At 34.6% G+C, this 56,043-nt stretch carries 73 protein-coding genes and 1 tRNA gene (1 of these 74 only partly in view); 71 read left to right on the top strand and 3 right to left on the bottom strand.

What is annotated here, in order from left to right; all coding sequences use genetic code 11:
* From B5X47_RS12535 to rplQ, 55 genes are all read left to right on the top strand, one after another.
* Positions 1–342: the 3' portion of a prolyl-tRNA synthetase associated domain-containing protein gene (locus B5X47_RS12535; protein ID WP_079590549.1), read on the top strand. 147 nt of this gene lie to the left of the window's left edge; only the last 342 of its 489 coding nucleotides appear in the window; its start codon lies beyond the left edge, outside the window; it ends in the stop codon at positions 340–342.
* 34 nt (positions 343–376) lie between these two features.
* The gene (gene prdR, locus B5X47_RS12530; RefSeq protein ID WP_079590548.1) at positions 377–2,131 is read left to right on the top strand and encodes a sigma-54 dependent transcriptional regulator PrdR; all 1,755 of its coding nucleotides are present in this window, start codon (positions 377–379) and stop codon (positions 2,129–2,131) included.
* A 294-nt stretch (positions 2,132–2,425) separates the two neighbouring features.
* Positions 2,426–3,712, top strand: a complete 1,287-nt coding sequence (gene prdC, locus B5X47_RS12525) for a proline reductase-associated electron transfer protein PrdC (protein WP_200805120.1) — start codon at positions 2,426–2,428, stop codon at positions 3,710–3,712.
* A 32-nt stretch (positions 3,713–3,744) separates the two neighbouring features.
* Entirely contained in the window at positions 3,745–5,634 is a 1,890-nt protein-coding gene (gene prdA / locus B5X47_RS12520) for a D-proline reductase (dithiol) proprotein PrdA (RefSeq protein WP_079590546.1), read from the top strand.
* Between the two features lie 30 nt (positions 5,635–5,664).
* A complete protein-coding gene (locus B5X47_RS12515) occupies positions 5,665–5,925 on the top strand; it encodes a CBO2463/CBO2479 domain-containing protein (RefSeq protein ID WP_079590544.1) in 261 nt (86 codons plus the stop codon).
* Positions 5,918–6,646, top strand: a complete 729-nt coding sequence (gene prdB / locus B5X47_RS12510; protein WP_079590542.1) for a D-proline reductase (dithiol) protein PrdB — start codon at positions 5,918–5,920, stop codon at positions 6,644–6,646. Before B5X47_RS12515 ends, prdB begins: the two co-directional genes overlap by 8 nt.
* A gap of 49 nt (positions 6,647–6,695) precedes the next feature.
* On the top strand, positions 6,696–7,475 hold the full coding sequence (gene prdD / locus B5X47_RS12505; protein WP_242951055.1) for a proline reductase cluster protein PrdD: 780 nt from the start codon (positions 6,696–6,698) through the stop codon (positions 7,473–7,475).
* A 15-nt stretch (positions 7,476–7,490) separates the two neighbouring features.
* On the top strand, positions 7,491–7,961 hold the full coding sequence (locus B5X47_RS12500) for a glycine/sarcosine/betaine reductase component B subunit (RefSeq protein WP_079590539.1): 471 nt from the start codon (positions 7,491–7,493) through the stop codon (positions 7,959–7,961).
* Positions 7,958–8,965, top strand: a complete 1,008-nt coding sequence (locus tag B5X47_RS12495) for a proline racemase (RefSeq protein WP_079590538.1) — start codon at positions 7,958–7,960, stop codon at positions 8,963–8,965. The genes B5X47_RS12500 and B5X47_RS12495 overlap by 4 nt, the downstream gene beginning before the upstream one ends.
* Positions 8,966–9,026: 61 nt before the next feature.
* Positions 9,027–9,902 carry a sulfite exporter TauE/SafE family protein gene (locus B5X47_RS12490; protein WP_079590537.1) on the top strand — a complete coding sequence of 292 codons (876 nt, stop codon included), beginning with the start codon at positions 9,027–9,029 and terminating at the stop codon, positions 9,900–9,902.
* A gap of 78 nt (positions 9,903–9,980) precedes the next feature.
* A complete protein-coding gene (locus B5X47_RS12485; protein ID WP_242951054.1) occupies positions 9,981–12,068 on the top strand; it encodes a methyl-accepting chemotaxis protein in 2,088 nt (695 codons plus the stop codon).
* 226 nt (positions 12,069–12,294) lie between these two features.
* Complete coding sequence (locus B5X47_RS12480) at positions 12,295–13,221, top strand: DMT family transporter (RefSeq protein ID WP_079590535.1); 927 nt, start codon at positions 12,295–12,297, stop codon at positions 13,219–13,221.
* A gap of 274 nt (positions 13,222–13,495) precedes the next feature.
* Positions 13,496–14,266, top strand: a complete 771-nt coding sequence (gene thyX / locus B5X47_RS12475) for an FAD-dependent thymidylate synthase (protein WP_079590534.1) — start codon at positions 13,496–13,498, stop codon at positions 14,264–14,266.
* A gap of 105 nt (positions 14,267–14,371) precedes the next feature.
* Positions 14,372–15,100, top strand: a complete 729-nt coding sequence (gene rlmB, locus B5X47_RS12470) for a 23S rRNA (guanosine(2251)-2'-O)-methyltransferase RlmB (RefSeq protein WP_079590533.1) — start codon at positions 14,372–14,374, stop codon at positions 15,098–15,100.
* Positions 15,101–15,110: 10 nt separating this feature from the next.
* The gene (locus B5X47_RS12465; RefSeq protein WP_079590531.1) at positions 15,111–15,650 is read left to right on the top strand and encodes an NYN domain-containing protein; all 540 of its coding nucleotides are present in this window, start codon (positions 15,111–15,113) and stop codon (positions 15,648–15,650) included.
* A 13-nt stretch (positions 15,651–15,663) separates the two neighbouring features.
* Positions 15,664–16,353 carry an RNA polymerase sporulation sigma factor SigH gene (gene sigH, locus B5X47_RS12460; RefSeq protein ID WP_079590529.1) on the top strand — a complete coding sequence of 230 codons (690 nt, stop codon included), beginning with the start codon at positions 15,664–15,666 and terminating at the stop codon, positions 16,351–16,353.
* Between the two features lie 143 nt (positions 16,354–16,496).
* A tRNA-Thr gene (locus B5X47_RS12455) sits at positions 16,497–16,572 on the top strand.
* A 58-nt stretch (positions 16,573–16,630) separates the two neighbouring features.
* Entirely contained in the window at positions 16,631–17,824 is a 1,194-nt protein-coding gene (tuf, locus tag B5X47_RS12450) for an elongation factor Tu (protein ID WP_079590527.1), read from the top strand.
* A gap of 278 nt (positions 17,825–18,102) precedes the next feature.
* Complete coding sequence (locus B5X47_RS12445) at positions 18,103–19,278, top strand: ABC transporter substrate-binding protein (protein ID WP_079590525.1); 1,176 nt, start codon at positions 18,103–18,105, stop codon at positions 19,276–19,278.
* A gap of 178 nt (positions 19,279–19,456) precedes the next feature.
* Entirely contained in the window at positions 19,457–20,335 is an 879-nt protein-coding gene (locus B5X47_RS12440; RefSeq protein ID WP_079590522.1) for a branched-chain amino acid ABC transporter permease, read from the top strand.
* A gap of 12 nt (positions 20,336–20,347) precedes the next feature.
* Entirely contained in the window at positions 20,348–21,214 is an 867-nt protein-coding gene (locus B5X47_RS12435; protein WP_079590520.1) for a branched-chain amino acid ABC transporter permease, read from the top strand.
* Entirely contained in the window at positions 21,214–21,984 is a 771-nt protein-coding gene (locus tag B5X47_RS12430) for an ABC transporter ATP-binding protein (protein ID WP_013362413.1), read from the top strand. The genes B5X47_RS12435 and B5X47_RS12430 overlap by 1 nt, the downstream gene beginning before the upstream one ends.
* On the top strand, positions 21,985–22,692 hold the full coding sequence (locus tag B5X47_RS12425) for an ABC transporter ATP-binding protein (protein ID WP_079590518.1): 708 nt from the start codon (positions 21,985–21,987) through the stop codon (positions 22,690–22,692). It abuts the gene before it with no gap.
* Between the two features lie 475 nt (positions 22,693–23,167).
* The gene (rpsJ, locus tag B5X47_RS12420; protein ID WP_013362411.1) at positions 23,168–23,479 is read left to right on the top strand and encodes a 30S ribosomal protein S10; all 312 of its coding nucleotides are present in this window, start codon (positions 23,168–23,170) and stop codon (positions 23,477–23,479) included.
* A 95-nt stretch (positions 23,480–23,574) separates the two neighbouring features.
* On the top strand, positions 23,575–24,201 hold the full coding sequence (gene rplC, locus B5X47_RS12415) for a 50S ribosomal protein L3 (protein ID WP_013362410.1): 627 nt from the start codon (positions 23,575–23,577) through the stop codon (positions 24,199–24,201).
* A gap of 29 nt (positions 24,202–24,230) precedes the next feature.
* Positions 24,231–24,854, top strand: coding sequence for a 50S ribosomal protein L4 (gene rplD, locus B5X47_RS12410; RefSeq protein WP_079590517.1), 624 nt, complete (start codon positions 24,231–24,233; stop codon positions 24,852–24,854).
* On the top strand, positions 24,854–25,138 hold the full coding sequence (rplW, locus tag B5X47_RS12405; protein WP_013362408.1) for a 50S ribosomal protein L23: 285 nt from the start codon (positions 24,854–24,856) through the stop codon (positions 25,136–25,138). The genes rplD and rplW overlap by 1 nt, the downstream gene beginning before the upstream one ends.
* Positions 25,139–25,158: 20 nt before the next feature.
* Positions 25,159–25,989, top strand: a complete 831-nt coding sequence (gene rplB / locus B5X47_RS12400) for a 50S ribosomal protein L2 (protein ID WP_079590515.1) — start codon at positions 25,159–25,161, stop codon at positions 25,987–25,989.
* Positions 25,990–26,015: 26 nt separating this feature from the next.
* The gene (gene rpsS, locus B5X47_RS12395) at positions 26,016–26,297 is read left to right on the top strand and encodes a 30S ribosomal protein S19 (RefSeq protein WP_013362406.1); all 282 of its coding nucleotides are present in this window, start codon (positions 26,016–26,018) and stop codon (positions 26,295–26,297) included.
* 31 nt (positions 26,298–26,328) lie between these two features.
* Positions 26,329–26,661, top strand: a complete 333-nt coding sequence (gene rplV, locus B5X47_RS12390; protein WP_079590513.1) for a 50S ribosomal protein L22 — start codon at positions 26,329–26,331, stop codon at positions 26,659–26,661.
* A gap of 21 nt (positions 26,662–26,682) precedes the next feature.
* Positions 26,683–27,474 carry a 30S ribosomal protein S3 gene (gene rpsC, locus B5X47_RS12385; protein WP_079590511.1) on the top strand — a complete coding sequence of 264 codons (792 nt, stop codon included), beginning with the start codon at positions 26,683–26,685 and terminating at the stop codon, positions 27,472–27,474.
* A gap of 27 nt (positions 27,475–27,501) precedes the next feature.
* Entirely contained in the window at positions 27,502–27,945 is a 444-nt protein-coding gene (rplP, locus tag B5X47_RS12380; RefSeq protein WP_013362403.1) for a 50S ribosomal protein L16, read from the top strand.
* A complete protein-coding gene (gene rpmC / locus B5X47_RS12375) occupies positions 27,935–28,132 on the top strand; it encodes a 50S ribosomal protein L29 (RefSeq protein ID WP_013362402.1) in 198 nt (65 codons plus the stop codon). The genes rplP and rpmC overlap by 11 nt, the downstream gene beginning before the upstream one ends.
* 23 nt (positions 28,133–28,155) lie before the next feature.
* Positions 28,156–28,416: a 30S ribosomal protein S17 gene (rpsQ, locus tag B5X47_RS12370; RefSeq protein WP_079590509.1), complete on the top strand. Its 261-nt coding sequence runs from the start codon at positions 28,156–28,158 to the stop codon at positions 28,414–28,416.
* 28 nt (positions 28,417–28,444) lie between these two features.
* Positions 28,445–28,813: a 50S ribosomal protein L14 gene (gene rplN / locus B5X47_RS12365; protein ID WP_079590507.1), complete on the top strand. Its 369-nt coding sequence runs from the start codon at positions 28,445–28,447 to the stop codon at positions 28,811–28,813.
* A gap of 19 nt (positions 28,814–28,832) precedes the next feature.
* A complete protein-coding gene (rplX, locus tag B5X47_RS12360; protein WP_013362399.1) occupies positions 28,833–29,141 on the top strand; it encodes a 50S ribosomal protein L24 in 309 nt (102 codons plus the stop codon).
* Positions 29,142–29,167: 26 nt separating this feature from the next.
* Entirely contained in the window at positions 29,168–29,710 is a 543-nt protein-coding gene (rplE, locus tag B5X47_RS12355) for a 50S ribosomal protein L5 (RefSeq protein ID WP_079590505.1), read from the top strand.
* A 15-nt stretch (positions 29,711–29,725) separates the two neighbouring features.
* The gene (locus B5X47_RS12350; RefSeq protein WP_013362397.1) at positions 29,726–29,911 is read left to right on the top strand and encodes a type Z 30S ribosomal protein S14; all 186 of its coding nucleotides are present in this window, start codon (positions 29,726–29,728) and stop codon (positions 29,909–29,911) included.
* A 23-nt stretch (positions 29,912–29,934) separates the two neighbouring features.
* Positions 29,935–30,333, top strand: coding sequence for a 30S ribosomal protein S8 (gene rpsH, locus B5X47_RS12345; protein ID WP_013362396.1), 399 nt, complete (start codon positions 29,935–29,937; stop codon positions 30,331–30,333).
* Between the two features lie 23 nt (positions 30,334–30,356).
* Positions 30,357–30,899: a 50S ribosomal protein L6 gene (rplF, locus tag B5X47_RS12340; RefSeq protein WP_013362395.1), complete on the top strand. Its 543-nt coding sequence runs from the start codon at positions 30,357–30,359 to the stop codon at positions 30,897–30,899.
* Positions 30,900–30,918: 19 nt separating this feature from the next.
* Positions 30,919–31,287: a 50S ribosomal protein L18 gene (rplR, locus tag B5X47_RS12335; protein ID WP_079590503.1), complete on the top strand. Its 369-nt coding sequence runs from the start codon at positions 30,919–30,921 to the stop codon at positions 31,285–31,287.
* A gap of 16 nt (positions 31,288–31,303) precedes the next feature.
* Positions 31,304–31,810: a 30S ribosomal protein S5 gene (gene rpsE / locus B5X47_RS12330; protein ID WP_013362393.1), complete on the top strand. Its 507-nt coding sequence runs from the start codon at positions 31,304–31,306 to the stop codon at positions 31,808–31,810.
* A gap of 12 nt (positions 31,811–31,822) precedes the next feature.
* Positions 31,823–32,002: a 50S ribosomal protein L30 gene (gene rpmD, locus B5X47_RS12325; protein ID WP_013362392.1), complete on the top strand. Its 180-nt coding sequence runs from the start codon at positions 31,823–31,825 to the stop codon at positions 32,000–32,002.
* Between the two features lie 19 nt (positions 32,003–32,021).
* Positions 32,022–32,468: a 50S ribosomal protein L15 gene (gene rplO / locus B5X47_RS12320; protein ID WP_013362391.1), complete on the top strand. Its 447-nt coding sequence runs from the start codon at positions 32,022–32,024 to the stop codon at positions 32,466–32,468.
* On the top strand, positions 32,468–33,742 hold the full coding sequence (gene secY / locus B5X47_RS12315) for a preprotein translocase subunit SecY (RefSeq protein ID WP_079590501.1): 1,275 nt from the start codon (positions 32,468–32,470) through the stop codon (positions 33,740–33,742). Before rplO ends, secY begins: the two co-directional genes overlap by 1 nt.
* 36 nt (positions 33,743–33,778) lie before the next feature.
* Positions 33,779–34,429 carry an adenylate kinase gene (locus B5X47_RS12310; protein ID WP_041487204.1) on the top strand — a complete coding sequence of 217 codons (651 nt, stop codon included), beginning with the start codon at positions 33,779–33,781 and terminating at the stop codon, positions 34,427–34,429.
* A complete protein-coding gene (gene map, locus B5X47_RS12305) occupies positions 34,430–35,179 on the top strand; it encodes a type I methionyl aminopeptidase (protein ID WP_079590499.1) in 750 nt (249 codons plus the stop codon). It abuts the gene before it with no gap.
* A 13-nt stretch (positions 35,180–35,192) separates the two neighbouring features.
* Positions 35,193–35,480 (top strand): KOW domain-containing RNA-binding protein, encoded by a 288-nt coding sequence (locus tag B5X47_RS12300; protein WP_013362387.1) that lies wholly within the window; start codon positions 35,193–35,195, stop codon positions 35,478–35,480.
* 1 nt (position 35,481) lies between these two features.
* The gene (infA, locus tag B5X47_RS12295; protein WP_013362386.1) at positions 35,482–35,700 is read left to right on the top strand and encodes a translation initiation factor IF-1; all 219 of its coding nucleotides are present in this window, start codon (positions 35,482–35,484) and stop codon (positions 35,698–35,700) included.
* 17 nt (positions 35,701–35,717) lie between these two features.
* Complete coding sequence (gene rpmJ / locus B5X47_RS12290) at positions 35,718–35,831, top strand: 50S ribosomal protein L36 (protein WP_008516283.1); 114 nt, start codon at positions 35,718–35,720, stop codon at positions 35,829–35,831.
* Positions 35,832–35,930: 99 nt separating this feature from the next.
* Positions 35,931–36,299 (top strand): 30S ribosomal protein S13, encoded by a 369-nt coding sequence (gene rpsM / locus B5X47_RS12285; RefSeq protein WP_079590497.1) that lies wholly within the window; start codon positions 35,931–35,933, stop codon positions 36,297–36,299.
* A gap of 32 nt (positions 36,300–36,331) precedes the next feature.
* A complete protein-coding gene (gene rpsK / locus B5X47_RS12280; RefSeq protein WP_079590495.1) occupies positions 36,332–36,730 on the top strand; it encodes a 30S ribosomal protein S11 in 399 nt (132 codons plus the stop codon).
* A 20-nt stretch (positions 36,731–36,750) separates the two neighbouring features.
* On the top strand, positions 36,751–37,374 hold the full coding sequence (gene rpsD, locus B5X47_RS12275; RefSeq protein WP_079590493.1) for a 30S ribosomal protein S4: 624 nt from the start codon (positions 36,751–36,753) through the stop codon (positions 37,372–37,374).
* A 62-nt stretch (positions 37,375–37,436) separates the two neighbouring features.
* Positions 37,437–38,378, top strand: coding sequence for a DNA-directed RNA polymerase subunit alpha (locus B5X47_RS12270; protein ID WP_079590491.1), 942 nt, complete (start codon positions 37,437–37,439; stop codon positions 38,376–38,378).
* A gap of 21 nt (positions 38,379–38,399) precedes the next feature.
* The gene (rplQ, locus tag B5X47_RS12265) at positions 38,400–38,741 is read left to right on the top strand and encodes a 50S ribosomal protein L17 (RefSeq protein ID WP_079590489.1); all 342 of its coding nucleotides are present in this window, start codon (positions 38,400–38,402) and stop codon (positions 38,739–38,741) included.
* A gap of 213 nt (positions 38,742–38,954) precedes the next feature.
* On the opposite strand, the gene B5X47_RS12260 is transcribed toward rplQ, so the two are convergent.
* Positions 38,955–39,872, bottom strand: coding sequence for a YARHG domain-containing protein (locus B5X47_RS12260; protein WP_079590487.1), 918 nt, complete (start codon positions 39,870–39,872; stop codon positions 38,955–38,957).
* A gap of 308 nt (positions 39,873–40,180) precedes the next feature.
* Between B5X47_RS12260 and B5X47_RS12255 the strand changes: the two genes are divergently transcribed.
* The 8 genes from B5X47_RS12255 (at position 40,181) to B5X47_RS12220 (ending at position 44,975) form a co-directional block, all read left to right on the top strand.
* Positions 40,181–41,011, top strand: a complete 831-nt coding sequence (locus B5X47_RS12255; protein WP_013362379.1) for an energy-coupling factor transporter ATPase — start codon at positions 40,181–40,183, stop codon at positions 41,009–41,011.
* The gene (locus B5X47_RS12250) at positions 41,002–41,865 is read left to right on the top strand and encodes an energy-coupling factor transporter ATPase (protein ID WP_079590485.1); all 864 of its coding nucleotides are present in this window, start codon (positions 41,002–41,004) and stop codon (positions 41,863–41,865) included. Before B5X47_RS12255 ends, B5X47_RS12250 begins: the two co-directional genes overlap by 10 nt.
* On the top strand, positions 41,858–42,661 hold the full coding sequence (locus B5X47_RS12245; RefSeq protein WP_013362376.1) for an energy-coupling factor transporter transmembrane component T family protein: 804 nt from the start codon (positions 41,858–41,860) through the stop codon (positions 42,659–42,661). Before B5X47_RS12250 ends, B5X47_RS12245 begins: the two co-directional genes overlap by 8 nt.
* Positions 42,661–43,410: a tRNA pseudouridine(38-40) synthase TruA gene (truA, locus tag B5X47_RS12240; protein WP_079590483.1), complete on the top strand. Its 750-nt coding sequence runs from the start codon at positions 42,661–42,663 to the stop codon at positions 43,408–43,410. The genes B5X47_RS12245 and truA overlap by 1 nt, the downstream gene beginning before the upstream one ends.
* Positions 43,411–43,510: 100 nt before the next feature.
* Positions 43,511–43,939, top strand: coding sequence for a 50S ribosomal protein L13 (gene rplM, locus B5X47_RS12235; protein ID WP_079590481.1), 429 nt, complete (start codon positions 43,511–43,513; stop codon positions 43,937–43,939).
* Positions 43,940–43,963: 24 nt separating this feature from the next.
* Complete coding sequence (gene rpsI / locus B5X47_RS12230) at positions 43,964–44,356, top strand: 30S ribosomal protein S9 (RefSeq protein ID WP_013362373.1); 393 nt, start codon at positions 43,964–43,966, stop codon at positions 44,354–44,356.
* Positions 44,357–44,502: 146 nt separating this feature from the next.
* Positions 44,503–44,715, top strand: a complete 213-nt coding sequence (gene relB, locus B5X47_RS12225) for a type II toxin-antitoxin system RelB family antitoxin (RefSeq protein WP_242951053.1) — start codon at positions 44,503–44,505, stop codon at positions 44,713–44,715.
* Positions 44,712–44,975, top strand: coding sequence for a type II toxin-antitoxin system RelE family toxin (locus B5X47_RS12220; RefSeq protein WP_079590477.1), 264 nt, complete (start codon positions 44,712–44,714; stop codon positions 44,973–44,975). The genes relB and B5X47_RS12220 overlap by 4 nt, the downstream gene beginning before the upstream one ends.
* 169 nt (positions 44,976–45,144) lie before the next feature.
* Here B5X47_RS12220 and B5X47_RS12215 read toward each other — a convergent pair whose 3' ends face one another.
* Both B5X47_RS12215 and B5X47_RS12210 read right to left on the bottom strand, forming a co-directional pair.
* Positions 45,145–45,564: a hypothetical protein gene (locus B5X47_RS12215; RefSeq protein ID WP_079590475.1), complete on the bottom strand. Its 420-nt coding sequence runs from the start codon at positions 45,562–45,564 to the stop codon at positions 45,145–45,147.
* A 10-nt stretch (positions 45,565–45,574) separates the two neighbouring features.
* Positions 45,575–46,627 carry an S-layer homology domain-containing protein gene (locus B5X47_RS12210; protein ID WP_079590473.1) on the bottom strand — a complete coding sequence of 351 codons (1,053 nt, stop codon included), beginning with the start codon at positions 46,625–46,627 and terminating at the stop codon, positions 45,575–45,577.
* Positions 46,628–46,962: 335 nt separating this feature from the next.
* Here B5X47_RS12210 and B5X47_RS12205 point away from each other — a divergent pair, with 335 nt between their 5' ends.
* The 8 genes from B5X47_RS12205 to csn2 all read left to right on the top strand — a co-directional run bounded on the left by B5X47_RS12205 (position 46,963) and on the right by csn2 (position 55,994).
* The gene (locus B5X47_RS12205; protein WP_079590471.1) at positions 46,963–47,382 is read left to right on the top strand and encodes a 2-thiouracil desulfurase family protein; all 420 of its coding nucleotides are present in this window, start codon (positions 46,963–46,965) and stop codon (positions 47,380–47,382) included.
* Positions 47,383–47,623: 241 nt separating this feature from the next.
* Positions 47,624–48,631, top strand: coding sequence for an SPFH domain-containing protein (locus tag B5X47_RS12200; RefSeq protein WP_079590469.1), 1,008 nt, complete (start codon positions 47,624–47,626; stop codon positions 48,629–48,631).
* 27 nt (positions 48,632–48,658) lie between these two features.
* A complete protein-coding gene (locus B5X47_RS12195; protein WP_079590467.1) occupies positions 48,659–48,862 on the top strand; it encodes a type II toxin-antitoxin system antitoxin in 204 nt (67 codons plus the stop codon).
* 184 nt (positions 48,863–49,046) lie between these two features.
* Complete coding sequence (locus B5X47_RS12190; protein ID WP_079590465.1) at positions 49,047–49,784, top strand: nitroreductase family protein; 738 nt, start codon at positions 49,047–49,049, stop codon at positions 49,782–49,784.
* Positions 49,785–50,043: 259 nt separating this feature from the next.
* Positions 50,044–54,141, top strand: coding sequence for a type II CRISPR RNA-guided endonuclease Cas9 (gene cas9, locus B5X47_RS12185; RefSeq protein WP_079590463.1), 4,098 nt, complete (start codon positions 50,044–50,046; stop codon positions 54,139–54,141).
* Positions 54,138–55,016, top strand: a complete 879-nt coding sequence (gene cas1, locus B5X47_RS12180; RefSeq protein ID WP_079590460.1) for a type II CRISPR-associated endonuclease Cas1 — start codon at positions 54,138–54,140, stop codon at positions 55,014–55,016. Before cas9 ends, cas1 begins: the two co-directional genes overlap by 4 nt.
* Positions 55,006–55,326 carry a CRISPR-associated endonuclease Cas2 gene (gene cas2, locus B5X47_RS12175; RefSeq protein WP_242951052.1) on the top strand — a complete coding sequence of 107 codons (321 nt, stop codon included), beginning with the start codon at positions 55,006–55,008 and terminating at the stop codon, positions 55,324–55,326. Before cas1 ends, cas2 begins: the two co-directional genes overlap by 11 nt.
* A complete protein-coding gene (gene csn2 / locus B5X47_RS12170; RefSeq protein ID WP_079590456.1) occupies positions 55,323–55,994 on the top strand; it encodes a type II-A CRISPR-associated protein Csn2 in 672 nt (223 codons plus the stop codon). The genes cas2 and csn2 overlap by 4 nt, the downstream gene beginning before the upstream one ends.
* The last annotated feature ends 49 nt before the right edge of the window (positions 55,995–56,043 follow it).

The raw sequence follows: 56,043 nt of genomic DNA, 5'->3' as shown, positions 1-56,043 counted from the left end.
AGAGATGCTAAAGGCAGACAGCATTACCTAGTAGTAGCAGATAAGGACCAAAAAATTGATTTGAAAACCCTTCAAGATAAAATAGGCTCTACAAAGCTCAGCTTTGCTTCAGAAGATAGATTGCAAAAGTATTTAAAGCTAACTAAGGGAGCAGTATCACCGTTTGGAGTTTTAAACGATGAAAATGCAGAAGTTGAAGTAATTTTTGATAAAAATCTTGTAGGAAGAAGCTGTGTAGCAGTTCACCCAAATGACAACAGCGCTACAGTTGTACTTTCGTATGAGGACCTTGAAAAAATAGTCAAGGCAAATGGCAATACTTTTAAGGCAATTGAGCTGTAATTATAAATGATATTAAAAAGGATGGCGTTAATTAATGTTTTTTAACCAAACTAAACGTCTTAAAGTCAAGGATATAATGTCAAAGGATTTTATAGTGTTTGACTCAGACATATCTCTTAGAAGGTGCGTAGAGCATATAGCTCTTAATAATCTCAAAGAGGTAATAGTAAGACACCATGAAAAACTCACAGGCTATATAAAATTTGACGATATAATAAAAATTTCATTAAGTCAGAGCTTTCCAGAAAAAAAACTATTCGATATCAGGGCTAATAAGCCCTTTTATCTTAATGTAGAAGATACAGTGCTCATGGCAAAGGACATAATGAGGGAAAATCAAGTAGATAGAGTATTTATTTTAGATGATGAAAAGCTAGTAGGGGTACTTAGAACTCAAGATATAGTGTATAAGCTATATCCTAAAATTCAAGCCAATGAAGATTTGTATGAGCTATTATGGGATAACGTTCATGAAGGCATATGCATAATAGATAATAAAGGAACGGTTTGTATTTGGGGAAGAGGATCAGAAAAGCTTTACGGAATAAAAAAATCAGAAATTATTGGTAAAAAGCTTGAGGAATTTTTCCCTACGGCTTTGTTATTAGATGTGCTAAAAAGCAAAGAGCCAGTGGAAAACATCATCCACAGCCCTAGAAAAAATACTTATGTAAATATAAGTGCTCTTCCGCTTATTAAAAATGGAAAACTAATTGGCGTAGTATCTACAGAGAGAGATGTGTCAGAGATTACAAACCTATCTAGAGAGCTCGAGTTCACTAAGGAGAAGTTAGACTATCTTCAAGTAGAAGTTAGAAAGATGAACGAAGATAAATTTTCCTTTGGCAATATAGTTGGGAAAAGTAAAATAATGACTCATACTATAGATAGAGCCTATCAGGTTGCATCGACGACCAGTAGTGTTCTTATAAGCGGCGAAAGTGGTACTGGTAAAGAAGTATTTGCAAGGGCTATACATCAGTCTAGTGGTAGAGAAGGAGCTTTTGTAGCTATAAATTGTAGTGCTATACCTGAGAGCCTTTTTGAAAGTGAGATGTTCGGCTATGAAAGTGGTGCATTTACGGGTGCACTTAGCAAAGGGAAAATAGGAAAAATTGAGATAGCAAATGGAGGGACGCTTTTCCTTGATGAAATAGGTGACATGCCTCTTCATATGCAGGCGAAGCTTCTTAGAGTTCTTCAAGAAAGACAGCTTATGAGAGTAGGGGGAGATAAAAGTATATCCCTTGATGTAAGAGTGATTTCCGCTACTCATAGAAATTTAGAAGATATGGTAAAGGCGGGCACTTTTAGAGAGGACCTTTATTATAGATTGAATGTTGTAAATATAAAGCTTCCTAGTTTAAGTGACAGGATAGAAGACGTTCCACTTTTTGTTAAGCTTTTTATTGAAGAGTTTTGTAGAGAAAATCATATGAAGGTTCCCGATATTTCTCCTGAAATATTAAATATGCTCATGAACTACAGCTGGCCAGGAAATATAAGAGAGCTTAAAAATATGGTAGAGCATTTAGTTGTTTTTTCTAAAAATAATGAGATTCAAATAGATACTCTTCCTGAATATATAAATAACAAGGACGATAAAACCATAAACATAAAAAATGAAAAGAGCTTAACAGACCTTATAAGAAAAACTGAAATAAAAGCAATTCATGATGCAATGAAAGAGTGTGGAAATAACAAGCAACAAGCAGCTAAGCTGCTGGATATTCCTAGAAGCACTCTCTACTATAAAATCAAATTTTATGACTTAAATCAGTACCTGTAGCTGTGTGTCAAAAAATTGACACGTGTCAGAAAGTTGACACAAACTACTCTAATGCATTGATTTTAAGTTCGTTACGTTTTAATTTTAACAAAACCTCTAAACTAGTGTCAGAAAACTGACATTAACTCAGAGGTTTTATTTTTGAGATAAGCAATTATTATAATCGCAATAAACAAAATTTATAGCTAAAATTAGGGATTTAAGAGCAATTAAAATAAAAAAATATCAATTTTTTATTTTTTGGCACGGTACTTGCTTTGTTTATTAACAAACAAAGTTGAAGGAGGTGAAATGATGGATATTGTTTTACTTTTAAAACAACATGTAGGCGCACCATGCCAAAGTATAGTTGAGGCGGGTCAAAAAGTTCAAAAAGGAGAATTGATTGCTAAGCCAAATGGTTTAGGAGCAAATCTTCACTCAAGCGTTTACGGTGTTGTAAAAGCTGTAAATGAAACTGCAATCATTATTGAAGCAGATGAGAACCAACCAGATGAATTCGTAAAGATTAAAGATACAAATACCCACATTGAAGCTATCCAGGAAGCTGGAATAGTTGGCTCAGGAGGGGCAGGCTTTCCTACTCACGTAAAGCTTAATGTAAACCTTGAAGGTGGATATGTTATTGCCAACGGAGCAGAGTGTGAACCTGTACTAGGTCACAATATAAAGCTGATGGAAGAAGATCCTCAGGTTATAATAAGAGGTCTTAAATACGTAAAAGAAATCACAAATGCATCTAAGGCATACATAGCGATGAAAGCAAAGCACAAAAAAGCTCTAAGAATTCTTAAAACAGCTTGCGAGCTTGAGCCTGATATAGAAGTTAAGATTCTTCCAGATATGTATCCTGCTGGAGATGAAAGAGCTATAGTAAGAGATATCTTAGGAATTCTTCTAGAGCCAGGACAGCTACCAAAGGCTGCAAATGCTGTAATTCAAAATGTAGAGACATTAAAGCATATTGTAAATGCAATTGAGCTTAGAAAGCCTTATATCACAAAAGATATAACAGTTGCTGGAAGAGTAATGGATGCTACTGATGGAAAAGTATTTATGGACGTGCCTGTAGGTGAGAGTGTAAAAAAATATATAGACCTTTGTGGTGGATATATGAATCCTCACGGTGAAATTGTTATGGGAGGACCTTTTACTGGAAGACATGTAGAAGAAGATGCTCCGATAACAAAAACAACAGGTGGAATTTTAGTAGCTATGCCTTTTGTACATGACGAGAGAAAAGTTGGTCTGCTGGCTTGCGAATGCGGAGCTCAAGAAGACAGACTAAGAGAAATCGCCAAAGAAATGGGTGCAGAGGTTGTAGCTGTAGAGAAATGTAAGAGAATGGTAGAGGTAGATGGAAGATACCGCTGCGATAACCCAGGAATATGTCCTGGTCAAGCTGAAAAAGTAATCAGCATGAAGAAAAAAGGTATACAAATTCTTTTGACAGGTACTTGCGGAGACTGAACGAATACCGTTATGGGAGTAGCTCCTAGGTTAGGAGTTCCAACATATCATAGTACAGACCATGTACTTAGAGCAGCAGGACAAAGACTTGTTAGAAGAACTGATAAATAAAAAAATTATAATTTAGATAAGGAGGAAGGCTTGTGTCAATAACTTTAGAAAGTGCGAAAGAGCATGCTAATGATTTAGCCGTTTTATGTTGTCGTGCAGAAGAGGGTACAGTAATTGGACCTAGTAATTTAGAAGATCCAGCTATATTTGGTGACTTGGAGGATTCAGGTTTATTAACTATTCCTGCTAACTGCCTTAAAATAGGAGAGGTTTTAGGAGCGAAATTAGTTAAAACAGCTGATTCACTTACTCCACTTACTCCAGAACTACTTGAGGGAGTAAATTCTGTAAGTGAAGAAGCACCTAAGCAAGAAACTTCAGCGCCAGTAGCAGCACCAGCAGTAGAGGCAGCACCAGCTGCTATGCCAGTAGCAAATGTAACTGGTTCAATGCTTAAGATTCATATTGGAGAAGGAAAAGATATCAATCTAGAAATTCCTTTAACAATTGCAGGACAAATGGGAGTAGTTGCTCCAGCAGCGGCAGCACCAGCAGGAGTAGCTATGCCAGTAACAGCAGCTACAGAGCAAGTAGTAGCACCAGCAGGAGAGCCAAAGCTTATAAGAACACTTCAAAAGAAGCATTTCAAAATTGAGAAGGTAGAATTTGGACCTGAGACAAAAATTGAAAATAACACTATCTACATTAGAGAGAATATCTGCGAAGATGCTGTAAAAGTAAGCAACCTAGTTACAGATATCAAAGTGGAAATCATTACTCCAGCTGATTACGGCAAGTACAGCGAAACTATTATGGACGTTCAGCCTATAGCTACTAAAGAAGGCGACGGAAAAATAGGACAAGGTGTTACTCGTGTTATCGATGGAGCTATAATCATGGTTACAGGAACTGACGAAGATGGAGTTCAAATCGGTGAATTTGGTTCATCTGAGGGCGAACTTGATGCAAACATCATGTGGGGAAGACCTGGAGCTCCTGATAAAGGAGAAATCCTTATCAAGACTCAAGTTACTATAAAAGCTGGTACTAACATGGAAAGACCAGGACCACTTGCGGCTCATAAAGCAACTGATTTCATCACTCAAGAAATAAGAGAAGCGCTTAAGAAACTTGATGATTCTGAAGTAGTTGAAATTGAGGAGTTAGCTCAGTACAGAAGACCTGGCAAGAAGAAAGTTGTAATCATCAAAGAAATCATGGGACAAGGCGCAATGCATGATAACCTAATCCTTCCTGTAGAGCCAGTAGGAGTAATAGGTGCAAAGCCAAACGTTGACCTTGGAAACGTTCCAGTTGTTCTTTCGCCTCTTGAGGTACTAGATGGAGGAATCCATGCACTTACTTGTATAGGACCTGCATCAAAAGAAAACTCTAGACATTACTGGAGAGAGCCTCTAGTAATTGAAGTTATGAATGACGAAGAATTTGACTTAGCAGGTGTTGTATTTGTTGGATCTCCTCAGGTTAACGCTGAGAAATTCTACGTATCAGAAAGACTAGGTATGTTAGTTGAGACTATGGATGTAGAGGGAGCTTTCATCACAACTGAAGGTTTCGGAAACAACCATATAGACTTTGCTAGTCACCATGAGCAAGTTGGTATGAGAGGAATTCCAGTTGTTGGAATGTCATTCTGTGCTGTTCAGGGAGCTCTAGTTGTTGGAAACAAATACATGAAATACATGGTAGATAATAATAAATCTGAGCAAGGTATAGAAAATGAAATTCTTTCTAACAACACTCTTTGCCCAGAAGATGCTATAAGAGCAGTTGCTATGCTTAAAGCAGCAATAGCTGAAGAAGAAGTAAAAGTTGCTGAGAGAAAATTCAACAAAAACGTTAAAGAAAACAATGTAGATTTAATCGAAGAGCAAACTGGAAAAGAAATTACTTTACTTCCAAATGAGCAAGTTCTACCAATGAGCAAGAAGAGAAAAGAAATTTATGAGGCAGATAAATAAACCGTTCTTTTAAAATGAAAAGGTGATTATATGAAATATGGAGACAAAATCATATATATGGAAGGAATCATTGTAGATTTTGATGATTGTTCTGTATCGATAGATTTTAAAGGAAGGTTAGGCTTTCTGAAAGTCCCTAAAAGAATGCTTATTACTGACTATCCTCTTGAAATTGGTTTAGAGGTAGCTATGAATATGAGTTTTGTAGAAGTATTAAGTGATGAAGTTAACGAAAAATATTTGAGTAATATCCAAAAAAATAAAGATAAAAGGAGGAATATGAATGTCTGATTTGACTGTAGTAAAAGGATTACAATCTGAAATTTACGTACCTATTACACCACCACCAGTGTGGACGCCAGTAACAAAAGAATTAAAAGACATGACTGTTGCACTTGTTACAGCAGCAGGAGTTCATTTAAAATCTGACAAGAGATTTAACCTAGCAGGAGATTTCTCTTACAGAATAATCCCAGGAGATGCATCAGTAAAAGATATGATGGTATCTCACGGAGGATATGACAACGGAGATGTTAACAAAGACATCAACTGTATGTTCCCTATAGATCCAATGAGAACTTTAGCTGAAGAAGGATTTATCAAAGCTTTAGCACCTATCAACGTTGGATTCATGGGTGGTGGAGGAGACCAAAGAAAGTTTACTGAAGAAACTGGTCCTGAAATCGCACAAAAACTTAAAGAAGCTGGAGTAGATGCTGTTCTTCTAACAGCTGGCTGAGGTACCTGCCATCGTTCTGCAGTTATAGTGCAGAGAGCGATTGAGGAATCGGGTATTCCTACAATAATTATAGCAGCTTTACCACCAGTAGTAAGACAAAATGGTACTCCAAGAGCGGTTGCTCCACTAGTTCCTATGGGAGCTAATGCAGGAGAGCCTAATAATCCAGAAATGCAAAAAGCTATTTGTACAGATTCTCTAAAGCAGTTAGTTGAGATTCCTAGTGCAGGAAAAATAGTACCACTACCTTACGAGTACGTAGCAAAGGTTTAATGGATTATATTTCTAAACAAAGGGCGTATGCCCTTTGTTTAGAATAAAAATGAAGGTGAATAATATGCTGACAAACGAAATTGATTTAAGAAAACTTGTCATTAGATCTTATCATGTAGATAAAGTAGAATTTGCAGAAAAAGCAAAAATTAATGACGGTTGCTTAAGTTTTTCTTTATCTAAGATTGACAATATTATAACTAAATATCCATCTATTAAAGAGATTTCCGTAAAAATTATTAAGCCTAATGAACATAATATTTGGACTAACAGTATTATGGATATTTTGCCTATATCCGTAAAGGTGCTTGGAAATTTAGGCGAAGGTATTACCCATACTATTACTGGGGCTTATGTAATGATAACTGGAGTCGATGAGGAAGGCACTCAAGTTGCTGAATTTGGTTCATCTGAAGGGATTTTAGCTGAAAGGTTAAAATTAGGCAGACCAGGTACGCCTTCTGAAAACGATTACATTATTTCATTTGATTTAGTTTTATATGAGGGTAAAGGCGTAGTTAGAGAAGCAATTATAGAATGTCACAAAGCTTGTGACGATTTTTTAGAGGATGTAAGAATGTACTTAAAGGCTATGGACTCGAAGTTATGTACAGAAAAGTACAAATTTTACGACAAAATTAGAAAAAATGGCTATAAGGTGGCAATTGTTAAGCAAGTTGCAGGCCAAGGAGCTATGTATGACAATTTTATTTTGCCAGCTAGTTCAAGCTCTGTAGCTGGAGGCAGAAGTATTATAGATATGGGCAATATGCCAATCATTTTAAGTCCTAATGAATACAGAGATGGTGCTATTAGGGCTATGACTTAAAGAAGGTGAATGATAATGGGTGTAGGACCATCTACAAAAGAGACTACTTTGCACCATTTTAGAGATCCGCTTTTAGATGTAGTATCGAATGATGAAGATATTGATTTAATGGGAATCATAGTGGTTGGAACACCTCAAAGCAACGAAGAAAAAGAATATGTCGGCAAGAGAGTAGCTGTATGGCTAGAATCTATGCGAGCAGATGGAACTATTATCTCAGTTGACGGATGGGGAAACAGCCATGTTGATTATGCCAACACTATCGAGGAAATTGGTATAAGAGGAATTCCTGTTGTAGGGCTTAGCTTTATAGGAACTCAAGCAAAATTCGTAGTGGAAAATCAATATATGGATACTATAGTAGACTTTAATAAGTCTAAGGCAGGTATAGAAACCCAAACTGTGGGAGAAAACACAGTTGAAAAATTAGATGCTAAGAAAGCCTTAGCGTTTTTGAAACTAAAAATGAAGGGAGCAAGAAGATGAAGTTTTCTAAAGGAATTCACGCTATAGATTCACATACTATGGGAGAACCTACTAGAATAGTTGTAGGAGGTATTCCACAGATTAATGGGGAAACAATGGCTGACAAGAAAAAATATCTTGAAGATAACCTAGACTACGTTAGAACAGCTTTAATGCATGAGCCAAGAGGACATAATGATATGTTTGGTTCTATTATAACTAGCTCAAATAATAAAGAAGCTGATTTTGGAATTATATTTATGGATGGCGGCGGATACTTAAATATGTGCGGTCATGGTTCAATTGGAGCGGCTACTGTAGCAGTTGAAACAGGAATGGTAGAAATGGTAGAGCCTGTTACTAATATCAACATGGAAGCGCCTGCTGGACTTATCAAAGCTAAAGTTATGGTAGAAAATGAAAAAGTAAAAGAAGTATCTATAACTAACGTTCCTTCATTTTTATATATGGAAGATGCTACATTAGAAGTACCTTCTTTAAACAAGACTATTACATTTGACATTTCTTTTGGCGGAAGCTTCTTTGCTATTATACATGCAAAAGAGCTAGGAGTTAAAGTAGAAACTAGCCAAGTTGATGTACTTAAAAAGTTAGGTATAGAAATAAGAGATTTAATAAATGAAAAAATCAAAGTTCAACATCCAGAGCTAGAGCATATCAAAACTGTTGATTTAGTAGAAATCTACGATGAGCCATCTCATCCTGAAGCTACATACAAAAACGTTGTTATCTTCGGACAAGGGCAAGTAGACCGTTCTCCTTGTGGAACTGGAACTAGTGCTAAGCTTGCAACACTTTACAAAAAAGGACATCTTAAGATAGATGAAAAATTTGTATACGAAAGCATCACTGGAACAATGTTCAAAGGAAGAGTTTTAGAAGAAACAAAAGTTGGAGAATTTGATGCTATAATCCCAGAAATTACAGGTGGAGCATATATAACTGGATTCAATCATTTTGTAATTGACCCAGAAGATCCACTTAAGTATGGATTTACAGTATAAAATAGTGTATAATCGTTAAAATATGATTTAACAATCAAATTAAAATTATGAGGAGGCTACTATGATTACAGGGATATTAGGAGTTTTAGGCGCACTGACGGCATGGTTCAGCTTTGAGTTTGTTAAGGACCTTGCAAAACACAAAGAGAATCTAGAAAAAGAGACTAATTTCTTAACAGCAGGTATTATCGGATTTATAACAAACTTTTTTGATACACTAGGTATAGGAAGCTTTGCACCTACTACCGCTTTACTTAAAGCTTTTAGACAAATACATGATAGAGTTCTTCCTGGAACATTAAACGTTTCTTGTACATGGCCAGTTGTTGCAGAGGCATTTATCTTCATCACAGTTATCGAAGTTGAGCCAGTAACCCTTATTGGTATGCTAGCTGCAGCTACTATTGGTGCTTGGTTAGGAGCTGGATTCGTTTCTGGACTTCCTGAGAAAAAGATTCAGCTTGCAATGGCAATCGCACTTTTTGTTACAGCATTCTTAATGCTTGCTGGACAAATGGGATGGATGCCTGGAGGCGGAGATGCTATAGGACTTACTGGTGTGAAACTTGTTATAGCTATAGTTGGTAACTTCATCCTTGGAGCTCTTATGACACTTGGAATCGGACTTTATGCTCCTTGTATGGCTCTAGTTTATTTCCTTGGAATGAGCCCAGCAGTTGCTTTCCCTATAATGATGGGATCTTGTGCATTCTTAATGCCAGTTGCATCTGTTAAGTTCGTAAGAGAAGGCGCGTATAACAGAAAAGCTTCTTTAGCAATAGCAGTACTTGGAATTGTTGGAGTATTTATAGCAGCATATATCGTTAAGTCACTACCTCTTGATATTCTTAGATGGTTAGTAATAGGAGTTATCTTCTATACTTCTATGACAATGTTCAAAGCTGCATCTAAGCCAGCTGACATTAAAGCTGCTTAATTAAAATTTTATTTATAATATAAAGGTTATATCTTGAGTAAGATTATTCTTACTTGGGTATAACCTTTTTAATTGGACATGGTTTTAGTAGAATTTGAATTTAGTTTATATTTGAAGGGTGGCGAAATGATGAATGTAGAAAAATCCCAAAAAGGCAAGTCGATTAAAGTTAAGCTTTTATTTGTTCCTCTCATTGTAATACTTGTGGGGGTATTTGTAATCGGCGCAGTTTCTAGCGTACTCACAAAAAACAGTTTGTTAGCTGAGATGAGAGAAAATGGATTTTTTTTAACACATTCATTTGTAGACAGACTTAATGATAACTCGCAAGCTCTTGGCAGTATGAATGAAATGCTATCAGAAAAAATTATCTCAACTGGAAATACTATAGTTTCCAATAGCGGTAGCTTGAGCATGGAGTATTTGCAAACGCTTGCTAAGGACTTAAATGTAGATGAAATAAACTGGTTTAATCCTCAGGGGATGATAGTGTATTCGAATTTTGCTGATTATATAGGGTGGCAAGCTCCTAGTGACCATGCGGCTATGGCATTTGCAAATGGGACTGAAAAAACTCAAATAGAAGCTATAAGACAAGATGCAGAATCAAAAGAATACAAGCAGTATGGTTACGTAAGAGGAAATGATGGCTACTATGCTCAGGTAGGGATAAAGGCGGACGTGGTTCAAAAGTTCAGTGACCAGTTCAGTTATCAGACCCTCATTGACAATATAGTGGATGATGAAAAAATTGTTTACGCACTTTTTATAGATAAGAATTTAATCGCAACTGCTCATAGCAATAAAGATAGAATAGGTATAACCTTAACAGATGAAGGAAGTAAAGCAGCTGCAGTTGATAAAAAAGAGTATGCATCGGAATATTATTATGAAGCTGGAAAAATAGATGTCTACGATATACTCATGCCTGTGGAAGTGGCAGGAGAACATCTAGGAGCTATAAACATAGGCTTCTCTATGGAAAGCGTCAATGTTGCTATAGCAAAAAACAACATGATGATAGCAATTGCAGGCTTATTAATATTTGCAATATTGGCTCTTATATTGTATACAAATCTAAGCGGCTCTATTAAAATCATCAATAAGCTAAGAGGACACCTACTGGAGATGGCGTCAGGAGATTTTTCTCACGACGTAGAGGCTAATCTTCTAAATAAGCAGGATGAATTTGGGCAAATGGCTAATGCGCTAAGTGAGATGAAAACCTCTATTAGAGCTATGCTTTTTACACTAATAGCGCGCTCTGACCAGATACATGAGGCTTCGAATAGATTTGCTGAGGTATCTAAAAAAACAGAGTTTACTTCTAAAGAAATATCTAAGGCAATAGAGGAAATCGCCAACGGGGCAACCTCTCAAGCAAAAGATACAGAGCAGGCAAGTGAGAATGTAAGTGAAATGGAAGAGGCCATTGAAAAAGATTTTGAGCATATTAAGGAGCTTAATCACTCTGTAGCTCAAATCGATAAGCAAAAGAATGAAGGCTTTGTGCTACTAAATGAAGTGGTAAGTCAAACGGATAGCAATATGAAATCCTCTGATATGATTTACAAGATTATTTTGAACAATAATGAAAGTGCGGAAAAAATCGAAGTTGCAAGTCAAATGATTCAAAATATAGCAGACCAGACTAATCTTCTCGCGCTAAATGCTGCAATAGAAGCAGCAAGAGCTGGAGAAGCCGGAAGAGGATTTGCCGTTGTTGCTGATGAAATAAGAAAATTAGCTGAACAATCAAATGACTTTACAAATGATATTAAGACTATAATAGATGAGCTAAGACAGAAATCTACAGGAGCTGTAGAGGCTATGGTACAGGTTAAGGATATAGTCAATAAGCAAAATATTTCTGTAAAAAGCACTGAAGAAAAATTTGAGATGATAGCACAGGCGATTGAAACGGTAAAAGACGTGATTGAAAAATTAAATCAATCTTCTAAGATAATGAATATGAATAAAGATGCAATAGTAAATCTGATGCATAATCTATCTGCGGTATCGGAAGAAAACGCTGCTGGAACAGAAGAGGCATCAGCATCTATGCAACAGCAATTAGAGTCGATAAGCATGATATCCGAATCTGGGGAGGAGCTAGCTCTTATTGCTGATGAACTAAAATCTCTTATTGATAAATTTAAAGTTTAATATTTGTTAAGAAAATTTAATATATAAATAAATTTAAAAAGGAATATAGTCTTTTCAAAGATTATATTCCTTTTTAGTTACTAAAAATAAGTGAAATTTTACGACTATTTTGAAAATACTAAAAAAATAGATTGAATGTAAAGATAAAATGTATTAGATTAAGATTGGCAAATTAATTTTACTTATAAAAATTTAATTTTACAACGAAAAGGAGAAATGAGACTAAATGAAAAATGGTATTTTTTCTATAGGTATTAAAGGAGAACTTTTGGTTTTTCTATCAGCTATGGGATTTGCTACAATGGGAGTATTGGGAAAGATGGCTTACAGCTATGGGTTAAATACTACAACGCTTCTTTTTCTAAGATTCTTTATTGCCGCCATTATTCTTTTTTTAGTCTCACATATTTTAAAACGACCTTTAATGCTAAAGCTTAAGGACGGTCTAATAGCATTTGGGTTTGGATTTATAGGGTATAATTTGGTTTCCTTTTGTTATTTTTATTCACTAAATTTTATACCTGCATCGCTAACTGCAGTTATTTTTTTTACCTATCCTATTTTTGTAACCTTATTTTCGTTTGTTTTTTTCAAAGAAAAGCTTACTCCGAATAAAATTTTATCTTTAATACTAGGAAGTGTAGGTATTTTATCCATAGTATCTCCAGGAAAAGCTCATATAGATTACAGAGGAATTATTTTTTCTCTTCTTGGAGGGATTCTATATGCATTTTATGTACTGGGATTATCTCTTCCAAGAGTAAAGAAAATAGATTCAGTAAAAATGAGCTTTTATACCAATATATTTGCAGCCTTAGGGATGGGCATAGCAGCAATAGTAAGTAATACCTTTATATATCGTATAAATATATTTGCTCTTAGCTACGCGGCTCTTATAGGCATATTTGCAACTTCAGTAGCTATGCTTGCTCTTTTTGCAGGAGTGAAGAGAATAGGAGCTGTAAAAGGATCCATAATTGCAAATATGGAAATAGTAATTGCCTGTATACTAGGGGCAGTATTTCTAAATGAAAAAATGGGAATATATCAGCTTATGGGAGCTGTCCTTATAATAACATCAGCTATTATGGTAAGCTTGCCAAGCAAAGCTTTAAAAAAGGTATCGCTGGAAAATTCATTTGAAGTGAAGTAAACTATGCTAATTTGAATTAAATATAAAGCGAATAAACAAAAATACCACTTGAATAAAAATATATTCGATGAAAGTAAATATATTGAATAAAAGTGGTGATAATAAAATAATATCTCAGAATATAATTTATGCTTATGAAATATTAAGTTCTAGTATAAATGTATTCTGGGATATTGTTTTTTTTGATAAATACTTAGCATTATCTTGAATTGTGTATAAATGCTAAATATGATATATTAAGTCAAAGAACTTTACAAGAAAAGGGGAGCTTATGATGAGAGTAAAACTAATTGCACATACAGATAATCCGGACAAGGTTGTGTCTATGGCCGCTAAACTTTGCTATTCTCCAGTTGGAGCAGAATCTATAGGTGAAGGTTTATCGCCACAAGAGGTTGAGAAGTTTCTTGGTATTCTTGTATCAATGGGACACGAAAGCCCTATAGAGCATGTAAGCTTTACGTTTTCTATAGAAGGAATATCAAGAGCCTGTTCCCACCAAGTAGTAAGACATAGAATTGCTAGCTTTTCTCAGCAGTCACAAAGATATGTTAAGCTAAGCCAATTTGAATACATAGTTCCACCACAAATAGAAGCTAATGAAGATGCTAAAGCTATATTTTTAAAAGCTATGGAAGCAGACCAAAAAGCTTATGATGAAATAGTTGAAAAGCTATATGAAAAGAATTATGCAGAGTTTATAAATCAAGGCATGAGTGAAAAAAAAGCAGCCTCAGCCGCTGAAAAAGTATCTATAGAAGATGCTAGATATGTATTTCCTAATGCCTGTGAGACTAAAATGGTAGTAAGCATGAATGCGCGCTCCCTTATGAATTTCTTCACTCATAGATGTTGTGAAAGAGCCCAGTGGGAGATAAGAGACTTAGCTTTTGAAATGCTAAGAGAAGTAAAGAGCGTAGCACCTATATTGTTCAAAAATGCAGGTCCTAGTTGCTACAAGGGTAGCTGTAAGGAAGGCGCTATGTCATGTAAAAGACCAGATATTCCAAAATCTAAAATTGAAGCAATCGAAGCTAGTTTATAAAACTAAAAGCAATTACAAAGCAGTTAAACAGCTGTATTTAAATTTATAAGGAGATACCTGTTATCTCCTTATAAAAATTATTTAAAATAGAAAGAAGAAACCAGTATGAATATATCAGGAAGAAATCCAGTGCTTGAAGCACTTAAAAGCAATCGTACTATAGATTGCCTATATATTAAAGCAGGAGATAAGGAGGGCTCTATTAAAAAAATCCTCTCTTTTGCAAAAGAACAGAAAATATTAATCAAAGAGGTTGATAAAACTAAACTAGATGAACTTGCTGAAGGCACCCAGCATCAAGGGGTTGTGGCACTAGTAACAGATTATAAATACTATGAACTTGAAGAAGTGTTAGATGAAATTAGAGAAAAAAACGAAAAACCTTTCTTTATTATATTGGACGAAATAGAGGATCCTCATAATCTAGGAGCTATAATTCGTTCAGCAGAGGGTGCTGGAGCTCATGGTGTAATCATACCAAAACGAAGATCGGCCTCTGTGAATGCAACTGTAGAAAAGACAGCTGCTGGAGCGGCGTCTTACATGAAGGTTATAAAGGTAACCAATCTAGTATCTACCGTTGAGAAGCTTAAGAAAGAGGGTATATGGATTTATGCCTTGGATATGGATGGAGAGTCATATGATAGAGTGGATTTAAAAGGCTCAGTTGCTTTAGTAGTAGGAAATGAAGGTAAAGGTATATCGAGACTTCTAAAGGACAATTGTGATTTTACCCTCAAAATACCTATGAAAGGGAAAGTCGGGTCTTTAAATGCGTCTGTGGCTGCGTCTATTCTTTTGTATGAAGTAGTAAGGCAAAGACGAAATAGTTAGGAAGATAAAATTGAAAAAGAAATTTACGGACTATCTCATAGTAGATGGCTATAATGTAATTAATGCATGGAGTGATTTAAATGAAATGGCTAAAGTGGACCTAGAAGGAGCGAGAGAAAAACTCAATTTTATTCTAGGTGAATATGCTGCTTTTAGTGGAATCTACACCATAGTTGTCTATGATGCCTACAGAGTCAAAGCTCATACGAAGCGAGAAGAAGAAATAGGCAATTTAAAAATTGTGTATACAAAAGAAAAGCAAACTGCCGATTCATATATAGAAAAGCTTATAACCGAGTTTGGACCCAAAAAGCACTTGAGTATAAGAGTTGCCAGTGATGACATGGCTGAGCAGCAGATGGTTCTTGGCAAGGGTGGAAGCAGAATAACTACAAGAGAGCTAAATATAGAGGTGCAGCGCTCAAACACTAAAATTAAAACCACAACAAAGACGAAAAAAACAGAAAAAAACACCTTAGAGGATGTGGTTGATACTGATGTGCTTCGAAAATTAGAGGAAATAAGAAAAGGTATATCTAAGGGGAAATGATGGAGGCTGTTAAATGTCAAAAAATGAGGACTTGAAATATGATTTCGCAATTGCTGACTCAGACATCGTTGATGAAAACAAAGAAATAATAAGCGACGATGAAGCTGACGTAGATGACAATATGGTTTTTAGAGCGAAGGCAGGAGACGAAAAATCTTTAAATCATATTCTAAGAAAATATCGCAACTTTGTAAGATCAAAAGCCAAGCCCTTTTTTATCGTTGGAGCTGATAAAGAAGATATATTGCAAGAAGGAATGATTGGGTTATTCAAAGCAATTAGAGATTATGATGAAGAAAAAACGGTTTCGTTTAGAGCCTTTGCAGAGCTATGTGTAACTAGGCAAATTATCACAGCTGTAAAAACGGCAACTAGGCAAAAACATATTCCCCTTAATTCATATATTTCTCTTAACAAACCTATGAGTGAAGAAGATCCAGATAAAACTCTTATGGATATGATGAAAAATTCTCATATAAGTGACCCTGAGCAGCTTATAATAAGTAAAGAGGAAATGAAGCTCATAGAAGAAAAAACAAAGGAAATGCTAAGTGAGTTTGAAACTAGGGTTTTATCACTATATTTAAAAGGTTATTCCTATAATGAAATATCTGAGAAGCTTTGCAAGCATCCTAAAAGTGTTGATAATGCTCTTCAGAGAATAAAAAGAAAGTTTGAAAAATATTTAGAGCAAAGAGATTAAAATAAATGAGTAATTTAAAACTAAAGAAAACAAAAATTACTTTTAAATTTCAATAATTTTATAGCGTTGATAATAAGATTTTAATATGCAAAAAATCTTTCTTGATTTTTGCGTATAAACATAGTACAATATGCCTTGTAAGTGCTCACGTGGCTCAGTCGGTAGAGCGTCGCCTTGGTAAGGCGGAGGTCGGCGGTTCAAGTCCGCTCGTGAGCTCCATTTCTTTTTTATAATAATGAAACACTTGGAAGTGTTTATTGGAGGAGGAGCTAAAAAAATGGCAAAAGCTAAATTTGAAAGAACCAAGCCACACGTTAATATTGGAACAATAGGACACGTTGACCACGGAAAAACAACATTAACAGCAGCAATCACAAAGACATTACATGCAAGATACGGATTCGGAGCAGCAGTAGATTTCGAAAACATAGATAAGGCACCAGAGGAAAGAGAAAGAGGAATCACAATCTCAACAGCACACGTTGAGTATGAGACTCCAAACAGACACTATGCACACGTTGACTGCCCAGGCCATGCTGACTACGTTAAGAACATGATCACAGGAGCAGCACAGATGGACGGAGCTATCCTAGTATGTTCAGCAGCAGATGGACCAATGCCACAAACAAGAGAGCATATCCTACTATCAAGACAGGTAGGGGTACCATACATCGTAGTATTCCTAAACAAATGTGACATGGTAGATGACGAAGAGCTACTTGAGCTAGTAGAAATGGAAGTAAGAGACCTACTAAACGAGTACGAATTCCCAGGAGATGACACTCCAATCATCAGAGGATCAGCACTAAAAGCATTAGAAGATCCAGCATCTGAGTGGGGAGACAAAATCGTTGAGTTATTCGAGCAAATCGATAGCTACATTCCAGAGCCAGAAAGAGATATCGACAAGCCATTCCTAATGCCAGTAGAGGACGTATTCTCAATCACTGGTAGAGGAACAGTTGCAACAGGAAGAGTAGAAAGAGGAATTCTAAAAGTTCAAGACGAGGTAGAAATCGTTGGACTTACAGAAGAAGCAAGAAAAGTAGTAGTAACTGGAGTAGAGATGTTCAGAAAGTTACTAGATCAAGCGCAAGCTGGAGATAACATAGGAGCACTTCTTAGAGGTGTAACTAGAGATGATATCGAAAGAGGACAAGTTCTAGCTAAAACTGGTACAATCAAACCAAGAACGAAGTTCACTGCAGAAATCTACGTACTTAAAAAAGAAGAGGGTGGAAGACATACTCCATTCTTCAAAGGATATAGACCACAGTTTTACTTCAGAACAACTGACGTAACTGGTGACATTCAGCTTCCAGATGGCGTAGAAATGGTTATGCCTGGAGATAACATCACAATCACTGTTGATCTTATTACTCCTATCGCTATGGAAGAGGGACTTCGTTTTGCTATCAGAGAAGGCGGAAGAACTGTAGGCGCTGGTGTTGTTGCTACAATCGTAGAGTAATTAAAGCCCTGACTTATATACGAGCTTTTGCATTATGCAAAAGCTCGTTTTTTATTTTTTGTTTTTTAGATTCCGATAGCAAAGCTAAAAAACAAATTAAAAAAAATAGCTTATAAAAAAATAATTTCATTTAATTTTTTACTTAATGATATATAAAAAAATAAATTTGCGTATAAGAAAATTTATTAAATATTTAGAAAAATCAGATATTGAGTACACACTACTAGTGTGGTATACTAAACGAAATAAAAATATGAATCAAAGGGAGGTTGTAAGTCATGAAGAAGATTACTACATATCTACTTCTAATTTTTGTATTAAGCACTATGTTATTTGCAGGGTGCTCTAGCCAGCCATCTGCAGGAGGAGATGCTGCTGAGAGTGATACAATCAAGATTGGATGGATAGGTTCTCTTACTGGGGATCAAGCTGTATGGGGAACTTGTGAATTCGATACCTTAAAAATGGTAGTTGAAGACGCAAATGCAGCAGGTGGATTATTAGGAAAGCAAATTGAAGTAATAGGTTATGATACTAGGGGAGATGCAACTGAAGCAGTTAATGCTGTTAAAAGACTTACTTCTCAAGACAAAGTTGTTGCAATACTTGGACCTAATGCTAGTGGACAAGCTATATCAATTTCAGGAGTATTAGAGCAAATGAAAGTAGCGAATATAGCTACAGTTGCAACAAATCCAAAAGTTACAGTAAATGATGACGGAAGCGTAAAACCATACAATTTTAGAGTTTGCTTTATCGACCCATATCAAGGAGCAGTAGCAGCAGGATATGCAGCCGATAAATTAAGTTTTACTAAAGCAGCTATACTATACGATGTAACAAGTGACTATTCTCAAGGACTTACTGAATTCTTCGAGAAAACGTTTACAGAAAAAGGTGGAACTATAGTAGCTAAAGAAGGATTTAAAGCTGGAGACGTTGATTTTAGAGCACAGCTTAGTAAAATCAAAGAAGCTCAGCCAGAAGTAATTTTCATGCCTTATTATTATAAAGAAGTTGCTCTTAGCGCAAACCAAGCTAGAGAGCTAGGAATTACATCAGTATTAATGGGTGGAGATGGCTGGCCATCAGATCAGCTTATAGAAATGGCTAGCGATGCTATCGAAGGAAGCTTCGTAGTTAACCATCTTGACTTTAATGACCCAGATGTAAAACCTTTCCAAGAACAATACAAAGCTAAATATAATAAAAATCTTGAGCTTAATGGTTATTTAGTGCATGATGCATTTAAGCTATTTGAGCAGGCTGTAAAAGATGCTAATTCAACTGATTCAGATGCTATAGCAAAAGCTTTATCAACTGCAAAAGTAGAAGGTATCACTGGTAAAATCAATATAAGTCCAGAAACTCATAACCCTGAAGGTAAAGAAGCTGCAATAATTAAAATTACTAGCGGAAACTATGAATTCCAAGAAAAATATGCGGCTGAATAAATCGCTCTAGATTTTTAAATAAGAATCTCGCTTAGTAAGTGATATAAAAATTACTGTTAAGCTACGAGAACCTTGTTTTAACTAAAACAATGGCAAAGTCTTCTTTACATATTAAAGAAGACTTTGCTATTTAATCTATAAGAGTGACCTAATATGAAATACGAAAGGGGTTAATTCGATGATTGGATTCATACAGCAGATGATTAACGGCTTATCCATTGGAAGTGTTTATGCACTTATGGCAGTTGGGTACTCACTGGTTTACAGTATTATGAACTTTTCTAACTTTGCCCACGGCGGCGTAATAATGATAGGCTCATACATAGGATTTTTTTGTATTTCCTTACTAAATTTTAGTTTCCCAGTTGCATTCGTAACTGCGGCTCTTGGCTCTGGGATACTTGCAATAATAGTTGAAAGAGTGGCTTATAATCCACTGAGGAAAAGAAATGCACCGTTTTTATACTTTATAATATCAGCAATGGGTGCATCTATATTTTTAGAAAATATTGTAGTAGCGACGATTGGGCCTACTTTTAGAACCTATCCACCAGTGTTTTCTGCTACTCCGATTCAAATTGGAGCACTGACAATAGGAAGGCTAGATGTTCTTATGTTTGTCATCTCGGCTATAAGCTTGAGTATATTAGTATATATAATAGAGAAAACTAAAATAGGACTAGCTATTAGAGCGACATCATACAGTTCCAAAGGGAGTACTCTTATGGGAGTAAATGTCGACAAGGTAATATTTACTATATTCTTACTTGGTGGAATACTAGCGGGGATAGCAGGTGTACTTTTTGGCATGAAATACACAGTATATCCTCAAATCGGCGCAATAACTATGAAATCTTTTATAGCGGCTGTATTTGGAGGACTAGGAAGTTTGCAAGGCGCAGTTATAGGTTCTATTTTATTAGGAATTATCGAAACGCTTACATCGGGATATATATCCTCACAATATAGAGATTTGATAGCTTTTGCACTACTTATTGCTGTTTTAATTATCAGACCTACTGGAATCATGGGTAAATCTAACGAGGATAAGGCATAAGGAGGGATAGATATGGATATGTATTATGTGCAAGGGATACTAATACTGGCTGGAATAAATCTCTTAACAGTGCTAGGTTTATCTCTTCTTACAGGATTTACAGGGCTTTTTTCTTTTGGACATGCAGGTTTTATGGCTATAGGAGCATATATGACTACAATGATGACTGTCAAGCTTGGGCTTCCGTTTATTCCTGCGTTACTAGTTGGAGGTCTTTCAGCAGCGCTTATAAGCTTAGTAATAGGAAAATTCACGCTTAATCTAAAAGGAGATTATTTCTGTATAGCAACTCTGGGTTTTGGAGAAGCCATTAGACTTATACTTGATAATATTCAATATTTCGGAGGCTCTAGAGGTTGGGCAGGTATTCCATTATACACAACCTTTTGGAACGTAATGATTATAGATGTTGTTGCAATTATTGTGATGGTATTTATAATAAATTCCAGACATGGTAGAAATATGAAAGCCATAAGAGAGGAAGAGCTTGCATCTCAGATAGTGGGTATAGATGTATTTAGATATAAGATGACATCACTGGGAATTAGTGCATTATATGCAGGAGTTGCTGGAGGAATGCTAGCACATTACCTTGGATATCTACAACCCCTTATGTTCCAAATGGTTAAATCAACAGAGCTTACAATTATAGTGATTTTTGGTGGACTTGGAAGTATTACAGGAAGCGTTATTGGAGCTATCCTTCTTACTGCACTTCCAGAGATACTTAGAGACTTCTACCAGTGGAGACTTGTAATTTATGGATTAGCTGTTATTGCTATCATGATAAGTAGACCTAGAGGGCTTATGGGAGGAAAAGAGCTTAATTTCAAATTTATCAAAAAATTATTCAATAAGGAAAAAGAGGTGAATATTTAATGAGCGAGATGCTAACATTAAAAAATGTCACCAAAAAATTTGGAGGACTAACGGCAGTAGGTGGAGTGGATTTTAGCATTAAAAAAGGTGAGATATTTGGACTGATAGGTCCTAATGGAGCTGGTAAAACTACCATTTTCAATCTTATTACTGGAATATATGGACTTACAGAAGGCGATGTTTTATTTGAAGGAAAGTCAATTAGTGGATTAAAGCCATTTCAAATAGCAAATACAGGAATAACAAGAACGTTCCAAAACATAAGATTATTTAAGAATTTAACTACCTATGAAAATGTTTTAATTGCTTGTCACAAGTCAGCTAGTTATGGGCTTTTAGACAGTGTTTTTAGAACGAGGAAGTTTAAGAATGAAGAAAAGCTACTTGCAAAAAAAGCTGAAGATTTAATGGAGCTTATGGGACTTACTCAGCATAAAAATATGCTAGCATCAAATCTTCCCTATGGACTTCAAAGAAGATTGGAAATTGCAAGAGCGCTCGCTCTTAATCCAAAACTCATTCTACTTGATGAGCCAGCAGCAGGAATGAACCCCGAGGAAACTCTTAGACTTATGGAGCTTATAAGAGAAATAAGAGATAAGCTCGATGTGACTGTTTTAGTAATAGAGCATCATATGGACCTTATTATGGGTGTTTGTGACAGGATATTTGTACTAAACTTCGGTCTTCCTTTAGCACAGGGCTCTCCTAAAGAAATCCAAGATGATAAAAATGTAATCGAAGCTTATCTTGGAAAGGAGGACGAATAGATGCTACAAATAAAAAATCTAAATGTATATTATGGTGGAATACACGCCCTAAGAGGAGTGTCTATTGATGTAAAAGAAGGCGATGTTGTATCTATAATAGGTTCTAATGGTGCAGGAAAATCAACTCTTCTTAATTGTATCAGTGGGATAGTTAAGCCTAAGGAGGGAGAGATACTTTACAAGGGGCTACCCCTAGCCAAGGCTCCTCATAAAATAGTTGAATCTGGGATATGCCAAGTTCCTGAAGGCAGAATAATATTTGCAAATCTCACTGTAAAAGAGAATTTATATATGGGAGCCTTTCTTAGAAAAGACAAGGATAAGATTGAAGAAGATTTGAAAGGCATATTTAAGCTTTTTCCAAGACTTGATGAGAGGATTAATCAGGTTGCAGGAACTCTTTCAGGCGGAGAACAGCAGATGCTTGCCATGGGTAGAGGCATAATGAGCAATCCAAATCTTGTGCTTTTAGATGAGCCATCACTAGGCCTTGCTCCACTTTTTATTAAAACTATATTTGAAATAGTTGAAGAAATTCAAAAGATGGGAAAAACAATTCTACTCGTAGAGCAAAATGCTTATAAAGCTCTTTCGGTAGCAAACAAAGCTTATATTTTGGAGCAGGGAGTTGTTACCTTGGAGGGCAATGCAAAAGATTTACTAAAAGATGAGAGAATCCAAGAAGCTTATTTAGGAAAAAAACATTAGAATCTATATTAATATGAAAGAATATATTTATGAAGCAATGAATTCAAATAATAAATAGTGACTTTAAATATAAAAAACTTGGATATTTTTTTAAATTAAGGTATAATTAATAGGTTAAGAAAGTGAAAAAATCTGTGTTTTAAACAGATTTTTTTACTTTCAAAAATTAGAATAATAATTATGGATTATTCTGAAAAATCTAGCTGAAAAAAACTTCTAAAAAACTTTAAAAATAAACAAAAAAAGCTTGCATTAGCTATGATGCTGATATACAATATAGTAGTGTGTTTTTTAAGGAATGCGATGATGTAGAAGGTTGCTAAGCATTGCTTGGGTAATTTCTACGGAGTATGCAACATCTAGAATGGGGCGACGAGACGCTGAAAGGCTGTTTTTTTTAAACACACTTTAGAAACACCCGGAACAGTTTTCAGAGGTCGAGTCGTACGATAATCGTACGATAGGAGGTAAAAAAATGTCAAAAAATCAAAAGATCAGAATCAGACTGAAATCTTACGATCACAGAATCCTAGATATGTCAGCTGAGAAAATTGTAGAGACGGCTAAAGGGACAGGAGCATCTGTTTCAGGACCAATTCCGCTACCTACAGAGAAACAAATTATCACAATCTTAAGAGCGGTTCACAAATACAAAGACTCTAGAGAGCAGTTCGAAATCAGAACTCACAAGAGACTTATCGATATTAGTAACCCAAGCTCTAAGACAGTTGATTCTCTAATGAGACTAGACCTGCCAGCAGGCGTAGACATAGAAATCAAACTGTAAAATGCACAAAGAAGTTAAGGTATTTTAAATAGATAGATACCTTATCTTAGTATGATTGCTCAGCAATCCGCTGTAAGATTAATGGAGGTGTACTTATGAAAGCAGTACTAGGAAGAAAGTTAGGGATGACTCAAGTTTTTGCTGAAGATGGAAGATTAGTTCCAGTAACAGTAATTGAGGCAGGACCTATGGTAGTAACACAAATCAAGAACAAAGAAACTGATGGCTATGAAGCTGTTCAGGTTGCTTTTGGAGAAGTTAAAGAAAAGAGAGTTAACAAACCTCTTAGAGGACACTTTGCAAAAGCAGGAGTAGGCTTTAAAAAATTCGTAAGAGAATTTAAAGTTGAAGATTTATCAGCTTATTCTTTAGCTCAAGAAATCAAAGTAGATGTATTTGAAGCTGGAGAGAAAGTAGACGCTATAGGAACTTCAAAAGGTAAGGGATTCCAAGGGCCTATAAAAAGACATAATCAAAGTAGAGGACCTATGACTCACGGTTCTAGATATCACAGAGGACCTGGTTCAATGGGAGCTGCTTCTGATCCATCAAGAGTTTTCAAAGGTAAAAAACTTGCTGGACACATGGGAGCTGAAAGAGTAACTATTCAAAATCTTGAAGTAGTTAAAGTAGATGTAGAAAAAAATCTTATCCTTATTAAAGGTGCTGTTCCAGGACCGAAAAAAGGCCTAGTAGTAATTAAAAAGGCTATAAAAGGTTAATCGATAGATAGGAAAGGAGGAACACAAAAATGCCTAAAGTTGATGTATTGAATATAAACGGACAAAAGGTTGAAGAACTTGAGCTTTCAGAAAGCATTTTCGCTGCTGAAATCAGTGAATATGCTGTATACGAAGTAATTAAGAATCACCTTGCAAATAGAAGACAAGGAACTCAGTCAGCTAAGACTAGAGCCGAAGTAAGAGGCGGAGGAAGAAAGCCTTGGAGACAAAAAGGAACTGGTAGAGCTAGACAAGGTAGTACAAGATCTCCACAATGGATTGGTGGAGGAGTAGTATTCGCACCAAAGCCTAGAGATTACAGCTACAGTGTAAACAAGAAAGTTAGAAGACTTGCTCTTAAGAGTGTTTTAACTACTAAGGTTAACGAAGGAAACTTAATCGTTCTTGATGCTTTAGAAATGAATGCTCCTAAAACTAAGGACTTCATAGCTATGTTATCTGCAGTAAACGCTGGTAAAAAAGCACTTGTAGTAACAGCTGAGAATTCTCCAAATGTTGTTAAATCAGGAAGAAACATTCCGGGAGTAGATATTACTTTTGTGAACACTCTAAATGTATATGACATTATGAGACATGATTCACTAATAATTACTAAAGAAGCAGTTAGAAAAACAGAGGAGGTGTACGCATAATGCTAGCGCATGATATCATAATTAAACCGATTATCACAGAGCAAAGTATGGCAGCATCAGCAGAGAAGAAGTACACTTTCGTTGTTGCCAAAACTGCTAACAAAACTCAAATCAAACAAGCTGTAGAACAAATTTTTTCTGTTAAAGTAGCAAAAGTTAACACTTTAAACTACGATGGAAAAACTAAAAGAATGGGAAAATATGTAGGGAAAACTTCTTCTTATAAAAAAGCAGTTGTTACTCTAACACCAGCGAGCAAAGAAATTGAATTCTTTGGAGTATAAGTAAAAAGGAGGGAAATTAAATGGCTATTAAAAAATACAAACCGATTACTCCGAGCTTAAGACACATGACTGTACTTAAGTCAGATGAAATCACTAAGCATGAGCCAGAGAAATCTCTTCTTGCTACTCTTAAGAAGAATGCAGGAAGAAATTCTCAAGGATCAATAACTGTTCGTCATAGAGGCGGCGGAGCAAAGAGAAAATACAGAATCATAGATTTCAAAAGAGACAAGGATCAAATACCTGCAAAGGTAGCTGGAATCGAATATGATCCAAATAGATCTGCAAATATTGCACTACTTCACTACGTAGATGGAGAAAAAAGATATATCTTAGCTCCAAACGGATTAAAAGTAGGAGATGTAATATTCTCTGGAGAAGGTTCAGATATCAAAGTAGGTAACTGCTTAAAGCTTAAGGATATGCCAGTTGGTACATTAGTACACAACATCGAGCTTAAAGAAGGAAAAGGCGGACAAATGGTAAGATCTGCTGGAACTTCTGCACAGCTTATGGCTAAAGAAGGCAAAAACGCTCTTCTTAGATTACCTTCAGGTGAAACAAGATACGTAAACATCAATTGTAAAGCTACAATTGGACAAGTTGGAAATCTTGATCACGAGAACGTAACTATCGGTAAAGCTGGAAGAAAAAGACATATGGGAATCAGACCTACAGTAAGAGGTTCTGTTATGAACCCTAATGACCATCCACACGGTGGAGGAGAAGGTAGATCTCCAATAGGAAGACCATCTCCAGTAACTCCATGGGGTAAGCCAGCACTTGGATACAAGACAAGAAAGAAGAAAAAAGCTTCTAATAAAATGATTGTTTCTAAGAGAAAGAAATAGTAAGCCTTGAAAGGAGGATTTCATAGATGGGAAGATCAGCTAAAAAAGGGCCTTTCGTACATGAAGGACTTTTAAAGAAAGTACAAGAAATGAACAAAAATAACGATAAAACTGTTATAAAAGTATGGTCTAGATCGTCAACAATATTCCCTGAATTTGTAGGACATACTATAGCTGTACATGATGGCAGAAAGCACGTGCCAGTATATGTTACTGAAGATATGGTTGGACATAAACTAGGAGAATTCGTTCCTACTAGAACATTCAAGGGACATAAAGACGACGATAGAACAAGTAAAAGAAAATAATTCCTTGATTATGGAAGGAGATGAATAATAGATGGAAGCTAAAGCGATAGCTAAATATGTAAGAACTTCTCCGCGTAAAGCTGGACAAATTTGCTCTTTAGTTAGAGGCAAAAATGTAGACGAAGCACTTGCAATATTAAAATACATGCCGCAAAAAAGCGCGGGTATCATTGCTAAGGTTGTAAAATCAGCTGCTGCAAATGCGGAAAACAATATGAATATGGACCCTAAAAAACTCTATGTTTCTGAAGTTTACGCAAACCAAGGACCAACGCTTAAGAGATTTATGCCAAGAGCTCAAGGTAGAGCAACTGGAATAAGAAAAAGAACAAGTCATATTGGCGTTGTTGTAAGAGAAAGATAATAGTAGATAGGAGGGAAAAGAATGGGTCAAAAAGTAAACCCACATGGACTTAGAGTCGGTATTAATAAAGACTGGGATTCAAAATGGTTTGCAAATAAAGGAGACTTCGCAGCTTTTTTACAGGAAGATTTTAAAATCAGAAAAGTATTAAAGAAGAAGCTTTATTTGTCAGGCGTTCCTAAAATAGAAATCGAAAGATCAGGAAATAAAGTGAAATTAAACATCTTTACTGCTAAACCAGGAATGGTTATAGGAAAAGGTGGACAAGGCATCGAAGAAATCAAAAACGAAGTTGAAAAAATGACTGGTAAACAAGCTTTTGTTAATATTCTTGAGGTTAAAAGACCAGAAATTGATTCTCAACTAGTAGCTGAAAATATAGCACTTGCACTTGAAAGACGTGTTGCTTTTAGAAGAGCTATGAAACAAGCTATGCAAAGAGCTATGAGATCTGGAGCTAAAGGTATCAAGGTTTCTACATCAGGAAGACTTGGTGGAGCAGAGATGGCTAGAACTGAAGGATATTCAGAAGGAAACGTGCCACTTCATACACTTAGAGCAGACATCGATTATGGATTTGCAGAAGCAGATACTACTTACGGAAAACTAGGCGTTAAGGTTTGGATTTGTAAAGGAGAAATTCTTCCTACAAGAAAAGGACCAAAAAGAGAATTAGACTCAGTTATGCCTAAAGAAGAGAAGAAAAAACCAAGAAGAAGAGATGACGGATTTAATAGAAGAAATGATAGAGGACAAGGCGGTCAAGGAGACAGAAGAAATTCTCAAAGAACCCCAAGACCTTCTAGTAATTAGTCCTAATTAGAGGAAGGAGGAAAAAATATGTTAATGCCAAAAAGAGTTAAGCGTCGTAGAGTTCATAGAGGCAGTATGGCAGGTAAAGCTCAAAAAGGTAATACCATAACATACGGTGATTATGGCCTAGTGGCACTTGAGCCAGCTTGGATCACATCGAATCAAATAGAAGCAGCCCGTATCGCTATTAACAGATCAGTAAGAAGAGGCGGTAAGGTATGGATAAAAATATTCCCTCATAAGCCTGTAACACAAAAACCGGCTGAAACTCGTATGGGTGCTGGTAAAGGTTCACCTGAGTACTGGGTAGCAGTAGTAAAGCCTGGTAGAGTAATGTTTGAAATGTCAGGGGTATCAGAGGAAAGAGCAAGAGAAGCTATGAGACTAGCTATGCACAAATTACCTATTAAATGTAAATTTGTGAAGCGTGAGGAAACAGAAGTAAAGGGTGGTGAAGCTGATGAAAGCTAAAGAGTTAAGAGATATGACTGTTATTGAACTTGGATCTAAACTCAACGAACTTAAAGGTGAACTCTTTAACCTTCGTTTCCAGTTGGCTACAGGACAGCTAGACAATCCAGTGAAATTAAGATTTATAAGAAAAGATATTGCACGTGTTAAGACCATCCTTAACGAAAAACAAAAGGCTAACGCATAAGCCTTTGGGAAAGGAGGATATAAATGAAAAGAGAAACAACTAGAAAAACAAGAATTGGATATGTTACTTCAGACAAAATGGATAAGACTGTTGTAGTATCTATAGTAGAACTAGTACGTCATCCTCTATATGGAAAAGCAGTTAAGAAAACTGTTAAGTATAAAGCTCATGACGAGGAAAATACATGCAAAATAGGTGACAGAGTCAAAATAATGGAGACTCGTCCTCTTTCAAAAGATAAAAGATGGAGAATTGTGGAAGTAGTAGAAAGAGCTGCTGAATAATTCGAATTAGCAGAGAGGAGGTATTATAATGATACAACAAGAAACACGACTTAAGGTTGCTGACAACTCTGGAGCTAAGGAGATTCTTTGCATTAGAGTACTTGGCGGATCTAAGAGAAAGTCAGGAAACATCGGAGACGTTATCGTTGCTTCAGTTAAAAGTGCAACACCAGGCGGAGTTGTTAAAAAAGGTAAAGTAGTAAAGGCGGTTATAGTACGCTCAAAGCAAGGACTTAGAAGAAAAGATGGTAGCTACATCAAATTTGATGAGAACGCTGCAGTAATTATAAAAGATGATAAAACTCCAACAGGAACACGTATATTTGGACCTGTAGCAAGAGAGCTTAGAGATAAGCAGTTCATGAAGATCGTTTCCCTTGCACCAGAAGTTCTATAATCAAGGAGGTGTCATAAGAGTGCGTATTAAAAGTGGAGATACCGTAGTAGTAATAAGCGGAAAAGATAAAGGTAAAAAAGGTAAAGTGCTAGAAGTTATCACTTCAAAAGATAAAGTTCTTGTAGAAGGCGTTAACGTAGCTACTAAACACCAAAAACCAAACCAAAAAAACCCTCAGGGTGGAATTATACACATAGAACAACCTATTCATGTATCTAACGTAATGCTTTTCGATGCTAAAGCTGGAAAAGGTGTTAGAGTTGGAATGAAGAAATTAGAAAACGGAGATAAAGTTCGTATATCTAAGAAATCAGGAGAGCAAATATAATATAGTTTGAAAGGAGGCAGAATCACGTGGCTTCAAGACTAAAAGTTAAATACGATCAAGAGATCATAAAAGCACTTATGGAAAAATTCAACTACAGCAATGTAATGGAAGTTCCTAAGCTTGAAAAAGTAATAATCAACATGGGTATCGGTGAGGCGAAAGACAACGCTAAAATACTTGACGTTGCTATAGCTGAACTTGAAAAGATAGCTGGACAAAAAGCAGTTACAACAAAATCAAGAAAATCTGTTGCTAACTTCAAGATAAGAGAAGGAATGCCAATCGGAGCAAAAGTTACTCTTAGAGGAGATAATATGTATTACTTCGTTGATAAACTAGTAAACATATCACTTCCAAGGGTACGTGACTTTAGAGGTGTAAGTAAAGATGCTTTCGACGGAAGAGGAAACTATGCGCTTGGAATTAAAGAGCAACTTATTTTCCCAGAAATCGAATATGATAAAGTAGATAAGGTTAGAGGTATGGATATCATATTTGTAACAACTGCAAAAACCGACGAAGAAGCAAGAGAGCTACTTAGACTAATCGGAATGCCTTTTGCAAAGTAAAAAGGAGGGAAAATCGTGGCAAAAAAAGCAATGATCCTTAAGCAACAAAAAAAGCAAAAGTACCAAACTAGAGAATACACAAGATGCAATCTATGCGGTAGACCTCATGCGGTACTAAGAAAATTCGGAATTTGCCGTATATGCTTTAGAGAATTAGCATACAAAGGCCAAATACCAGGAGTAAGAAAAGCTTCTTGGTAATACATGGAAGGAGGTAAAAGATCATGACAATGACAGATCCAATTGCAGATATGCTAACACGTGTAAGAAACGCAAGCTCGGTACAACACGATACAGTTGACATACCTGCTTCAAATATAAAAAAGGAAATTGCCAGAATTCTTTTAGAAGAAGGATACATCAAAGGTTACGACGTAATCGAAGATGGTAAGCAAGGACTTATTAGAATGCAGCTTAAGTATGGCAAAAATGGTGAGAAAGTTATTACTGGAATAAAGAAAATTTCTAAGCCAGGTATGAGAGTATACGCTGATAGAAACAATGTTCCAAAAGTACTTAACGGTATTGGAATATCAGTAATATCTACTTCAAAAGGAATTGTAACAGATAAGCAAGCTAGAGAGCTTGGCGTAGGTGGAGAAGTAATCTGCTACGTATGGTAAACTTATGCAAAGGAGGTGCCTAAATGTCAAGAATAGGACGTAAACCTATAACCGTTCCAAGCGGTGTAGAAGTTAAAATAGATGATAAAAACCTAGTTACAGTTAAAGGACCTAAGGGAACATTAACTGAGCAAATTTCAAAAGATCTTAAGATTGAACTTAATGAAGGTGAGCTAGTTGTTACTAGACCTACTGACAATAAGAAGCATAGATCATTACATGGTCTTTCTAGAACACTTATTGACAACATGATAATAGGCGTAACAGAAGGATACTCAAAGAAACTTGAAATAGTTGGAGTTGGATACAGAGCTGCTAAGCAAGGAAAGAAACTAGTACTTAGCTTAGGATTCTCACACCCAGTTGAAATGGAAGATCCAGATGGCATTGAAGTTGAAGTTCCGTCTCAAACAGAGATTTTAATCAAAGGAATCAACAAGCAATTAGTTGGTAACTATGCTGCTAAAGTAAGAGCATGGAGAGAGCCAGAGCCATACAAAGGCAAAGGAATCCGTTACTCTGGAGAATATGTAAGACGTAAAGAAGGTAAGACAGGTAAGAAATAAAGGAAAGGAGTGAAGAAAGTTGTTCAAGAAGGTAGATAAAAACGCAAACCGTATTGCTAGACACAAGAGAGTGCGTAAAACGGTAAAGGGAACTCCTGAAAGACCAAGACTTAACGTGTACAGAAGTACTAATAATATTTATGTACAAATCGTTGATGATATAAACAGAATTACCCTTGTATCCGCTTCTACGATTGATAAAGAATTAAAAGGAACTCTTTCAAGCACAAGCAACAAAGACGCTGCTAAAAAAGTTGGAGAGCTTGCTGCAAAAAGAGCTTTAGAAAAAGGAATCGATACTGTCGTATTTGACAGAGGAGGATATATTTATCACGGAAGAATTCAAGAGCTTGCAGAAGCCGCAAGAGAAGCTGGATTGAAATTCTAAAAAAGGAGGGGATAAGATGCTTAAAAAGCCAATAGATGCTAGACAACTAGATATCGAAGAAAAAGTTATTGACATAAGAAGAGTAACAAAAGTTGTTAAAGGTGGTAGAAACTTTAGATTTGCTGCGCTTGTAGTTGTTGGAGACAGAAACGGACACGTAGGGATCGGTACTGGAAAAGCTATGGAAGTACCTGAGGCTATTCGTAAGGCAGTGGAAGACGCTAAGAAGAACCTTATCACAGTTCCTATAGTTGGAACTACTGTACCTCACAGAATCCAAGGAAGATACGGAGCAGGAAATGTTCTTATCATGCCAGCTAAAGAAGGTACTGGAGTTATCGCAGGTGGACCTGTTCGTGACGTGTTAGAGCTAGCTGGTCTTAAAGACGTTAGATCTAAATCACTAGGAACAAACAATGCGAGAAACGTTGTTAACGCAACAATGCAAGGTCTTGCTTCACTTAGAAAAATCGAAGACGTAGCAACCCTAAGAGGTAAAAAAGTAGAAGATCTTTTAGGTTAGGAGGCGAAAGAAATGGCAAAACTAAAAATAACGCTTGTAAAAAGTGTAATAGCTACAAAGCCAAATCAGAGAAAAACTGTAACAGCTCTTGGACTTACTAAGAGAGAGCAAACAGTAGAAAAGCCTGATAACGCTCAAATCAGAGGTATGATTGAAGTAGTAAAACATCTTGTGAAAGTAGAAGAAGCTTAAGCAAAAGGAGGTGCAAGGAATGAAACTACACGAGTTAAAACCAGCTAAAGGCGCAGTTAGAGCTAAGAGAAGAATCGGTAGAGGTACTGCGACTGGTCAAGGTAAAACTGCAGGTAGAGGACAAGACGGTCAATGGTCACGTTCAGGTGGAGGAGTTAGACCTGGATTTGAGGGTGGACAGATGCCTCTATATAGAAGACTTCCTAAAAGAGGATTTAATAACTTCGAATTCGAAGCTAGATATACAATCTTAAATGTAGATAAGTTAAATGCCTTTGAAGATGGAACTGAAGTTACACCAGAGCTTTTAAAAGAGACTGGAATCATCAGAAAAATCGAAAAAGATGGCGTTAAGATACTAGGAAATGGCAGCATAGAAAAGAAACTTACAATCAAAGCAAATAAGTTCACAAAATCAGCTGCAGAGAAGATAGAAGCCGCTGGAGGAAAGGCCGAGGTGATCTAATGTTTAAGACACTTCAAAATGCTCTTAAGATACCGGATTTAAGAAAAAAATTGGTATTTACCTTTTTAATGCTGGTAGTATTTAGAATAGGTACAGCAATTCCTGTTCCAGGAATAAACGTCGATGTAATAAAACAAATGATTTCTCAACAGGCAGGCATACTATCTTTTTATGATATCGTAGCTGGAGGAGCATTTAGTAATTTTACGATCTTTGCGCTGAGCATCACGCCGTACATTACATCATCGATAGTAATTCAACTTTTGACAGTTGCTATACCTGCACTTGAAGACATGCAGAAATCTGGTGAAGAGGGAAGAAAGAAAATTCTTCAGTACACTAGATATCTTACAGTAGTATTAGCACTTATTCAGGCTACTGCTATTGGAATTGGATTCTTTAACAGTGCCCTTGTTTCGGATTCTATACTTAGTAAAATAAGCGTAGTTTTAACTCTTACAGCAGGAACAGCATTTTTGATGTGGCTTGGAGAGCAAATTACCGAAAAAGGCATTGGAAACGGAATTTCACTTTTAATCTTCGCTGGTATTGTATCTAGAATACCACAGGCTACTGTTCAAACTTTTGAACTTGTAAAGTCTGGAGAGCTTAATTTTATTCAAGTAGGTGTATTTTTAATAATCTCTGTAGCTATAATAGTAGGTGTTATCCTAGTGCTTCAGGGAGTTAGAAAAATACCTGTTCAATATGCAAAAAGAGTTGTAGGAAGAAAAACTTACGGAGGTCAATCAACGCACATCCCTCTAAAAGTAAATCAAGCTGGAGTAATACCTGTAATCTTTGCAGTATCTCTACTTGCATTCCCACAGACTCTAGGTATATTTATAAAAAATCCTGAGTATCAGGCATTTGTCTCAAAATGGTTCACAGCAAGTGGAAACCCAGGAATCTATGTATATACACTTATGGAATTCCTACTAGTAGTATTCTTCACATATTTCTATATATCAATTACGTTTAAACCTGACGAAGTTGCAGAAAATATGAAAAACTCAAATGGATTCATTCCAGGAATAAGACCAGGAAAATCTACAGAGGAATATTTAGCAAGAGTACTTAACAGATTGACACTTGCAGGAGCAGTTTTCTTAGCATTAATAGCTTCCCTACCAACTATCATTTATGCGGCAACTAACATACCGTTTAGATTTGGCGGAACATCATTACTGATTGTTGTCGGTGTTGCTATTGAAACAATGAAGCAAATTGAAGCGCAAATGGTAATGAGACATTATCAAGGCTTTTTAAAATAAACTCCAATGATCGGAGCATTCCTAGGAGATGAAAAGATGAGATTAATACTTTTAGGACCTCCAGGGGCTGGAAAAGGTACACAAGCTTCTGGGATCGTAGATAGATACAAAGTGCCTCATATTTCTACTGGTGATATCTTTAGAAAAAACATTAAAGAAAACACTGAGCTTGGAAGAAAAGCTAAAGAATATATGGATAAAGGATTACTTGTACCAGATGAACTTGTAGTAGCGATTGTTGAAGATAGACTAAAAGAAGCTGATGCAAGTGAAGGCTTCTTACTAGATGGATTCCCAAGAACAGAAAACCAAGCTCAGGCTTTGGATACTGCTCTTGAAAAAATGGATACCAAGCTAGATAAAGTAATCAATATAGAAGTTGATAAAAGTATACTTGTAGGCAGAGCTGTAGGAAGAAGAATTTGTAAAAACTGTGGAGCTACTTACCACATAGAATTCAATAAGCCTAAGCAAGAAGGAATCTGCGACTTATGTCAAGGTGAACTTTTCCAAAGATCTGACGACACTGAAGAAACAGTATCAAAGAGAATTGAAGTATATCTAAATGAAACACAACCTCTTATTGACTACTACACGAAAAAAGATATCTTAGTGACTATTGACGGTCAGCAGGATATAAATAAGGTGCTTGAGGATATAGTAAGTGCCTTGGGAAGTGAAAAATAAATGATTATTATAAAATCAAAACATGAAGTTGAGCTATTAAGAGATGCTGGAAAAATAGTTGCTGAAACTCATGAAATCATAAGAGATGCGATTAAAGAAGGCATTAGCACTTATGAGCTAGATCAAATAGCAGAAAAAAATATAACCAAGTATAATGCGATTCCTTCTTTTAAAGGATATGGTGGATTTTCTGGAAGCATCTGCGCTTCATTAAATGAAGTTGTAGTTCACGGAATACCATCAAAAGATATCATACTGAAAAATGGTGACATTATAAGTATTGATATTGGAGCATTTTATAAAGGCTATCATGGAGATGCTGCAAAAACACATCCTGTTGGCGAGATATCTGAAAATGATAAACTTTTGATAGATGTAACCAGACAAAGCTTTTATGAAGGAATCAAACATGCTGTAGTGGGGAATAGACTATCGGATATTTCACATGCTATTGAGGTATATGCTACGCGTTATGGATTTTCTATAGTTAAAGACTTTGTTGGACATGGTGTTGGAAAAGAGCTACATGAAGAGCCTCAGATTCCAAATTACGGCCCAGCTGGTAGAGGTCCTAGACTTCAAGAAGGCATGGTGTTGGCGATAGAACCCATGGTAAATCAAGGAACCTATAAGGTTAAAGTGTTAGGTGACGGTTGGACTGCAGTGACGCTGGATGGTAAAAAATCTGCTCACTACGAACATACCATTGCTATAACCAGTGAACAGCCACTGCTGTTAACAGCGCTATAGAGGAGGTCACGCCTTGAATGGGAAAATTCAGATAGGTCAGATAGTAAAAAGCATTTCAGGAAGAGATCAAAATAGATATTTTATAATTGTCAGCATCGTTGATGATAAGAATGTACTCATTTCTGATGGTAAGCTTAGAAAAATTCAAAATCCTAAACTTAAAAAGCTAAAGCATCTTAAATTAATGCCAGCCGTTTCAGGAGATATGGATAAAATAAATTACAAAGACCTGCAAAGCCAAAATGCTTTTATAAGAAAAGAACTTGAAAAGCTAGGATATTCTAACATAAGGGAGGTATAATATGTCCAAAAAAGACGTTATAGAATTGGAAGGTACGATAATTGACGCACTTCCTAATGCTATGTTTAAAGTTAAACTAGAAAATGATCATGAAATTATAGCTCATATTTCAGGAAAATTAAGAATGCACTTCATAAGAATACTTCCTGGAGACAAGGTAACTGTTGAACTTTCTCCCTATGATCTTACTAAAGGGAGAATTACTTGGCGAAAGAAGTAGCCTAAGGAGGGATTAAGATGAAAGTAAGGCCATCTGTTAAGCCTATTTGCGAAAAATGCAAAATAATTAAAAGAAAAGGCAAAGTAATGGTTATCTGCGAAAATCCTAAACATAAGCAAAAACAAGGTTAGGATTTGTTTACAGAATACATCATTATTTGATATAATACAATTTTGGGATAATGTAAAACATATCCGACGTCCAAATGTAAAAATAGGAGGTGTAAATACATGGCTCGTATCGCCGGTGTAGACTTACCAAGAGAAAAAAGAGTAATAATTGGTCTGACATATATATTCGGAATAGGAAAGAATACTTCTGCTCAAATCTTATCAGCAACTGGTATTAACGAAAATACTAGAATCAAAGATTTAACAGAGGAAGAAGTTAACCTATTAAGAAAAGAGATCGATAATTATAACGTAGAGGGAGATTTACGTAGAGAGATTTCTTTAAACATTAAGAGACTTAGAGATATCAGATGCTACAGAGGTATCAGACATATGAAGGGACTTCCAGTTAGAGGTCAAAAGACTAAAACTAACGCAAGAACTAGAAAAGGTCCTAAGAGAACTGTTGGTCGTAAGAAGAAGAAATAAAGTCTCTATTTAAAAAGTAAGGAGGGAAAATAATGGCTAAGCCAAAGAAAAAAGTGACGCGTGTAAAAAGAAGAGAACGTAAAAACATAGAAAAAGGCCACGCACATATTCAGTCAACTTTTAACAATACTATTATTACATTGACTGATGTTCACGGAAATGCTCTTTCTTGGGCAAGTGCAGGACAGCTTGGATTCAAAGGCTCAAGAAAATCTACTCCATTTGCCGCTCAAATGGCAGCAGAAACAGCAACTAAGGGTGCTATGGAGCATGGACTAAGATCTGTAGAAGTATTTGTAAAAGGACCTGGAGCAGGAAGAGAAGCAGCTATCCGTGCGCTTCAAGCAGCAGGATTAGATGTGACAATGATTAAAGACGTTACTCCAATTCCTCACAACGGATGCAGACCGCCAAAAAGAAGAAGAGTTTAATTTAAGGAGGTGTCATATAAGTGGCAAGATATACTGATTCATCATGCAGACTTTGCCGTAGAGAAGGAATGAAGCTATTCCTTAAAGGTGACAGATGCTATACAGATAAATGTGCATTTGCTAAAAGAGCATATGCTCCTGGACAACATGGTCAAGGAAGAAAGAAAGTTTCTAACTACGGAGAGCAATTAAGAGAAAAGCAAAAAGTTAAAAGAATATATGGAGTTTTAGAGACTCAGTTCAGATTAACTTTTGAGCGTGCAGAAAAAATGCAAGGTATGGCGGGTGAAAACCTACTTAACCTTTTAGAAAGAAGATTAGACAACGTAGTATATAGAATGGGACTAGCTGCTTCTAGAAAAGAAGCTAGACAATTAGTAAGACATGGACATTTTAATCTTAATGGACACAAAGCTAATATTCCTTCTATGACAATCAGCGTTGGAGATGTTATAACAGTAAAAGAAACTTCAAGATCATCTGTAAAAATTAAGTCATTAGTTGAAAACTCTACAAGAGTAGCTCCTAAGTGGCTTGATGTAAATCTTGAGTCGATGAGTGCTAAAATGGTTGCAAATCCTACAAGAGAAGATATTGACCTTGAAGTAGCAGAACATCTAATCGTAGAGCTTTACTCTAAGTAACCGCACCTAAGATTAGTACCCTCGGTGATCTTTTTAAATTATTTTACAAGGAGGGTTTATTAGTGATAGAAATCGAAAAGCCAAGTATAGAAGTGTTGGAGCTTAAAGAAAACTATGGTAAATTCGCTTTAGAACCATTGGAAAGAGGATTCGGTATAACTGTAGGAAACTCACTAAGAAGAGTACTTTTGTCCTCTCTTCCTGGTGTTGCCGTTACATCTATTAAAGTAGATGGCGTACTACACGAATTTTCTACGATTCCTGGTGTGAAAGAGGATGTTACTGAACTCATATTAACTCTAAAAGAGCTTTCTATGAAAATGGATTCTGATGGAGCTAGAACTTTAAAAATAGAGCATACTGGTGAAGGTGTAATAACAGCTGGAGATATTATTTGTCCACCAGATGTTGAAATTCTAAACAAAGATTTACATATAGCTACGCTTTCTGAGGATGCTAAGCTATACATGGAAATCAATGTAGATAAAGGCAGAGGCTATGTTTCTGCTGAGAATAACAAATCTGATGATATGCCAATTGGAGTAATCCCAGTAGATTCTATATATACACCTGTTCATAAAGTAAGCTATTTGACTGAAAATACAAGAGTAGGTACTAGAACTGATTTTGAAAGATTAGTTTTAGAAGTTTGGACAGATGGAAGTATAGGAGCTCAAGAGGGTGTTTCCTTAGGAGCAAAAATACTAGTTGAGCATCTAAACCTATTTATCGATCTTACTGACCATTTAGGCGAAGTTGAGCTTATGGTTGAAAAAGAAGAAGATAAAAAAGAAAAAGCTCTTGAAATGACAATAGAAGAACTTGACTTATCTGTTAGATCATACAATTGCCTTAAGCGTGCTGGTATCAACACGGTTGAAGAATTAACTGAGAAAACAGAAGATGATATGATGAAAGTTAGAAACCTAGGAAAGAAATCCCTAGAAGAAGTTATTCAAAAGCTAGAAGAGCTTGGATTCAGCCTTAAGCCAAGTGAAGACTAGGGAAAAGGAGGGATATTAACAATGGCAATGTACAGAAAATTAGGCATGGTTTCTTCTCACAGAAAAGCAGTACTTAGAAACCTTGCTACAGACATACTAAAGCACGGAAGAGTTACAACTACTGAAACTAGAGCTAAAGAAGCTAGAAGAATGGTAGAAAAGATGATTACTCTTGGTAAAAGAGGAGATCTTCATGCCAGAAGACAAGCTATGGCTTACATGATGGATGAAACTGTTGTAAAAACTCTATTTGATGAAATCGCACCTAAGTATAGTGAAAGAAAAGGTGGATACACAAGAATAATGAAACTTGGACCAAGACGTGGAGATGGCGCACCAATGGCTATCATTGAACTGGTTTAATTAAAACATAAAAATACCCTTATCGAAAGTGATGCTTTCGATAAGGGTATTTTTAATGGGTAATTTTTTAATATAAAAAGGTCTAAAACTTTTAGCAGTCAAATCATTACTTCATAAAGAAAACTTTTGCAACAAGTAGTCCCATGCTCACGAGTAAAAGAATAAAGGATATAATAAACAAGCTCTTATACAGTATTTTCATATTCTTACCTCCTAGTTGTTTTTTAATCGTCTTTCTTGAGTAGCAAGAAATGACAGATTCTTATTTTCTATTTCGGTAAAATTCTCAACAATGTCGTTAGGACTTTTAATACTCATATCAGGATTGTACCAAGGCTTTTCGTCAAAGTAGCGCTGATTGGCTCCTGGGCCAAAATAATATCCATGTCTGGCATACATCTCGTTAATAGCAAGTCTTAAATCCTTTGAGCTCATTCCAATAATATCATCAAGAGTAAGCTCCTTTGTACTGCTAGGAAGCAGATAATCTTCATCTAGAGCGCCATCAGAAGAACCGCCATCAGAAGAATTATTCTCAGAAATAGCTTCATCCTCATTAGAAGCACCACCAGAATCTGGCTCTGCATTATCTTCAGCTGAATCATCGTTAGGTACAGGAGTATCAGCATCATCATCGGGTTTATCAGATTTAAACTTCTCAGCTACAGAGGAATAAATTTCATTAAATGATATTTTAGGAAGAATATCCATTGTAGCTACACCATAAATAAGTAGAGCAACTAAGAAAAAAGCCACTGGAATAATAATATTAAGCTTCTTTTTTCTACGATTTTTTTTGATATTTGAGGTATATCTTAGCAACCTGTTATATTTAGGCTTATCTAAATGCACTTCGAAAAAATCTCTGTTTTTTTCGAAAAGATTTAAAAATTTATCTGCATCCTTTTCGACTTCATAAGCCATTAGAGTAAGTTCAAACAAAATTTTAGTGTGGTATTTATTCAATAAAAGCTGCTGCTTTACATTTGCAAATTTTGTTATGTAAGCTCTATTTTCTTCAACTAAATTAAAAGCTTCGTCAAAATTTCGTTTTAAAATTAATTCATCTATATTCTTAAACAAATCGTCTATTTTTAGTTCTGAATCAGTAGGTAAATTATTTTCTGGCATATAAGCACCTCCTTTTATATTTTCCAATGAGTTGATAAAGACTTGGTATAGAATTTATATCAAACTATTATTGAAATAGATTTTTACTATATAAAATAAGAAAGTTTTACTTTTAGATATTATAACACAATATATGACTATATTGATATTTCTGCTAAGTTACACTTTGTAAAAAATTCTTCCTAACTAAAAATATTTTTATGGTTAATTATAGTACCAAATACGTATGTAATATTTAAAAGAGAGTAAAAATATGTTAATATTAAGGTTAGGCATAATTAAGCTTAGTAATTAAAAGGGAGAAAATAATGAAGCCAATTATAAAAATTGATAATCTCACCTATGAATATACAGATGGAGAAAGAGTAGTAAAAGCAATAGATGAAGTGACATTAGACGTACACGAAGGAGAATTTCTAGTTGTGATAGGTCATAATGGCTCTGGAAAATCTACGCTTGCAAAACACTTAAATGCTATACTGCTTCCGACCTCTGGGAAAGTATATGTAGATGGATTAGATACCTCGGTATTAGAAAATACTTTTGATATAAGACAAACAGCTGGAATGGTATTTCAAAATCCAGATAACCAAATAGTTGCTACTGTAGTGGAAGAGGATGTGGCATTTGGACCAGAAAATCTAGGAATAGAACCAAAAGAAATAAGAAAAAGAGTAGATGAAGCTCTTGCAAATGTAGGGATGAGTGAGTTTGCAAAAAAAGCCCCTCACCTTTTATCTGGAGGACAAAAGCAAAGAATCGCAATAGCAGGAATAATAGCGATGAAACCTAGATGCATCATCATGGATGAACCCACTGCTATGCTAGACCCAAGAGGGCGTAAAGAAGTAATGGATACCGTATATAGACTTAATAAAGAAGATAAAATAACTGTCATTCATATCACTCACTTTATGGAAGAAGCAGTAAATGCTGATAGAGTATGTGTAATGGAAGATGGAAAGCTTATAATGCAAGGAAAGCCTAGAGAAATATTCAAGCAAGTAGATAAATTAAAAAAACTAGGGCTAGATGTTCCTCAGATGACAGAACTAGCATATGAGCTAAGAAATGAGAATATAGATATTGAAGATGATATTCTCACTGTGGAAGAGATGGTGAACAGATTATGTCAGTAGTTATAAAAGATTTAGTTCATGTTTATAATCCAGGCTCTCCATTTGAAAGCACAGCTCTAAATGGAGTAAATCTTGAGATAGGAAAAGGAGAGTTTATTGGACTAATAGGTCATACAGGTTCAGGAAAGTCAACTCTCATACAGCATCTTAACGGACTGCTTAAGCCATCATCAGGCACTATACTTATAAATGGACTTGATATCACAAAAAAAGAAACCTCGCTTATTGAAATTAGAAAAAACGTAGGACTTGTATTTCAATACCCTGAGTATCAACTTTTCGAAGAAACAATATATAAGGACATCGCTTTTGGCCCTGGTAACTTGGGACTTTCAGAAGAAGAAATTGATGTAAGAGTAAGAGAAGCTATGGAAATTACGGGCTTAGATTTTGAGCTTCTAAAGGAAAGGTCGCCTTTTGAGCTTTCTGGAGGTCAAAGAAGAAGGGTAGCAATAGCTGGGGTAATAGCTATGAAGCCAGAAGTTCTTATTTTAGATGAGCCTACAGCTGGACTAGACCCAAGAGGTAGAGATGAAATCTTGCAGGAGATAAAAGAAATTCACAAAAGACATAATACCACAATAATACTCGTATCTCACTCTATGGAAGATATTTCGAAATTAGTCGACAAAATTATCGTTATGAATAGAGGACAAATAGAATTCGTAGGCTCGCCTAGAGAGATATTCAAGCATGAGATTAGATTAAAAGAAATAGGACTAGGAGTACCAAAAGTAGTAGAGCTAGTAAAAGCACTCAGAGAAAAAGGGTTTGATATAGCTGAGGACAGAATGACAATAGAAGAGGTAAAGGAAGAAATAATTAGAATTTTAAGGAGTAAGAAGGATGCTTAAAGATATAACAATAGGACAGTACTACCCTACAGATTCCATAATTCACCGATTAGATCCCAGAGTAAAGATACTATTCACCTTTATCTTTATGATATCTTTATTTGTCATAAATACCTTTGCTCCCTACGCCCTTATATTAGCTTTCTTACTTGTGATAATAAAAGTATCAAAGATACCATTAAAATACATTCTAAAAGGCTTAAAACCACTTTGGATATTGCTTATATTGACCTTTTCTATAAATGCATTCTTAAGTCCAGGAGAGCCTATATGGTCGTTTGGATTTTTGAAGCTTACAAGAGAAGGGGTAACTCAAGGTAGCTTTATGCTCTTAAGATTAGTATTTCTTATAATAGGAACCTCTGTACTAACTCTAGCTACAGCACCTATAGAGCTGACAGATGGTATAGAAAAGCTACTAAATCCTCTTAGAGTAATCAAAGTACCAGCTCATGAACTAGCGATGATGATGACTATAGCGCTTAGATTCATACCTACTCTTTTGGATGAAACTGATAAAATAATGAAAGCTCAAATGGCTAGAGGAGCAGATTTTGAAAGTAAAAATATGATAAAAAGAGCAAAAGGGCTTATTCCTCTTCTAGTACCATTATTTATCAGTGCATTTAGAAGAGCTGATGAACTCGCCATGGCTATGGAAGCTAGATGCTATAGAGGTGGAGATGGAAGAACTAGAATGAAAGAGATAAATTTTTCTACTAAAGACTACGTAGCATCTACTATAATAGTAATATATCTAGGCGTAATAGTTGCTATGCGCTGGGTGGGAATCTAATGAGAAATATTCTAATCTTAATTGAATACGATGGAACCAATTATAATGGTTGGCAAAGACAGCCAAATGCTGCTAGCGTTCAAGAAGAGATAGAAAAAGCTATATACAAGGTCACAAAAAAACAAACAGATATTTATGGCTCAGGGAGAACTGATGCAAAAGTGCATGCTCTAGGTCAAGTTGCAAACTTTCACACAGACTCTACTATACCTACTGAAAAATTTGCTGTAGCGCTCAACACCAACCTTCCTGACGACATTGTAATATTAAATAGCATAGAGGTGCCAGAGGAGTTTCATTCTAGATATAGCGCGAAAGTAAAAACCTATAGATATAGAGTTTTAAATACACCAGTTAGAAGACCGATAGAGCGAAACTATGCTTATCATGTCAGAGAAGACTTGGACCTAGATATAATTAAAACTATGGCAAAGCTACTAATAGGAGAGCATGACTTTAAAGCCTTTTCCAGTAGTGGCTCATCCGTAAAAACTACAATAAGAACAATATACGATATAAAAATTACTAAAGAAAATGATATAATAGAATTTGAGTTTACTGGAAATGGTTTTTTATATAACATGGTCAGAATTATAGTAGGAACACTAATAGAACTTGGCAAGAAATCAACTAGGTACGATATACAAAAGGCACTAATGACAGGAGATAGAGGCTTCGCAGGACCAACTGCTCCACCTCAAGGACTTTTTCTAAAAAAAGTAAGTTATAATCTTGACATTAAATCCTAAGTATATTACAATATATTGGTATGTGTAGATAAGTTGTCCAATGCCCCGGACTTTATATACAACCAACTAATTAGTAAGAATCTGGTAAGGAGGAAAATAAATGAAGTCTTATATATCTAAACCTTCTGAGGTTACTAGAAAATGGTACCTTATAGATGCAGAAGGAAAGACGCTTGGTAGAATTTCTACAGAAATCGCAAGATTACTTAGAGGAAAACATAAGGTGACTTTCACACCTCACGTTGATGGTGGGGACTTTGTTATCGTAGTAAACGCTGACAAGGTGGTAGTAACAGGAAACAAAACTGACGATAAAATCTATAGAAGACATACTGGCTATATCGGTAATATGAAAGAAACTAACTTTAGAAAGCTTCAACAAGAAAAGCCTGAAGAAATCATCAAGCTTTCTGTAAGAGGAATGCTACCTAAAAATAAACTTAGAGCTCCAATGATGAAGAGACTAAGAATTTTTGCAGGTAACGAGCATACTCATGCAGCACAAAGCGTTGAGACTTTAAACATATAGTTTGAGAGAAGGGAGGATTTTTTCATGGCAAAAGTACAATATTTCGGAACAGGAAGAAGAAAAAGCTCTGTCGCTAGAGTAAGACTATTACCAGGCGAGGGAAACATTACAATAAATGGAAGAACTCTTGACGAGTATTTCGGTTATGAAACTCAAAAGAGAGAGGTTATGAGACCTCTAACTATTACTGAAACTCTAGGAAGATATGATGTAATAGTAAAAGTAGAAGGCGGAGGATTTACAGGTCAAGCTGGAGCAATTCGTCACGGTATCTCAAGAGCACTACTTAAAGTAGATGCTGAACTTAGACCAACTCTTAAATCAGCTGGATTCTTAACAAGAGACTCTAGAATGAAAGAGAGAAAGAAATACGGTCTTAAAGCAGCTAGAAGAGCGCCACAGTTCTCTAAGCGTTAATATCGATTATATTTATATCAAAATCCCCAAGTCATTATGGCTTGGGGATTTGTTAATTTTAGAGATTATTATACCTAATAAATTTTTACTCCACTTGTTTTTTGTAATACATTGTATTACAATGTAAATAAAAGGAGTGAAAATTGATGCTTTCAATAAGATGTAGTTCAGAAGATGAGAATTTAATAAAAAAATTTGCAGCCATAAAAAAACAAAGTGTATCAGAGTTTTTGAGACAAGCAGCACTGGAAAAAATAGAAGATGAATATGATTTAAAGCTAGTAAAAGACTATTTAGATAAAAAAGAAAAAATGAGTTTTTATTCTGCTGATGAAGTAGAAAAGGAACTTGGTATATGAGTTATAAATTAATTTATTCAGAAGATAGCTTAAAGCAGTTAAAAAAATTAGACAAGTCCGTTCAAAAACTAATTGTACGATATCTTAGAAATCTTGAAACTTTAGAAGAACCTAGAGCAAAAGGAAAGGCTCTATCTGCTAATTTAAAAGGATTTTGGAGATATCGTATTGCAGATTATAGAGTAATATGTGAAATTGATGATGACACGATAATTATTATAGTAGTAGATATAGGGCACAGAAAAAATATTTATGACTAGTTCAAAAGTTATTAAGCTAGATAATTATAAAATCCTAGATAACAAAGCATCTACAAGTGTATAAAAGTAGAGCTTAATCTAGGATTTTTCTATTGTGAATAAATTTGTTGTTTCAGTATTATAGATTGATAACTTAGGTGTTTTTAAAAATAAATGAAATTGAACACTTTTAAGATATGGTTATTGTGGTTGTTGCATTGTTTGCCATGATTAATTCATCTGGCCTGAACTGATATCCCATACGTGTCATTTTATTTGTAGCTGGGTCGAAAAAATGTATTGCTACTACTATTCTGGTTGTCTTCCATGATAAGTTTCCTGCGGTGTAGTTTCCTGTGGATACAACTGAGAAGGTTGCTGCTTGATTGACTTCGTTTCCATCGGCACCTATAGTTGTAAGAAAATCTATGGTGTCTTTGACTCCACCCATCGAATTGGGGCTATTTTCGATGTTGAAGTATTTGCCCTCTTCTGTAAGTAGTGGATAAGAAGTGTGTGGGTCAAATTCTTCTGCTGATGCCACGTTTAACATTGGTACAAGTAATGTTAAAACAAGAAATAAACTTAATAGTTTGTTTAACTTTTTCATAGTCTACCTCCTATTCTAACCTTTGCCATTCGGTTCTATAATTCACTTCAGTAGTTAATCTCACTCCACCGTTTTCGTAAGACGTTCCTACTTGAAATACTCTATAGTATAAAGTTCCGTTATCTGTCTTTACTTCCAATCCAGCTATACCAGGGATACCAACCTCATGGACAGTGTCTTTATTTACAAGCCATTTTGTTCCACTAGGTGGTACGGCTTTTTCTACGAATCGATTAGCCATATGTCCTCTAGCGGCTTCTTCATATACAGCGACTTGCTTATCCCACAAAGCTCGAGTCATGTTTGGTATTGCTAAAATACCATCGACTACAAGTTTCTCTTGAGCCTCATTTAAAACTCCTGTTGGAGTTGATGGGATATCAGTTACTGATCCGCCTATAGGTGCCACTGGCGGAGTTGGAGCAGTTGGCTTTTCTATTAAACCTGCCTTTGCGGCTAGATTTGATACTAGAGCTATTGCTTCTTGCTTTGTCATATTGTTTGTAGGCTTAAATGTTCCGTCTGGATATCCGCCTATTCCACCTGCATTTGATAATGAGCCTACGCTTTCTTTTGCCCAGTCAGCTATCTTTGCCTTGTCTGAAAACTTATCTACATTCTTAGTTTGCCCTATATTTGTCAGCTGCTTTTCAGCTTGGTTTGCCATAACTGCTATCTCTTGTCTAGTGATGTTATTATATGGCTTAAATGAACCATCAGGATATCCACCAACAATACCTAGCTTATTTGCCATTACAATAAGAGGATTCTTTGTGTCAGTGAACTTTGATTCTGATGGCGATGGAATACTAGTTTGCTTTTCTACAGCGTTGTAATATGTTGTTATAAGCTCTGCAAATTCCTCTCTTGATACATTCTTTGTAAGGTCTGCATCATCTTTTAATGCTCCAGGAATTAGATTAGCTTTTTCCATTGCTGTTACAGATGGCTTTGCCCAGCTATCTGCTATAGCCTCAGCAAAAACAGGGTTTGATATTTGATATGATGAAGTTAATACCATTGATATTAATATAAACTTTGCTAGTGATGATTTAAATTTCATAAGTTCCTCCTAGGGGTATAATTGATTTACTCTATTACTAATATTTTAACAAAAAAACTAAAATATGATACAGTTTTATCATCATAATTTAGTTAATAAGCACATTTTTATTAAATAAATATTTAATAAAAGACCGAAAATAGAAAAAACTCGGCTAATCCATATATGGATTAGCCGAGTTTTTAGCTATTTAATACCCAGGAAAATTAAATATTAAAACAAAATATAGATAATATTTTTTGTAAGGCAATAAAAGTATTAAAGCTTTATAATAAGAATTATATTAAACTCATAAGTCCTTATGGCTTAGGGATTTGTTGTAGGAGGTAGAAAAAATGAAAATAGTAGTAAGTGCTTGTCTTCTTGGTGAAAATTGTAAATACAATGGAGGAAATAATTTAAGTGAAGCAGTGGTAAGCTATGTAAAGGGACATGAAGTAATTGAGATATGTCCTGAAATGCTGGCTGGACTTGGATGTCCAAGACCACCTGTAGAGCTAGTAAATGGAATAATTATGACAAAAGATGGGATTAATCTGGATGATAAATTTCATGAAGGTATGAGATTAGCGATGGAAATGATAGAAGGAAAGGAAGTAGATTTAGCTATATTACAATCTAGAAGCCCTACCTGCGGAGTAAAGCAAATTTATGATGGAAGCTTTAATGGGAATTTGATTAAAGGACAGGGAATATTTGCAAAAGCTCTTATAGCTCAAGGTATTAAAACCATAGATTCAGAAGATATAAGCTAATAATTACATAATACTTATTTCTCATAATAATTCAAAATCCAAATTAATAATGTAAATGCTTGACATTTTTGTTCTATTTGATATCATTATGATATCAAATAGAATTTTTTAGTCAGGTAAGTTTTTATAGATTAGATAGATTTAGACTATGAAATTCTTAAAGGCTATATGATTTTCCTTTGATACAGCCTTTGGTTATTTTATTTTTTTATGATTTTGATTTTGGAATGGGGGATTTGTCATGCAAGAGAAAATTTTGAACAAAAAGAAAAATGGTATGCTTGCTTTAATATTAATTATTCTATCTTACCTATTAGCTATTGGTGGATTAATAATCTTTGCAAGTAGTAGCACAGCGCTACTGATGGTAGTGTGTATTTTGTGGCTAAGTATAGGCTGGATATCTTTACTTGGATTAAAAATATTGAAGCCTCAAGAAGCTTTAGTTCTTACACTTTTTGGTAAGTATATAGGAACATTAAAAGAAGAAGGCTTTTACTACGTAAATCCATTTTGCTCTAGTGTGAATCCAGCTTCTAAAACAAAGCTTAAACAAAGTGGAGATGTAGATGCAACAAATAACACAGGAATAACTATTGGAAGCATCGGGGGACATGCAAACGTAGAGGCTAACAATAAAAGGATATCACTTAAAATCATGACACTTAGCAATAACAAGCAGAAAATAAATGACTGCTTGGGGAATCCTATTGAAATAGGAATAGCTGTGACATGGAAGGTAGTAGATACTGCAAAAGCTGTATTTGCTGTAGATAACTTCAAAGAATATCTTTCTCTTCAATGTGACTCAGCACTTAGAAATATAGTTCGTACCTATCCATATGATGTAGCTAATAATATAGATACAACAGGAGATGGAATAGCTGATGACGGGAGCCTTAGAGGTTCAAGCGAGCTAGTAGCTTTAAAAATAAAAGAAGAAATTCAATCAAAAGTAGCAGAAGCAGGATTAGAAATATTAGAAGCTCGTATCACCTACCTAGCATATGCACCTGAAATCGCAGCAGTAATGCTACAAAGGCAACAAGCTTCAGCTATCATAGACGCTAGAAAAATGATAGTAGATGGGGCTGTAGGAATGGTAGAAATGGCATTAGATAAACTTAATGAAAACAAAGTAGTAGAGCTAGATGAAGAGCGAAAAGCAGCTATGGTATCTAATCTACTTGTTGTATTATGTGGAAACCATGATGCACAGCCTATTGTTAATTCAGGAAGTTTATATTAGTAACTTCGAAAAGTGAGATGATGTGATATGAGTGAAAATCGCAAAAAACAAATTCCTTTGCGATTATCGACTAAGCTTTATGATGCAATTGCCTCTTGGGCTGAAGATGATTTTAGATCAGTAAATGGGCAAATCGAATACCTTCTTACAGAATGTGTGAGACAGCGTAAAAAAAATGGAAAATATGTTTCTGATGAACTAGATATACCGCCTGAACTGGATATTGAGTAAGAAATACATCAATTAGAGAAGTAAAGATTGATTATGAATCTAGCTTTGATATATCCAAAACAACAGCTATTATAAATCCCTAAATCGTTTATGATTTAGGGATTTATTTTTATAATAGTTTTAAAAATTCTGTATTCAAGTTAAAATGGCAAGCGTATAATTAAGCATATGAGGAGGGGTGTTGATGGACGAGTTATACAATATGATTTACAAAAGAAAATCTATAAGAAAATTTGATTCTAGCCTTAGTGTATCTGATGAGGAGCTAGAGCTAATAAAAAGCCAGTTTGAAAAAGTAATTCCGCTTATTCCAGAGATTAAAATTAAATTTGAAATAGTAAAAAAATCAGAAACGACAGCTAAATATGGTGAATATGCTCTGCTATTTTATAGCGAGAATAAGGATAATTATCTATTAAACGCAGGCTATGTGTTAGAACAGATGGATTTATTTATGGCATCCATAAATGTAGGAGCCTGTTGGTATGGAATGGCAAAGCCAAAGTCCGATTTTGGAAGCGGTCTTGACTATGTGATTATGCTTGTATTTGGAAAAAGCAAAGAAACAGATTTTAGAACAGATTTTTCAAACTGCAAGAGAAAATCTGAAGCTGAATTATTTAGTGGGGATTTTGATAAGGAAATACTAAACCTAGTAAGATATGCACCTAGCGCCTGTAACTCTCAGCCTTGGAGAGCTTCATTTGATGATAATAAAATTAAGATTTATAGAAATACAAAAGTAAAATCCTTTATTCCCTTTGTAAAGTTACCTTATTACAATTCGCTTGATATGGGTATATTTCTCTGCTACCTAGAGATAATTATAAATAAGCATGAGTATAAGTTTGAAAGAACTATTATAAATAAAAATGAAAAAGATAGTTTAGGATGGATAGAAATAGCGGAATATAAGTTATAAGTATGAATTAATAATTTTTAGTTTATTTATAGTGGGATTTTAATATGGATAATTATTCAAGTATATGAGACAATAGTATCATAAGAACTGGTAAATATTGCAAAACAAAAAGCCTGCAAAGCAGACTTCGAGATGCACACACTGTGCGGAACGGTAAACCGAACGATTTGAATAAATTTTTATTTGAACTCGTAGTGTAATTCTATAGGGTAATCATCCTATAGCAAAACAATACCATATAATAAGAGGTGAAGTCAAGATGCAAACGGGGTATTATTTGGGATTAGATATTGGTAGCAATTCTGTAGGTTATGCAGTTACTGATGAGAATTATGTTATAAAGAAATTCAATAAGAAGGCTATGTGGGGTAGCCATGTTTTTGAAGAAGGAAAACAATCTGCTGAAAGAAGAATTTTTCGAGCTTCTAGAAGACGACTTCAAAGAAAAAAACAGAGAATACAGCTTGCAAGAGAACTATTTGCAAAAGAAATTGCAAAAGTGGATGAGGATTTTTTTAAAAGGCTAGATGAGAGTGCTCTTCACAGAATAGATAAGACTGTAGACACAAGATATTCATTGTTTGATGACATAAAAATTAATGATAAATCTTACCATAAAGATTATCCTACTATTCATCATCTAATTATGGATTTGATTAATACGACTGAATCTAAAGATATTAGATTAGTATATCTAGCAGTTTCATACATCTTATCAAATAGAGGACATTTTTTAATTGAAGTAGATAAAAATGATATTAAAAATGTAATACTATTTGATAACGTCTATTCTTCTTTTAAAGACTTTTTTTCAGAAAATGAAGTCGAGTCTAACTGGACAGATGAGATTAAAGATGAATTAGGTAAAATTCTGAAAAAGAAGATAGGAATGAAAGAGAAGCAAAAGCAAATAAAAGAATTGGCTTTTAGCAACAAGAAAAAATTGGATAAAAGTGAAGAAACAATAATAAAGGCAATTACTGGAGCTAAGATAAAATTATCTGATTTATGCGATAATAATATTTATGATGATATTGAGAATAATACTATATCATTTGCAGACTCGGATTTTGATGAAAAATTAGCTTCTTTAAGTGAAGTTTTAGAAGATATAGATTTCGATTTAGTTACTAGAATCAAAGCGATTTATGATTGGTCAGTGCTTTCTAATATTTTAAAAGAAAAAGAATTTATTTCCGAAGCAAAAGTTGAAATGTATAAAAAACATAAAAAAGATTTAGCGCTTTTAAAAAGTCTTGTAAAAAAATATATACCAAAAAAATATTATGAAATTTTCAGAGCATCTGCGAAAGATCTTGATAATTATGTAGCCTATTCTGGGAATTTTAAGTCTGTTAAAAATAAAACAACTAATGAAAAAGAAGTAGAATATCAAAAGACTGATAATGAAAAATTTTGCAAATACATTCAGAAGATGTTAAAGAATATAGATGTTCTTGATGAAGATAAGGCTAAGTTTGATGATTTAATGTCTAGACTAGAGTTGAAAAATGAGTTTATGCCAAAGCAAATACACACAGATAATGGAGTTATTCCTTATCAAGTATATAGACATGAATTAAAAGAGTTACTAGAAAATATGTCTAATTTCCATACTTTTTTAAAGGAAAAAGATGGTGATGGATTAACAATAATTGATAAATTGCTTTCTATTATTGAGTTTAGAATCCCTTATTATATAGGACCACTAAATGATTATCACAAGAAATTTTCATGGATAAAAAGAAAAGCTGATGGAAGAATTTTACCTTGGAATATTCATGAAATGGTTGATTATGAACAAAGCGAAGAAGCTTTTATTAGAAAGATGACTGCAAAATGTACCTATCTAGCTGGAGAAGATGTTCTTTGTAAAAATTCATTATTATATTGTAAATATATGGTGCTTAATGAAATCAATAATATAAAAATATCAGATTATCCAATAACTATTGAATGCAAACAGCATTTATATAAAGATTTATTTGAAAATAGTCAAAAGAAAATTACTAAAAAAAGATTAAAGGATTGGCTTGTTAGCAATAACTATATGCAAGCACATGATGAAGTAAGAGGAATAGATGATGATATAAAATCTTCACTTAGTTCATATCATAAATTTAGAAAGCTGTTGACTCAAGGGATACTAAATGAAGCACAAGTAGAAAATATTATTTCTAGAATATCTTTTACCACGGATAAAAAGAGATTACAGGAATATCTGAAAACCGAATATCCTTCTTTAATAGAAGAAGACATAAAATATATAGCAAATATGAAATTTAAAGATTACGGTAGACTTTCTTACAAGTTACTTTCAGGAGTACAAGCAACAATACCAGAAACTGGAGAATACGTTACTTTAGTGGGAGCTTTATGGAATACAAATTACAATTTAATGCAGCTTCTATCTCAGCAGTTTAATTTCTATAAGCAAATTGAGCTTCACAATAAAGAATATTACGAGCAATATCCTACAAATATAAATACAATGCTAGAAGAAATGTATATTTCAAATGCTGTTAAAAGACCTATATATAGAACTCTAGATATAGTTAAAGAAATAAAAAGTATAATGAAAAATGAACCTATAAAAATATTTATTGAAATGGCAAGAGGAGAACAAGAGAAAAAACGTACTAAATCAAGAAAACAGCAGATAAAAGATTTGTACGATAGTCTAGATGGAGAGCTTAAAGAGCAAAATAAAGAGATAATTAGCAAGTTAGATAATGAACCAGACGACAGGCTAAAAAGTGAGAGGTATTTCTTGTATTATATGCAACTAGGGAGATGCATGTATACAGGAGAAAAAATTGATTTGAGTAAATTAATGGATAATACCTATGATATTGATCATATTTATCCTCAATCTAAAGTTAAGGACGATAGTGTACATAATAACAAAGTTCTTGTTTTGAGCAACGCAAATAGATTAAAAGGAGATATCTATCCCATAAATCAAGACATTCAAAATGCCAGGAAAGGTTTTTGGACTATGCTAGAGTCGAAAAACTTAATAACTAAAGAAAAGCTATATAGATTAACTAGAATGACAGGATTTGCTGATGAAGAGCTAGCTGGGTTTATAAATAGACAGCTAGTGGAAACTAGGCAATCTACTAAGGCAGTTGCAAGAATACTAGAAAATATTTTTCCGAATTCTGAGATAGTATATGTAAAAGCCGGTTTAGTCAGTGAATTTAGACATCAATTTGATATGCTAAAATCAAGAGAAATAAATGATTTACACCATGCTAAGGATGCGTATTTAAATATAGTCATAGGAAATGTATATAATGTTAAATTTACAAAAAATCCACTTAACTTTATAAAATCAAAAGAAAAATACAGCATCAATATTAAAGAAAAAAATGGATTGTTATCTAGAGATATAAAAAGAAACGGTGAGGTAGCATGGATAGCTGATGGAACCACAATTTCTCAGGTTAAGAAAACCATGAGTAAAAATAATATCAATTATGTTAGATATGCTTTTTGCAGAAAAGGCGGTTTCTTTGATCAAAATCCGCTTAAAGCTCCACACAAAGAAAATGCTTTGATTCCAAGAAAGAAACATTTACCTACTGATATATATGGAGGATATAGCGATACAACAGCTAGTTTCTTTACATTAGTAAAACATACGGAAAAAGGGAAACAATGTATATCTATCAAACCGGTAGAACTCCTTTATGCGGATAAATTTATAAATGATGACGAATTTGCAGTTGAGTATTGCAAATTGAAGTTAGGGCTAAATAATCCTGAATTAATTAATAACAGAAAAATAATAAAAATTAATGCAATATTAGAATTAGATGGATTCAGAGCAAATATAGCGTCTAAGTCACATGGTGGGGACAGGATAGTTTTAACTTCAAGTATACCACTAGTCGTTTCTCCTATATACGAAAAATATATTAAAAGAATTACTAGCATAATTGAAAAATCATCAAAAAATCGAACTGAATTAAAAATTAATGAAAATTTTGATAAAATCACAAAAGAACAGAACATTGAATTATATGAAGAAATTTTTAATAAATGCAATCAAAATATTTTTACAAAATTATCTGCGTACAGTACTCTTAAATCAATTTTAGTAGAAGGCTTAGAAAAATTTAAAGTTGCAAATTTGGAAGAACAATCAAAAATTCTTCTAGAGTTAGTTAAATATTTTAAAACAGGAAGAAAAGATACATGTGACCTTAAATCTATTGGGGGATCAAAAAATACTGGAAAAATTTATATTAATTCAAAAATAAATGGAACTAAGTTTAGTTGTATAGAAATCATTGACCAATCTCCTACAGGTTTGTTTGAGAAAAAATCAGGAAATTTATTAGAGCTATGAGTTGGAGAACTTTAGTAATAACAAAAAGATGTAAGCTTGACCTAAAATTAGGCTACCTAGTAATAAGAAGTGATGAAGGGACTAAAAGAGTTCATATTGATGAAATATCGACACTTGTAATAGAAAACACAGCTATATCGATTACAGGATGCTTGATTTGTGAACTTGCATCAAAAAAAGTAAAAGTAATTTTTTGTGACAATAAAAGAAATCCTTGCTCAGAGCTCATGAACTATTATGGTAGCCATGATTGTAGCAGAAAACTAGAAAAACAAATAAAGTGGAATGATTATATCAAACAAACTGTATGGAGTGAAATTGTTACTGAAAAAATTAAAAAGCAATCTAAGTTTTTAAAAGAACTAGAAAAATTTGATGAAGCATTACTTCTAGATGAATACACTACTCAAATTGAACTTTCAGATGTTACAAATAGGGAGGGTCATGCTGCAAAAGTATATTTCAATGCTATTTTTGGAATGGATTTTACTAGAAGTGCTGACAATTCTATTAATGCGGGGCTTAATTATGGATATAGTATATTATTATCTGCATTCAATAGAGAAATAGTAGCTAATGGATATCTTACTCAGCTAGGTATATTTCATAATAATATGTTTAACCAATTTAACCTTAGCTCAGATTTAATGGAGCCATTTAGAATTTTGGTTGACAGGGTTGTTAAGTATAATAATTTTAACGTATTTGAAAAAGACCAAAGGCTTATGCTTATAGATATACTTAATGATACCGTAATAATTGATGGAAAGGAGCAGTTTGTTAGTAATGCGATAAAAATCTATTGTCATAGTATTTTTGAAGCAATTGAAGATAAAGATATATCGCTTATTAAATTTTATAACTATGAGCTATAGATATATGAGAATATTTGTATTTTTCGATTTGCCTACAATAAGTTTAGAAAATCAAAAGGAATATAGAAAATTTAGAAAATATCTAGTAAAAAGCGGATTTATGATGCTTCAGGAATCTGTTTATTGCAAAATAGTATTAAATCAAACTGCAGTAAGTGGAGTATATGACAATCTAAGAAAAAATAAACCACCTAAAGGATTGGTTCAAATACTCACAATCACAGAAAAACAGTTTTCTAAATCAGAGTATTTGATTGGGGAAAATCAATCTGATGTTATAAATAGTGATGAAAGGCTAATTATAATATGAAACTAGTTCATCCATTAATAAGTGAAATAATAAACTTAAGTAATGAAAGCAAAGTAAATATATTGGTGATAGAAAACCAAAAGCTATTTACAAGCATTCTTACAGAATTATATGGACAAATTAATAATTGTAAAGGAAGATTTGTCTTTTCCATAGACAATTCTCCTAAAGAAATATCTAAAAATATTGAAATCATTACTCAATTTATTCCTTTTGAAATTAATAAAAAGACATTAATTGGGAAATTGTTAAAGAAAATGGATACAATCGCCCAAGGAGAAGATTTCTTAATAAAAACTAAAGAATTATATCTATTTATAAGTGAATATGCAAAAATTTTGTCTGAAGAAATAGACCATGATATTGATTTCATATATGAATATGATATATCAAACATCCTAAAGACAATTGACTTTAAATTTAAAGAGGACTATGAATCATTGGCTGAAAAAATAATAGATTATATGTTGCTTGTTAGAGAATTTGATTCCGAAAAATGTTTTATTTTACTAAATTTGAGAAACTATATATCAGATGAAGAAATTGATGATTTCTATAAGACTGTACTGTACAATAAACTTAAAGTATTAATCATAAGTGCTAATGATTATGAGTATTCTGATTATGAAAGCAAGATAGTAATTGATAGTGATTTATGTGAATTTTAGATTTACTGATTCAAAATAATTTATTTTACTCGATAGAATTACACGGCGT

Origin of the sequence: Acetoanaerobium noterae (assembly GCF_900168025.1) — a bacterium.
GTDB lineage: Bacteria > Bacillota > Clostridia > Peptostreptococcales > Filifactoraceae > Acetoanaerobium > Acetoanaerobium noterae.
This window is presented reverse-complemented; position numbering and strand designations above follow the sequence as displayed.

Bases quoted from the DNA above. Each gene is read 5' to 3' on its own strand.
- prdR (WP_079590548.1), top strand. From the start codon at position 377: ATGTTTTTTAACCAAACTAAACGTCTTAAAGTCAAGGATATAATGTCA.
- B5X47_RS12515 (WP_079590544.1), top strand. From the start codon at position 5,665: ATGAAATATGGAGACAAAATCATATATATGGAAGGAATCATTGTAGAT.
- prdD (WP_242951055.1), top strand. From the start codon at position 6,696: ATGAAGGTGAATAATATGCTGACAAACGAAATTGATTTAAGAAAACTT.
- B5X47_RS12500 (WP_079590539.1), top strand. From the start codon at position 7,491: ATGGGTGTAGGACCATCTACAAAAGAGACTACTTTGCACCATTTTAGA.
- B5X47_RS12495 (WP_079590538.1), top strand. From the start codon at position 7,958: ATGAAGTTTTCTAAAGGAATTCACGCTATAGATTCACATACTATGGGA.
- B5X47_RS12490 (WP_079590537.1), top strand. From the start codon at position 9,027: ATGATTACAGGGATATTAGGAGTTTTAGGCGCACTGACGGCATGGTTC.
- B5X47_RS12485 (WP_242951054.1), top strand. From the start codon at position 9,981: ATGGTTTTAGTAGAATTTGAATTTAGTTTATATTTGAAGGGTGGCGAA.
- B5X47_RS12480 (WP_079590535.1), top strand. From the start codon at position 12,295: ATGAAAAATGGTATTTTTTCTATAGGTATTAAAGGAGAACTTTTGGTT.
- thyX (WP_079590534.1), top strand. From the start codon at position 13,496: ATGAGAGTAAAACTAATTGCACATACAGATAATCCGGACAAGGTTGTG.
- rlmB (WP_079590533.1), top strand. From the start codon at position 14,372: ATGAATATATCAGGAAGAAATCCAGTGCTTGAAGCACTTAAAAGCAAT.
- sigH (WP_079590529.1), top strand. From the start codon at position 15,664: ATGTCAAAAAATGAGGACTTGAAATATGATTTCGCAATTGCTGACTCA.
- tuf (WP_079590527.1), top strand. From the start codon at position 16,631: ATGGCAAAAGCTAAATTTGAAAGAACCAAGCCACACGTTAATATTGGA.
- B5X47_RS12445 (WP_079590525.1), top strand. From the start codon at position 18,103: ATGAAGAAGATTACTACATATCTACTTCTAATTTTTGTATTAAGCACT.
- B5X47_RS12440 (WP_079590522.1), top strand. From the start codon at position 19,457: ATGATTGGATTCATACAGCAGATGATTAACGGCTTATCCATTGGAAGT.
- B5X47_RS12435 (WP_079590520.1), top strand. From the start codon at position 20,348: ATGGATATGTATTATGTGCAAGGGATACTAATACTGGCTGGAATAAAT.
- B5X47_RS12430 (WP_013362413.1), top strand. From the start codon at position 21,214: ATGAGCGAGATGCTAACATTAAAAAATGTCACCAAAAAATTTGGAGGA.
- B5X47_RS12425 (WP_079590518.1), top strand. From the start codon at position 21,985: ATGCTACAAATAAAAAATCTAAATGTATATTATGGTGGAATACACGCC.
- rpsJ (WP_013362411.1), top strand. From the start codon at position 23,168: ATGTCAAAAAATCAAAAGATCAGAATCAGACTGAAATCTTACGATCAC.
- rplC (WP_013362410.1), top strand. From the start codon at position 23,575: ATGAAAGCAGTACTAGGAAGAAAGTTAGGGATGACTCAAGTTTTTGCT.
- rplD (WP_079590517.1), top strand. From the start codon at position 24,231: ATGCCTAAAGTTGATGTATTGAATATAAACGGACAAAAGGTTGAAGAA.
- rplW (WP_013362408.1), top strand. From the start codon at position 24,854: ATGCTAGCGCATGATATCATAATTAAACCGATTATCACAGAGCAAAGT.
- rplB (WP_079590515.1), top strand. From the start codon at position 25,159: ATGGCTATTAAAAAATACAAACCGATTACTCCGAGCTTAAGACACATG.
- rpsS (WP_013362406.1), top strand. From the start codon at position 26,016: ATGGGAAGATCAGCTAAAAAAGGGCCTTTCGTACATGAAGGACTTTTA.
- rplV (WP_079590513.1), top strand. From the start codon at position 26,329: ATGGAAGCTAAAGCGATAGCTAAATATGTAAGAACTTCTCCGCGTAAA.
- rpsC (WP_079590511.1), top strand. From the start codon at position 26,683: ATGGGTCAAAAAGTAAACCCACATGGACTTAGAGTCGGTATTAATAAA.
- rplP (WP_013362403.1), top strand. From the start codon at position 27,502: ATGTTAATGCCAAAAAGAGTTAAGCGTCGTAGAGTTCATAGAGGCAGT.
- rpmC (WP_013362402.1), top strand. From the start codon at position 27,935: ATGAAAGCTAAAGAGTTAAGAGATATGACTGTTATTGAACTTGGATCT.
- rpsQ (WP_079590509.1), top strand. From the start codon at position 28,156: ATGAAAAGAGAAACAACTAGAAAAACAAGAATTGGATATGTTACTTCA.
- rplN (WP_079590507.1), top strand. From the start codon at position 28,445: ATGATACAACAAGAAACACGACTTAAGGTTGCTGACAACTCTGGAGCT.
- rpsH (WP_013362396.1), top strand. From the start codon at position 29,935: ATGACAATGACAGATCCAATTGCAGATATGCTAACACGTGTAAGAAAC.
- rplF (WP_013362395.1), top strand. From the start codon at position 30,357: ATGTCAAGAATAGGACGTAAACCTATAACCGTTCCAAGCGGTGTAGAA.
- rpsE (WP_013362393.1), top strand. From the start codon at position 31,304: ATGCTTAAAAAGCCAATAGATGCTAGACAACTAGATATCGAAGAAAAA.
- rpmD (WP_013362392.1), top strand. From the start codon at position 31,823: ATGGCAAAACTAAAAATAACGCTTGTAAAAAGTGTAATAGCTACAAAG.
- rplO (WP_013362391.1), top strand. From the start codon at position 32,022: ATGAAACTACACGAGTTAAAACCAGCTAAAGGCGCAGTTAGAGCTAAG.
- secY (WP_079590501.1), top strand. From the start codon at position 32,468: ATGTTTAAGACACTTCAAAATGCTCTTAAGATACCGGATTTAAGAAAA.
- B5X47_RS12310 (WP_041487204.1), top strand. From the start codon at position 33,779: ATGAGATTAATACTTTTAGGACCTCCAGGGGCTGGAAAAGGTACACAA.
- map (WP_079590499.1), top strand. From the start codon at position 34,430: ATGATTATTATAAAATCAAAACATGAAGTTGAGCTATTAAGAGATGCT.
- infA (WP_013362386.1), top strand. From the start codon at position 35,482: ATGTCCAAAAAAGACGTTATAGAATTGGAAGGTACGATAATTGACGCA.
- rpmJ (WP_008516283.1), top strand. From the start codon at position 35,718: ATGAAAGTAAGGCCATCTGTTAAGCCTATTTGCGAAAAATGCAAAATA.
- rpsM (WP_079590497.1), top strand. From the start codon at position 35,931: ATGGCTCGTATCGCCGGTGTAGACTTACCAAGAGAAAAAAGAGTAATA.
- rpsK (WP_079590495.1), top strand. From the start codon at position 36,332: ATGGCTAAGCCAAAGAAAAAAGTGACGCGTGTAAAAAGAAGAGAACGT.
- rplQ (WP_079590489.1), top strand. From the start codon at position 38,400: ATGGCAATGTACAGAAAATTAGGCATGGTTTCTTCTCACAGAAAAGCA.
- B5X47_RS12260 (WP_079590487.1), bottom strand. From the start codon at position 39,872: ATGCCAGAAAATAATTTACCTACTGATTCAGAACTAAAAATAGACGAT.
- B5X47_RS12255 (WP_013362379.1), top strand. From the start codon at position 40,181: ATGAAGCCAATTATAAAAATTGATAATCTCACCTATGAATATACAGAT.
- B5X47_RS12250 (WP_079590485.1), top strand. From the start codon at position 41,002: ATGTCAGTAGTTATAAAAGATTTAGTTCATGTTTATAATCCAGGCTCT.
- B5X47_RS12245 (WP_013362376.1), top strand. From the start codon at position 41,858: ATGCTTAAAGATATAACAATAGGACAGTACTACCCTACAGATTCCATA.
- truA (WP_079590483.1), top strand. From the start codon at position 42,661: ATGAGAAATATTCTAATCTTAATTGAATACGATGGAACCAATTATAAT.
- rplM (WP_079590481.1), top strand. From the start codon at position 43,511: ATGAAGTCTTATATATCTAAACCTTCTGAGGTTACTAGAAAATGGTAC.
- rpsI (WP_013362373.1), top strand. From the start codon at position 43,964: ATGGCAAAAGTACAATATTTCGGAACAGGAAGAAGAAAAAGCTCTGTC.
- relB (WP_242951053.1), top strand. From the start codon at position 44,503: ATGCTTTCAATAAGATGTAGTTCAGAAGATGAGAATTTAATAAAAAAA.
- B5X47_RS12220 (WP_079590477.1), top strand. From the start codon at position 44,712: ATGAGTTATAAATTAATTTATTCAGAAGATAGCTTAAAGCAGTTAAAA.
- B5X47_RS12215 (WP_079590475.1), bottom strand. From the start codon at position 45,564: ATGAAAAAGTTAAACAAACTATTAAGTTTATTTCTTGTTTTAACATTA.
- B5X47_RS12210 (WP_079590473.1), bottom strand. From the start codon at position 46,627: ATGAAATTTAAATCATCACTAGCAAAGTTTATATTAATATCAATGGTA.
- B5X47_RS12205 (WP_079590471.1), top strand. From the start codon at position 46,963: ATGAAAATAGTAGTAAGTGCTTGTCTTCTTGGTGAAAATTGTAAATAC.
- B5X47_RS12200 (WP_079590469.1), top strand. From the start codon at position 47,624: ATGCAAGAGAAAATTTTGAACAAAAAGAAAAATGGTATGCTTGCTTTA.
- B5X47_RS12195 (WP_079590467.1), top strand. From the start codon at position 48,659: ATGAGTGAAAATCGCAAAAAACAAATTCCTTTGCGATTATCGACTAAG.
- B5X47_RS12190 (WP_079590465.1), top strand. From the start codon at position 49,047: ATGGACGAGTTATACAATATGATTTACAAAAGAAAATCTATAAGAAAA.
- cas9 (WP_079590463.1), top strand. From the start codon at position 50,044: ATGCAAACGGGGTATTATTTGGGATTAGATATTGGTAGCAATTCTGTA.
- cas1 (WP_079590460.1), top strand. From the start codon at position 54,138: ATGAGTTGGAGAACTTTAGTAATAACAAAAAGATGTAAGCTTGACCTA.
- cas2 (WP_242951052.1), top strand. From the start codon at position 55,006: ATGAGCTATAGATATATGAGAATATTTGTATTTTTCGATTTGCCTACA.
- csn2 (WP_079590456.1), top strand. From the start codon at position 55,323: ATGAAACTAGTTCATCCATTAATAAGTGAAATAATAAACTTAAGTAAT.